Source organism: Anaeromyxobacter sp. SG66, from assembly GCF_022690805.1.
Taxonomy (GTDB): domain Bacteria; phylum Myxococcota; class Myxococcia; order Myxococcales; family Anaeromyxobacteraceae; genus Anaeromyxobacter; species Anaeromyxobacter soli.
The window spans coordinates 1-55,089 of record NZ_JALCZC010000018.1 but is presented as its reverse complement, the minus strand read 5'-3'; the positions used below and the strand labels follow the sequence as shown (position 1 = coordinate 55,089).

Below are 55,089 nucleotides of genomic sequence, written 5' to 3'. Positions count from 1 at the left end.
TCACCGCCGCGTGGCGGCCGGCCTGCTGGTCGCGGTGCTCGCGCGCCGCGCGCACGAACCCGGCGAAGAGCGGGTGGGGGGCGAACGGCTTCGACTTGAACTCGGGGTGGAACTGGCAGCCTACGAAGTGCGGGTGGTTGTTGAGCTCGATCATCTCGACGAGGTTGAGCTCGGGGTTCGTCCCGGAGAACACCATCCCCTGCGCCTCGTACTGCGCGCGGTAGGCGTTGTTGAACTCGTACCGGTGGCGGTGGCGCTCCTGGACGAGCTCGACGCCGTACAGCTCGCGCGCCTTCGTCCCCTCCTTGAGGGCGCAGGGGTAGCTGCCGAGCCGCATGGTGCCGCCCTTCTCGGCCACGGCCTTCTGCGCCTCCATGAGCGTGACGACCGGGTGCGGCGTCTGCTCGTCGAACTCGAGCGAGTTCGCGCGCTCGAGGCCGAGCACGGTGCGCCCGAACTCGATGACCGCCATCTGCAGGCCGAGGCAGATCCCGAAGAACGGGATCTTGTGCTCGCGCGCGTGGTGCACCGCGAGGATCTTCCCCTCCGTGCCGCGCACGCCGAAGCCGCCGGGGACGAGGATCGCGTCCACCTGGTCGAGCTCGGAGAGATCGCCCTCCTCGAGCTTCGTCGAGTCGATGAAGACCTGCGTCACCCGCACGTCGCCGGCGATGCCGCCGTGCACGAGCGCCTCGTTGAGGCTCTTGTAGCTCTCGTGCAGCTCGACGTACTTGCCGACCACGCCGATGCGCACCTCGCCGTGCTTGGGCGCCTTCACCTTCTGGACGATCTGCTCCCACTTGTCGAGGCGCGGCGCCCGGCTCCAGATGTTGAAGAGCTCGGCGAGCTTGTCGTCGAGCCCCTCCTTGTGGAGCTCGAGCGGCACCTCGTAGATCGACTTCACGTCGAGCGCGGTGAACACCGCCGACGGGTCCACGTTGCAGAAGAGCGCGATCTTGTCCTTCATCTCCCGCGAGATCTCGCGATCCGAGCGGCAGAGCAGGAGGTCCGGCTGGATGCCGATCTCGCGCAGCTCCTTCACGGAGTGCTGGGTGGGCTTCGTCTTGAGCTCGCCGGCGGCGGCGATGAACGGCACGAGCGTGAGGTGCGCGTAGACCGCGTTCTCCTCGCCCACGTCGTACTTCATCTGGCGGATCGCCTCGAGGAACGGCAGCGACTCGATGTCGCCCACGGTGCCGCCGACCTCCACGATGAGGATGTCGACGCCGCCCGCCGCCTCGCGGATGACCGCCTTGATTTCGTCTGTGATGTGGGGGATGACCTGCACGGTCTTCCCCAGGTACTCGCCGCGCCGCTCGCGCTGGATGACGTTCGAGTAGATGCGCCCGGTCGTGTAGTTGTTCTTCCGGGTCATCTTGGCGCTGGTGAAGCGCTCGTAGTGCCCGAGGTCGAGGTCCGTCTCCGCGCCGTCGTCGGTGACGTACACCTCGCCGTGCTGGAACGGGCTCATCGTCCCGGGATCGACGTTGATGTACGGGTCGAGCTTGAGGTGCGTGACCTCGAGCCCCCGGTTCTCGAGGAGCGCGCCGATGGACGCGGCCGCGAGGCCCTTCCCGAGCGAGCTCACGACGCCGCCGGTGACGAACAGGTACTTGGTCTTCTTGCCTCGCTTCACCATCCGTGTCCCCTTCCCCTCACTCATGCGCGACCGGCGGCGAGCAGCGCCCGCGCCCGGTCGAGGTCCTCTGGCGTGTCGATGCCGAAACCCCGGTAGGCGGTGTCGGCCACGCGGATCCTGTGCCCGTGCTCGAGCGCGCGCAGCTGCTCGAGCGACTCCTCCGCCTCGAGCCGCCCGGGCGGCAACGCGGCGAACTGCTGGAGGAACGCGGCGGTGAACGCGTAGATGCCCACGTGCGCGCGCGCGAGCGGGCTCTGTCCGCCCGCGCGGCGGTGCGGGATCGGCGCGCGAGAGAAGTAGAGCGCGTCGCCCCGCAGATCGGTCACCACCTTCACGACCTGCGTCCGCTCGAGCTCCTCCGGCTCGAGCGGGCGGGCGAGCGTCGCCATCTCGACGTCGCCGTCCATCGCCCGGACGAGCGTCTCGATCGCCGCCGGCTCGATGAGCGGCTCGTCGCCCTGCAGGTTCACCACGACGTCCGGCGCCGGCGCGAGCCGCCGCGCCGCCTCCGCCACCCGGTCCGTCCCGGTGCTCGCCGGACCCGTCAGGATCGCCTCCGCGCCCGCGGCGGCCGCGGCACGTGCGATGCGGTCATCGTCCGTCGCGACCGCGACGGCGTCGACGCCACGCGCAGCACGCGCCCGGTCGACCACATGGGCGATCAGGGGCAGGCCTGCCAGTTCGGCGAGGGGCTTTCCGGGGAAGCGCTGGGCTCCGAACCGGGCCGGGATGATGACGGCGATGCGTCTCAAACCGGGACCGCAAAGTACGGGAAGGGACCGATCGCGTCAACCCGCGACTGCCGCACGGCCTATGTGGATCCCACTCCGCGCGAGAGAGCGTGCGCGTGGCGGCTCGCGGGCCCAGGCCCTCGCGTCGGGGCACCCGGGTCGGCGAACGGCGCCCGTCTGCCGCGGGCGCCACGCGCCGGCGCGGTTCGCTCGCTCTGCGCCGGGCCCCCCTCGAGGCCCGGCGCGCGAGACGTCGGCGTACGCGGAGCCCTAGTACCAGTCGAAGCCGGCGTACAGCATCCAGAACTGGGAGCCTTCCGGCGCCGTGTCGCTCGAGCCGTAGAACTGCTTCGAGGCGTCCAGGTTCACGGTCAGGTTGAACTGCTTCCCGAGCCAGAACGCGTAGCCGAGGCCGCCGAGGATGTTCGTGCCGCCGTAGGTGTCCGTGACGTCGTCGAACCCGTCGTCGTACGCGAGGGACAGCGCGGACAGGCCGAGGCCGCCGCGCACGAAGAAGCCCCGCTCCATGGGGAAGAACGTCGCGACCGCGTCGTAGTTCGTGATCTGGGCGGAGGTCGTCAGGCCGCTGCCGCTCGCCTGGGCGCGCGCAGCGGTGATGTCGAGGCCGAGGAGGAGGCGCGGGGTGACGGTCCAGCCGACCTTGAAGTTGAGCGCGAGGCGGGTCGGGTCGCGATCGTAGTTCAGCTCCTTGAACGACAGGCTGTCGCCCTGGCCGGAGACGCTCCCGTCCCCCATGCCGACGCCGAAGCCGATGTACCAGTTGTCGCGCTGCTGGGCGGGCGCGTAGCGCGGCGCGCGCGACCCTGGCGTGTAGGGCGGCTGCGGCCCCGGATCCTGGGCGGCCGCGGCGAGGGGGAAGGCGATGAGCAGGGCGAGCAGCTTCCGCATGGTTGGCTCCTGGAGGGGTGGGCGAACGAACGGACGATGTTACCTGCTCGGGGATTCATCGGTCATCGTCCGCGCCGGCTCGCGCGGGAGGCGCGTGTGCGACACCGTCGCCGCGCCCTGCACCGCGGCGACAGGCCCGGCGGCGACCGCCGCGCGGTCGCGGTGGTATGGTCCGCCCGTGCCCGAGGTCGTCCGCGTCCGCTTCACCGTCGAGCCGAACTACGCGGGCTGGCGGCTCGATCGCTACCTGCAGGAGAAGATCCGGCGCCTCTCCCGCGAGCGCGTGCAGCGGCTCATCGAGCGCCGCCTCGAGACCGAGGACGGTCGCCGGCTGAAGCCCTCGACGCGGGTCACGCCGGGCCTCTCCTTCGCGCTCCTCAAGGACGCCGAGCCCGAGCCGGAGACGCCGCAGGTCTTCGACGTCGTCCACGACGACGGCGCGCTCCTCGTGGTTGACAAGCCCGCCGGGCTGCCCGTGCACCCCACCGCCCGCTACTCGGCGAACACCTTCACCACGCTCGCCCGGGCGCGCTTCCCGGACCGGAAGGTCGACCCCGCCCACCGCCTCGACCGCGAGACCTCGGGGCTGCTCGCCTGCGGCAGCGCGCCGGAGTGGACGTCGCGCATGAAGCGCGACTTCGCGGGCGGGCGCGTCGCGAAGACCTACCTCGCCATCACCGAGGGCGCGCCGCGCGAGGACGCCTTCACGGTGGACGCGCCGCTCGCGCTCACCGGCGCGTCGGCGGTGCGCGTCCGCATGCACGTGACCGCGGGCGGGCTCCCGTCGGCGACCGACTTCGAGGTGCTGTCGAGGCGCGTCCTCGCGGGCGGAACCCCGGTCACGCTGCTCGCCTGCCGGCCCCGCACGGGCCGCCAGCACCAGATCCGCGCCCACCTCGCGCACGCCGGCCTGCCCATGGTGGGCGACAAGATCTACGGGCCCGACGAGAACATCTTCGATCGCTTCACCCGCCACGCCCTCACCGACGAGGACCGCGCGCGCCTGCGGCTGCCGCGCCACGCGCTGCACGCGTGGCGGCTCGAGCTCCCGCACCCGCGCACGCGGGAGCCGGTCCGGCTCGAGGTGCCGCTCCCGGCCGACCTCGCGGCGTTCTGGGACGGCTGCACCGAGGAGGCCGCATGACCCTCTACGATTTCCCCGGGCTCGTCGGCGGCGTGGCCGGCCTGTGGCTCGTCCTCCTCGGGCTCCTGCTCGCCGCGGGCGCCGGGCTGCGCCTGGCGTTGGTCCGGGGCCGTCCCGGCAAGGGCCGCGTGGCGCGCGGGCTCCTCTCCGCGGGCGCGACCTTCGTCTTCTCCGGGATCGCGCTCTTCTGGGCGGCGGAGCGCAGCGTGCTGCGACGGGAGCTCGACCGCGGCGCGCCGTGGCTCGCCGCCTTCATCCTCGCCGTCGCGGTCCTCTCGGCGCTGCGGAGCGCGCGGCGCCGCGCGCGGGCGGAGGAGGCGGAAACGGCGGCAGCCCCCGGAGAGCCGGAGGCCTAGCGTCCCCACCGCCCGAACGCGCGCCCGAGCCGCGCCACGCCCTCCGCGATCCGCGCGGGCGCGCTGTGGGTGAAGTTGAGGCGGAGCGTGGCCTTGCCCTCGCCCTCCGGGTGAAACTCGCCGCCCGGCACGAACGCGAGCCCCTCCGCCAGGGCGTGGGTGAGGAGCTCCGCGGCGTCCCCGCCGCCGGTGAGGCGCGCCCACAGGAACATGCCGCCCCCGGGCCGGTTCCAGGTGAGCCGCTCCCCGAGCGTCGCCGCGAGGCCGCGGTCGAGCGCGTCGCGGCGCGCGCGGTACTCGCGCCGGAGCCCCTCGACGTGGCGCGCGAAGCCCTCCTGGCCGAGCAGGTCGAAGAGCAGGTGCTGGCCGAGCGAGTTGGTCTGGAGATCCGTCGCCTGCTTCGCGAGGACGCAGCGGCGGACGATGGCCGGGGGCCCGAGCAGGAAGCCGACGCGCAGGCCCGGGACCGCGGTCTTGGAGAAGCTGCCGAGGTACACGCTGCGCGCCGGGTCGTGTCCGAGCACCACCGGCGCGGGCGGCGCCTCGTCGAACCAGATGTCGCGGTACGGATCGTCCTCGGCCACGATCACCTCGGAGCTCCGCAGGACCTCGCGCACCTCTCGCCGGCGCGCCTCCGGGTAGCAGACGCCGCTCGGGTTCTGGAACGTGGGGGTGAGGTAGAGGAGCTTCGGGCGGCGCCGGAGCGCGTCCGCGAGCGCGTCGGGCCTGAGCCCCTCGGCGTCGCAGGGCAGGAACGTGACGCGCGCCCCGAAGAAGCGGAACACCTGGAGCGCGCCGAGGTAGGCAGGAGTCTCGACGAGGACCTCGTCGCCCGGGTCGAGGAACAGCTTGGCGAGGAGATCGAGCCCCTGCTGCGAGCCCTGCGTGACGAGGACCCCGTCGTCACCGAACGCGCCCACCGGGAACGGCACGCGCCCGAGGATGCGCGCGCGCAGGCCCTCGTGGCCCTCGGTCTCGGCGTACTGGAGCGCCGCCGGGCCGCGCGGCGACGAGAGCAGCTCCCGCGCGAGCGAGGCGAGGGCCTCGGTCGGGAAGAGCTCGGGCGCGGGCAGTCCCCCGGCGAAGGAGATGACGTCGGGGCGGGCGACGACGCGCAGGATCTCCCGGATGGCGGAGCTCTTCAGCGACGCGACGCGGGTGGAGAAGGGGTACTCGGGGGCGGCCGGCATTCCCCCAGTCTAGGGGAAAGCGCGGGCGGAGGCCGCTCGACTCGCGAACGGCCCGTTTCCGACGATTTTTCGCCAGCGGCGCCGCGCGCGGCGCGACATGAGACCCAGCGCCGAAGCGACGGCCCAGCCCTCCTTGGCGAACGCCTTCACTCCTCGCCCCCGCGCTCCCAGAAGTTGCCGCGGAAGATCATCCCGGCGTCGCCGATCACGAGCTCGCCCTCCACGTCCCCGTCCTCGAACGTCAGCGTCAGCATGTCGTCCTCGGCCCACCATGTCCCTTCGACCGCGATCGGCGCGGAGAGCCCGGTCGCACGGGCGACCGTATTCGCGGTCGTGAACGGCCGATCGCCGTTGGGCTCGTCGTACGTAGTGGAGGACGTGAAGACCTGGGTCGTCTCGACGAACGTGAAGTCCTCGCGGAAGCAGCGCTTCTTGAAGGAGCGCGCGCCGTTGTTCAGCGTTCCGACGCCCAGTTCCTGATCGAAGCACCCGATGAGCCGGCGGTCGGGCGCGCGCACGAGGTCGTCCGCCTCCGCGGCGGCGCGCACCAGCTCCGGCCGGATCTCGACGGAATGCGTGACCTGTTCGACGAGGCGCTCCGCCGCGCTGGCTGAGCGTGCGGCCGCGGTGACCAACACGACCGCCCGCCCGGAGCCGACGAGCGCCAAGGCCAGGGCCGCCGTGCCGTCCTCGCTCGCACGCACGATCTTGCAGCCGTGCAACCCGGTGCGCGAGGTGAACTCCTCGAGCCCGAGTGCTGCCGTTTCCTCGGATCCGCACTCGAACGAGCTCTGCGCGACCGAGGTGGAGACGGTCACGGCCGAACGGCCGTCTCGCGCCGTTGCCCCGTAGATGGGACGCCCATCGTTGCCGGCTTGGACGAGATACTCGAAACCGGCGGGTAGCGCGGCGCGGAACCCCTCGGGCGCAGAGACCCGCCCCTCGCGCGAGATCGGCGACACGGCAGAGGCGGCAGCGGTGACGAGCAGCAGCACGTGAGCGATGGTCATGCGCCACGAGCGATGCGGCGTTCATGCCAGGCGGCGCTCCGCCTCTTCCACCCCGGAGGTTCGGCACGGCTGAGCGCGGAGACCGCGACTCGCCCTTCACCGGCCGCGCGACGGACCACCGATACGGACACGGCGGGCTCCTACCCGCGCCAGCATTCGTACGCGCGGGCGAGGCGCGCGCGGCCACCGTTTCAGCGCCGGTGCGCCGCGCGCCGCGCCTCGGCGCGCTCGGCCTTGGCGATCTTCGCGCGCTGCTTCACGGCGAGCACGTAGAAGCGCTCGCGCAGCGCCGCCGCCTCGAGCTCGGAGAGGTCGCCGTGACGGCCGCGCTCGGCCTCGCGCCGCTCGACCGCCTTTGCGAGCGAGACCGCCGCCGCGACCGAGACGTTGAGCGACTGCACGAACCCGCGCATCGGGATGGCGTACGAGGCGTCGGCGAGGGCCAGCGCCTCGGCCGAGACGCCGCGGTGCTCGTTGCCGAAGACGAGCGCAACCTTGCCGGCGAAGGGCAGCGCGTCGAGCGAGCGCGACCCCTCGCCGAGGTGCGTGGCGTAGATCGCGAAGCCCTCCGCCTTGAGGTGCGCGAGGCACTCTCCCGTGGAGCTCCAGCGCCGCACGTCCAGCCACTTGTCCGCGTTCTGGCTGATCTTCTTGTTGCGGTCGAAGGGCTTCATCGGCCCCTCGATCGCGTGCAGCTCCTGGATCCCGAACGCCTCGCAGGTGCGGAGGACGGCGTTCACGTTCTGCGGATCGCAGAACGCCTCCATCACCACGGTGAGGGTCCGGGTGCGGTTCGCGACGACCGCGTCGATGCGCGCGCGGCGCTCCGGGACGAGGAAGTCCGGCCCGCCCGGCTCCGGCGCCTCCGCGGCGCGCTCGGCGCCGCCCTCGCCCCGCCGGCTCACTTCTCGGCCCTCGGCTTCCCGAGCCGGCGCCCTCGGCCGCCGCGCCGCGGCCGCGCCTCCTCGAAGAGGGCGCGCCCCACCGCGTCGAGCAGCTCCGGCATCCCCTCGCCGGTGACCGCCGACACGAGGTGGACGTCGACGGGCTGCTTGCGGCGCGCGAACGCCTTCTTGAGCTTCTCCCCGGCGGCGCGCGACTCGGGGACGTCGATCTTCGTCACCGCCAGGATCTGCGGCTTCTCCGCGAGGGCCGGCGAGTAGAGCGCGAGCTCGCGGTTGATGGCCTCGTAGTCCGCCTTCGGCGAGCGACCCTCCTCGGGGTTCGCGCCCTCGACGAGGTGCACGAGCACGCGGCAGCGCTCCACGTGACGGAGGAACTGGTGGCCGAGCCCAGCGCCCTCGTGCGCCCCCTCGATGAGGCCGGGGATGTCGGCCACGACGAAGCTCTTCTCGCCTCGCCAGGAGACGACGCCGAGGTTCGGCACGAGCGTCGTGAAGGGGTAGTCCGCGATCTTGGGCCGGGCCCGGGAGATGCGGCTGATGAGCGTCGACTTGCCGGCGTTCGGGTAGCCGACGATGCCCACGTCCGCGAGGAGCTTCAGCTCGAGGACGAGCTCCCGCTCCTCGCCGGGCGTGCCGTCCTCGGCGTAGCGCGGCGCCTGGTTCGTCGAGGTGGCGAAGTTCATGTTGCCGAGGCCGCCGCGACCACCCTTGGCGACGACGAGCCGCTCGCCCTCGCCGCCGAGGTCCGCGACGAGCTCGCCGGTGCCGGCGTCCTTCACGACCGTGCCCGGCGGCACGCGCAGGACGAGCGGGTCGCCGTCCCTGCCGTTCATGTCCGAGCCCTGGCCGTGCTCGCCGCTCCTCGCGCGGTGCTCCCGGACGTAGCGGTAGTCGAGCAGCGTCGAGAGCTGCGGGTCGACGACCAGCACCACGTCCCCGCCGTTCCCGCCGTCGCCGCCGGCCGGTCCGCCGCGCGGGATGAACTTCTCCCGCCGCCACGCCACGGCGCCGTTGCCGCCGTCGCCGGCCTTCACGTGGATGCGGACCTCGTCGACGAACTTCATTCGGAGCCTTTTACAAACGCGAACGCCGCGGACCTGGGTGGCCCGCGGCGCCGTGATGAGTGGAGGCCGCCTCGTCCGCCGGGGGCGGACCGGAGCGGCGGAGCGCTACGCCCCCGGAACGATGGAGACGAAGCGCCGATCGCCCCGGGCGCGGCTGTACTTCACGGTGCCGTCCACGAGCGCGAAGAGCGTGAAGTCCTTGCCCATCCCGACGTTCGCGCCGGGGTGGACGAGGGTGCCGACCTGGCGGACGAGGATGTTCCCCGCCACGACCTTCTCGGACCCGTAGACCTTGATGCCGCGGTGCTGGCCGGGAGAGTCACGGCCGTTGCGCGAGGAGCCCTGTCCCTTTTTGTGAGCCATTTTCTACTCCACCTGAACCCGGAACCGGGTCGTCGGGGGCGCGAGCGTTACGCGCGCACCGTCGTGATGAGGACCTCGGTGTACGGCTGCCGGTGGCCCCGCTTCTTCGTCCAGCCTTCCTTCTTCTTGCGGAAGTGGACGACCTTCTTGTGCTTGTCCTGGGCGACGATCTCGCCCTCGACCGCGGCGCCCGCGACGACCGGCGCGCCGATCTTGGCCTCGCCCTCTCCGCCGACGAGCAGCACCTCGAAGCTGATCTTGCCGCCGACGTCGCCAGCGAGCTTCTCGACCTTGAGCCGATCGCCCTGCGCGACGCGGTACTGCTTCCCGCCGGTCCGAATCACCGCGTACATCGCCTTCTCCTCGAAATCTGGGAGGATTTCACCAGCGCGCGGCCGCGAAACGGCGCGCCTCCGGGCCTCCGGAAGGGCGGTCATATACGATCAGGCCGCCGGGGCTGTCAAGGAATCCCGGGGCTTGGACCGGACCGCCCCGGGGTGGGCTCGCCTGCCTCCCCGCCTCACATTGCGCGGGGCGCCCGATCACCCGATCCTGCCGCCCTTATGCGAAAGCTCACGCTCGCGCTCGCCGGAGCGCTCCTTTTGCCGTCGATCGCCGAGGCCCAGCTCCGCGCCTCGGCTGGAATCAGCTTCGATCTGCCGGTCGTCCTGCCCCAGCTCGTCGTCGTCAGCCCGGGCGTGCAGGTCGTGCCCGAGTGCGATCACGAGGTGTTCTACACGAACGGCTACTACTGGGTCCGCGAGGACGACGTCTGGTACCGCTCCCGCTCGCACCGGGGCGGCTGGGTCATGGCGCCCGCCCGCGCGGTGCCGGTGGCCCTCGTGAAGGTCCCGCCCGGTCACTACAAGCACTGGAAGCCGGAGAAGGGCTGGAAGGGGGAGAAGCACGGCCCCGCCTACTACGGCGGCCGCCCGCAGCCCGCGCCCGCGTACTTCCGCGACGGCGGCAGGGACTACGATCGCCGCGAGTACCGCGATCACGACGACGACCACGGCCACGGCGGCCACGGTAACGGCAAGCACAAGGGCAAGCACTAGGGCGGAGCGCTCGCGCGAAGCCCGCTGAACCGAGGGCCACGCCCGCTTATCAGAGCGGCGTGGCCCTTCGCACGCGCGCCGTCCCGGAGAACGCGCCCGGCGATCTCTTCGTCGACGATCGCTGCATCTCCTGCGACACCTGCCGCCGCCTCGCGCCCGCGACGTTCGGCGGCGGCGAGGACGACCGCGCCTTCGTCGCCTCGCAGCCGTCTGACGGCGAGGCGCGGCGGCGGGCCCTCCTCGCGCTCGTCTCCTGCCCCGTCGCCGCGATCGGCTCCACCTCCGGCGCGGGAGTGCGCGAGGCCTCGCGCGCGCTCCCCGTCCCGCTCGCGGAGGACGCCCCCGACGTCCTCGACTGCGGTTACGCGGCGGAGTCCTCCTTCGGCGCGGCGTCGTGGCTCGTGCTGCGCCGCGGCGGGAACGTGCTCGTGGACTCGCCGCGCTTCACGGCCCCGCTCCTCGCACGCCTCCGCGCGCTGGGCGGGGCGCGCTTCCTGTTCCTCAGTCACCGCGACGACGTCGCCGATCACGCCCGCTGGGCGGAGGCGCTCGGCTGCGCCCGCGTGCTCCACGCGCGCGACGTGACCGCCGGGACCCGCGGCGTGGAGGTCCGGCTCGAGGGCGACGCGCCCACCGCCCTCACGAACGACCTCCTCGCCATCCCCGTCCCCGGCCACACCGCCGGCTCGACGGCGCTCCTCGTCGGCGAGCGGTACCTCTTCACCGGCGACCACCTGTGGGGCGATGCCGAGGGGAGGCTCGGCGCGTCGCGGTCGGTGTGCTGGTGGGACTGGGACTCGCAGACCCGCTCGATGGAGCGGCTCGCGGCGCACCGGTTCGAGTGGGTCATCCCCGGCCACGGGCGACCCTGGCGCGCGCAGAGCATCGACGCGGCGCAAGCCGCGGTCCGCGACCTCGCCGCGGAGATGCGGGAGCGGTAGGAGGCGCCGCCGCCCGGGATCGTTCGCCGTCTACAGCCCGAAGTGCGCCGGGGACAGGCCCTTCCAAGCGCAGTACTCGCGCAGCTCGCGCTTCACGAGCCCCCAGGTCAGCGCGACGAGCACCGCGTCGTCCGCGAGGCCCACCGGGAAGAGGAAGTCCGGCACGAGGTCGACGGGCGAGAGCACGTAGGCCACCGCGGCGGCGAGCGCGGCGACGGACTTCCACGGCACCTTCCGGTACGTCCCGTTCGCGTAATCGCGCAGCACCATCCAGAGGAGCCTGAGCTTCGCGCGGAACGCGCCCGGCGCGCGGCGCGCGTACCACGGCGGCCGGCGCAGGAAGCGCCGGGCGGCCGAGGCGCGCCCGGGGAGGCTCTCGGGCGTGATGTCCTTCGCCTCGCGCGCGAGCTCGCTCGCGGCGGCCTCGCGGCAGGAGAGGCAGTCCGCGTTGGAGCCGAGCGGGCGCGCGCAGGCGGGGCAGGTCCGGGTGGCCATCGTCTCCCCAATCTAGCGCGGGGCCGTCGCGGCCGCCTGCGCCCCAGGCGCGGTGGGCGCCAGCTCAGCGCGCGGCGCGCCGCGGGGTCCGCTCGCCGGGAGGCTCGATCGCCACCACCTCGTGGAAGCGGCGGTAGTCGACGGCCTGATCTCCGCCGGGGAGCACCTTCACGATGTCGCGGAAGCGCACGTCCCAGCGGAGCTCCTCGGGCAGGTACGTGCGGCGCGCGTGGATCACGCGGGTCAGCCCCTCGTCGTAGCCGGAGAGCGTCACGACGAGCTCCGCGTCCTCGCCGGCGAGCGACGCCTCCGTCTCGCCGAAGAGCGGGCTCTCGCGGGTGACCGGGTGGACCGCCGTCCAGGCGTGGGAGAAGAGCGCCGAGCCGTCGCGCGCGAGGGGGAGATCGTGGGCGCGGCGCACCACCTCGCCGTCCTCGCCGCGCTCGTTGCGCACGAGCATGACCGAGACCTTGGCGTCGAGGATGTGGCTCGTCCGCTCGTTCGCCATGCGGAACAGGAGCGCCCGGCCGCCGGCGTGCGGGCCGACGACCGCGACCCGGCTGAAGATGACGCGCGCGGGGATGCGCGAGTACTTGGCGAGGAGGATGCCGGCGCCGATGACGGCGAGCAGCCAGCGCACGAAGGTCTCGACCGCGGAGACCGCGCCGCCGGCGAGCCAGCGGCCGGAGAGGGGCGGCGCCGGCGCGGGCGGCGCGTCGGCGGCGGCGAGCAGCGCGGGGATCACCGACGCGCCCGGCGGCCACTCCGCCGCGAGGGCGAGGTGCGCGAGCCCGAACAGCGCCTGCGTGCCGAAGAAGACGAGCGCGTAGATCGTGACGAGGCGGGTCCAGCTCCCGGTCACGAGCCGGTGGTAGAGGTCCGCGAGCGGGCGCCGCCGGAGCCCGATGATCTTCACGCTGCGGCGAGCGTGCCCGAACACCCGGGTCGAGCCGATGTCGGCCATGCGGCGCGGATGTTAGACGGAGGGTGTCGGGCGCGGGAAGGCGCCGGTTTGCCTACCTCGCGGCGAGCGCCGCGAGGCCGGGCCCGAACGGACGGCGCACCACCCCGCGCTCCGTGATGAGGGCGGTGACGAGCGGCTCAGGCGTGACGTCGAAGGCGGGGTAGCGGGCCGGCACGCCGGCGGGCGCGATGCGCTGGCCGGCGAGCATCAGCACCTCGTCGGCGCCGCGCTCCTCGATGGGGATGGCCGCGCCGTCCGCGGTCTGCAGGTCGACCGTGCTCCACGGCGCCGCCACGTAGAACGGCAGGTGGTGGTACGCGGCGAGCACGGCGAGGGCGTAGGTGCCGATCTTGTTCGCCACGTCGCCGTTCGCGGCGATGCGGTCGGCGCCCACGACCACGCAGGCGATCTCTCCGCGCGCCATGAGCCAGCCGGCCATGCCGTCGGTGAGGAGCGTCACCGGGATCCCGTCGCGCTTCAGCTCCCACGCGGTGAGCCGGGCGCCCTGCAGGAACGGGCGCGTCTCGTCCGCGAACACCGTGACGGCGTTCCCCGCCTCCACGGCCGCGCGGACGACGCCGAGGGCGGTGCCGTAGCCGGCGGTGGCGAGCGCGCCGGCGTTGCAGTGGGTGAGGACGCTCGCGCGCGGCGGGAGGAGCGGCGCGCCGAGCGCGCCGATGCGCCGGCAGGCGGCCTCGTCCTCGTCCCGGATCGCGTGCGCCTCCTTGAGGAGCGCCACCGCCCCGAGGCCCATCCGGCGCGACATGCGCCGCACCGCCCAGGCGAGGTTCACGGCGGTGGGGCGCGCGTGGACCAGCCGCTCGGCGGCCTCGCGCAGGCGCGGCGGCTCGGCCCCGCGGCGCGACTCCAGGGCGAGCGCGTACGCCGCGGCGACGCCGATGGCGGGGGCGCCGCGCACCGTCAGGTCCTTGATGGCCTGCACGACCTCGTCCGCGGAGGCGAGCTCGAGCCAGACCTCGTCGGCCGGCAGGCGCCGCTGGTCGAGCACGCGGACCACGTCCCGCGCCTCGTCGTAGAGCACCGGCCTGAGCGGCTCCGCGTTCATCGCCTCTCCCTTCCGAGCCCCGCGAAGAGCCGCAGGGCGAAGTAAACGGCCGCGAGCGCGGCCACCGCGGCCGCCGGCAGGCGCCGCTCGCTCGCGAGCACCCCCGCGACGACGACGCAGCTCACGAGCGCGATCCCCAGGAACACCTTCGTCGGACCCGCCGCGCCCGCACCGGCCGGCCCGGCGCCCCATCCCGCCCACCTCGCCATGGCTCGCTCCGATCCGCCGCCGCGCCACGAGACCGCCCGCGCCGGCGCCGTCACGCGCGGACCCCGCGCGGGGACTCTACTCGCCCAGCTTCCTCTTGAGGAGGGCGTTCACGACGGCCGGGTTGCCCTTGCCCCGCATCTCCTTCATGACCTGCCCGACGAAGAAGCCGAGGAGCTTCGTGTTGCCGCCGCGGTAGCGCTCCACCTCCGCCGCGCTCGCGGCGATCACGCGATCCACCGCCGCCTCGATGGCGCCCTCGTCCGACACCTGCGCGAGCCCCTTCACGCGCACGACCTCGGCGGGCGCGGCGCCGGTGCGGAAGACCTCCTCCACCACCTGCTTCGCGCCCGGGCCGCCGATGGTCTGCGCGTCCTGGAGCCGCAGGATCTCGGCGAGCTGCGCCGGCGTGATCCGCCAGGCGGCGGGCTCCTGCCCGAGCTCGTTCGCGAGCCGCGCGAGATCGCCGTTCAGCCAGTTCGCGGCCCGCTTGGCCGCCTCCGGCGAGCTGCCGTACGCGGCGAGCGTCGCGTCGAAGAACTCGGCCACCGCCTTGTCGGCGACGAGCAGCTCCGCGTCGTAGGCGGAGAGCCCGAGCGCTCGCTGGTAGCGCGCCGAGCGCGCCCGCGGGAGCTCGGGCAGCGCGCGCCGCACCCGCTCGACGAGCGCCTCGTCGACCAGGACCGGCGGGAGATCCGGCTCGGGGAAGTAGCGGTAGTCGTGCGCCTCCTCCTTGGAGCGCATCGAGCGCGTCTCGCCGCGATCGGGATCGAACAGCCGCGTCTCCTGCTGGACCTTGCCGCCCGCCTCGATGAGCTCGACCTGGCGGCGCACCTCGAAGTCGATGGCCTGCCGGAGGAAGCGGAACGAGTTCATGTTCTTGAGCTCGCAGCGGGTGCCGAGCTCGGTCGCGCCCTTCCGCATGACCGACACGTTCGCGTCGCAGCGGAACGAGCCCTCCTGCAGGTTGCCGTCGTTCACCCCGAGCGTCATGAGGATCGCGCGCAGGGTCTTGAGGTACGCGATGGCCTCGTCGATCGAGCGCAGGTCCGGCTCCGAGACGATCTCGAGGAGCGGCACCCCGGCGCGGTTGAGGTCGACGCCGGAGCCGGCCGCCGTGACGTCGTGCACGTTCTTGCCGGCGTCCTCCTCCATGTGGATCCGCGTGAGCCGGATGGACCGCGTCGCCCCGTCGACCGCGATCTCCACCCCGCCCCCCACGCAGATGGGCAGCTCGTACTGCGAGATCTGGTAGCCCTTCGGCAGGTCCGGGTAGAAGTAGTTCTTCCGCGCGAACACGCTCTTCGCGCGGATCTCGCAGCCGAGCGCGAGCCCGGCGCGGACCGCCAGCTCCAGCACCTGGGCGTTCAGCGCGGGCAGCGCGCCGGGCAGCCCGAGGCACACCGGGCAGACCTGCGTGTTGGGCGCCGCGCCGAACGCGGTCGAGCAGGCGCAGAAGATCTTGCTGCGGGTGAGGAGCTGGGCGTGGACCTCGAGCCCGAGGACCACCTGGAAGTCCGAGACCGGCATCAGCGCGCCTCCCGGCGTGGCCCGAGCGCGGCGCCGCCGGGGCCGGCCGGCGCGAGCCGGTCCCACCGCCGATCGCTCGGATAGAGGAAGGCGAGCGCCGCCAGGTCGAGGAGGAGCACCACGACGAGGCGGGGATCGCGCGTGACGAGATAGGCGACGAGCGGACAGAGCGCCGCCGCCTCGCACAGCGCCCACGCGACGAGGAAGCGCGTGAGCGTGACCGCGTCGCGGCCGCCGCGGCGCGCCGCCTCGAGGCGCGGCGGGACGACGCGCGAGAGCGCCACGTTGAAGGCCGACGCGACGACGGCGAGCCAGAGGAGCAGCGCGGCGTGCCCGCCGGGCGAGGCGCCGCGCGCGCGGGTCACCGCCACGCCCAGGAAGGCGACGGGCAGGACGAGGAGCGCCGCCCACAGGAGCGTGGCGATCCGGCGGGTCATGGTCACACCTCCGGCGCCGGCAGCGGCCCCGCCTCGCGCTCCAGCGCGCGCGCCGCCCGGAGCAGCGTCGCCTCGTCGAACGGGCGCCCCACGAGCTGGAGCCCCACCGGCATCCCGCTCTCGCGCTCGACCCCGCACGGCACCGAGAGGCCGGGGAGCGCGGCCAGGTTCGCGGTGATGGTGAACACGTCGGCGAGGTACATCTGCAGCGGATCGGCGGTCTTCTCGCCCAGGCGGAAGGCGACCGTGGGCGCGACCGGGCCGGCGACCACGTCGCAGGCCCGGAACGCCTCGTCGAAGTCTCGCCGGACGAGGGTGCGGACCTTCTGCGCGCGCAGGTAGTAGGCGTCGTAGTAGCCCGCGCTGAGCGCGTAGGTGCCGAGCATGATGCGGCGCTTCGGCTCCGCGCCGAACCCGCGCTCGCGCGTCTCCGAGTACATCTCCTTGAGGCCGCGCGCCTCGCCCGCGCGGAGCCCGAAGCGCACGCCGTCGTAGCGGGCGAGGTTCGAGGAGGCCTCCGCGGGGGCGATGAGGTAGTAGGCCGCGATGCCGTAGCGCGAGTGCGGCAGGGAGACGTCGACGAGCGTCGCGCCGAGCCGCTCGTACCGTGCGAGCGCCTCGCGCACCGCGCGCTCGACCCCGGGCGCGAGCCCTCCCGCGAGCCACTCGCGAGGCACGCCGATGCGCAGCCCGCGCGCGCCGCTTTCGAGGCCGGCGAGGTAGTCGTCCACGGGCCGGGTCGAGGAGGTCAGGTCGCGCGGGTCGTGGCCGGCGATGGCCTGGAGCAGGAGCGCCGCGTCGCGCACGGTGCGGCCGAGCGGGCCGACCTGATCGAGCGAGGAGGCGAAGGCGATGACGCCGTAGCGCGAGACGCGGCCGTAGGTCGGCTTCACGCCCACCGCCCCGCAGAACGCGGCCGGGAGCCGGATCGAGCCGCCCGTGTCCGTGCCGAGCGTCCCGTACACCTGCCGTGCGGCGACGGCCGCGGCGCTGCCGCCCGAGCTGCCGCCGGGCGTGCGCGCGAGGTCGTACGGGTTGTGACACGGCTTGAACGCGCTGTTCTCGTTCGACGAGCCCATCGCGAACTCGTCCATGTTGAGCTTGCCGACGACCACGGCGCCGGCCTGCTCGAGCCGCTCGACGACGGTGGCGTCGTAGGGCGGGACGAAGCCCTCGAGGATCCGCGACGCGCAGGTCGTCTCGACGCCCTTCGTGAGGAAGATGTCCTTGAGGGCGATGGGGACGCCGTCGAGGGGCGAGCGGCGCGCCCCCTTCGCCGCGCGCGCGTCGGCGGCCTCCGCGGCCGCGCGGGCGCGCTCGGGCGTCGTGCGGAGGAACGCCCCGATCCGGCCGTCGGTCGCGGCGATGCGGTCGAGCGCGGCGGCGACGAGCTCCCGCGACGAGGCGCCCCTCCCCGCGAGGAGCGCGCTCGCGTCGGCGAGCGAGAGGGACGTCAGCTCCGTGGACGGCGCGCTCACTCGATGATCCTCGGCACGACGAAGAACGTGTCCTCGCGGGCGGGCGCGTTCGCGAGCGCCTCGTCGGGAAGGAGGCCGGGGCGGACCTCGTCGGCGCGGAGGGGCACGCCCTCGGCGAGGGCGTGCGTCATCGGCTCCACCCCCGACACGTCGAGCTCGGAGAGCTGCGCGACGTGATCGAGGATGGCCGAGAGCTGACCAGCGAAGGTCTGCTCCTCTTCCGGCGAAAGCCGGAGCCGCGCCAGCGCCGCGATGCGCCGGACCTCGTCGAGCGTGAGGGCCATGTCGCGCCTAGACCGGCTTCTTCGTCTCGGGCTTGAACCAGTTCAGGATCGAGGCCATGACGCCCTTCGACTCGGGCTTCTCGAGGTGGCTCAGCTCTCCCTCGTCGAGGAAGACGCCGTTGCAGGAGAAGCACACGTCGACGTCCACCCCGCGCAGCCGCACCTCGTGCATCTGCATCCCGCACTTGGGGCAGCGCATCCAGTGCAGCTCCTTGAGCCGCTGCAGCTCGGCCGCCTCGGTCTGCTTCTTCACCTGGAGGGCGAGCCTGCGCTTCTTCTCCGCGTCCTCGCGGACGAAGTACTCGTCTTCGGTGGTGGACGGCTTCCCAGGGGTTCCGCGATCCGGCATGTCGGTCATCTCCTCAGCTCGGCGATGGCGTTGCGCGCGACGGCGGCCTCTTCGCCGTCGGGGTGCTCCGCCAGGTATCTCTCGTAGCAGCGGATGGCGTCCGCGTCCCGTCCCTGCGCCCGGTACGCCTCGGCGAGGCCGAGGAGCGCGTCCGCGTGCGACGGGACGAGCTTCAGCGCGCTCTCGAAGCTGGCCGCGGCCGGGGCGTAACGAGACAGATCGAGATAGCACAGCCCCCGGCCCGTCAGGGCCGCGACGTTCTCGGGATCGTCCGAGACGAGCCGGCCGTAGAGCTCGAGCGCACCGGTGGCATCGCCTCGCGCGCGGAGCCGCCCCGCCTCGGCGAGGAGCGCCTTGGGGCCGCGGGGGCGCGCCGGCTTCGCCGCCGGGGCGGCCTCTGCCGAGGCAGGGACCACGGCGGCGGGCGCCGCCCCGGGCGCGAGGACGGCAGGCGTGGCGGAGGGCGAGAGCTCAGGGCCCGGGGCAGCCGGTGAGCCAGCAGGGCGTCCGTCCGCGTGGGCGGCTTCAGCGGGAGGCGCGGGCTCGGGGGCGCGCCCGGCTGGCGCTGCGGAGGGGTCGGCCGCTGGTGTCGCCGCCGCGCTCGCCGTCGGGGTAGCGGGCGCGTCCGAGGGCGCGGTCGGAGTCGCAGACGGGGTCGCGCTCGCGGTCGCGGTCGGGGTTGAGGTCGCGGTCGCGGTCGCGGTCGGGATCGTGGTTTCGGTCGGGCCGCGCCCCAGGACCCCGCGCACCATCCGTCCCATCCTGCCCGGGACGAGCGCGTAGGCCCCGGCGCCCGCGGCGACCGCCAGGAGCGCGACGAGGAGAGCGGCGCGCAGGCCCCGGCGGCGAGGCCGCGCCGACGGCTCGGCCGCGCGTGCCTCGCTCGCTCGCGCCGGCCACGTGAGCTCTCCGGGCGGGGGGAGCGGCAGCGCAGGCGGCGGAAAGCCGGAGGGCGGCGGTGGCGGCACGCGCGTGGGCGGGCGCGGCGTCTCGACGGGCGTCGCTCGAGCGCGCTCCGCCTCCGCCACCACCGAGAAGAAGCTCGAGAGCTCCTCGATCTCGCCGAGCCGCCTCCAGGAGTCGCCGCCGGCCGAGATCTCGTCCTCGCGCGCGACCTTCCCCTCCACGATCCACTTCTGGACGGTCGTGAGCTCGCGGCAGGTGAGCACGGCACCGCCGGGGCGCCTCACGCGCCACTCTCGCGCGCTGCTCCGCGCTGCGGCCGAGGCGGTCGCGCCGGGCGCGGCCGCGCTCGCCGGCATGGGCGCGAAGTCGAGCTCGCCGGGCTTCACCGGCACGGTCACCACGAGCTCCTTCTTCTTCACCCTGAAGAGGTGCCCGCAGTTGGTGCACTGGACCGCCAGCCCCGACGGCGTGATCTGCTCGTCGTCGAAGACGTACTGGGCCTTGCAGCGCTCGCAGCGGACGTCCATGGCGCTCCGAAAAAGTCGCGAGTTCCGCGGATTTTACGCGAGGTTTCGCCGTCCGCCGAAAAATTGACCCCCGGGGTCACCCCGATATCCTCGGCTGGACGGGACCTCGTCCGTTCGAGGCGGGCCCGGGTGCGCCCGCGTGGCAGCACCGCGGCGCGGGCGTTTCACGGAGCGAGGGGCAGGTGGTCGCGCGCATGGGCAAGGCCAGGTCCAACCGTCGTCTTCCCGAGAAGGAGCGCCCGAAGAAGGGCGATCGGAAGGCGGAGCCGCGCGGCGGGGCGCAGAAGGCGCCGCGCACCGGGATGGCCCGCGACGTCGGGGCGGTGGTGCTCCTCGCCCTCGCGGCGACGAGCGGCCTCGCCCTCGCGACCTACTCGTCCCTCGACGGCGCGCTCATCGCGCGCGGCATGGCCCCCTCGAACCTCGTCGGCCCGGTCGGGCACAGCCTCGCCGCGGCCGTCTACGGCGTGCTGGGGTTCTCCGCGCTCGTCCTGCCCGTCGCGCTCGGGGCCGCCGCCTGGCGGCTCTTCCGCGGCGCGTCGCCGCGGCTCTCCATCGTCTCCGCGGTCGCCTACGCCGTCCTCACGCTCTGCGTGGCGACGCTCGGCCACCTCGCGCTCGGCGCCCACGTCGTCGCGTCGTTCCCGGCGGGCGGCGCGGTGGGGCGCGCGCTCAGCGCGAACGCCGAGGGGCTCCTCTCGACCTGGGGCAGCGCCATCGTCGTGACCGCCACCGGCGTCGTCGCCCTCATCGTGGCGGCCGACGTGAAGCCGCAGACGATCGGCGGCTTCCTCACCGACCTCGCGCGCGGGCTGTTCGGGTTCGCGTCGGACCGGGTGGCGGCCGCGGTCGAGGAGCACCGCATCGCCGTCGCCGAGCTGCGCGCGGACGAGGAGGCCGACCGGAAGCGCCGCGCCGGCGAGGAGGCGCTCGCGGACGCCGCCTCGGTCGAGGCGGATGACGACGACTCGCGCGAGGAGGCGCGCGCCGTCGCGACCGCGCTCGCCATCGAGCACGCGCGCCGCACCGGGTTCGAGGATCCGGCCTGGGTGAGCGGCCTCGCCGCCCCGGCCCCCGCCGAGGAGCCGGAGCCCGCCGAGCCCCCGGCCCGGAAGCGCCGCAAGGCGCGCGAGGAGCAGGAGCCCGCCGCGGCGAAGGCCGCTGCGGTGGTGGAGCTGCCGGCCGCCGAGGCCGCCGCGCCCGAGCCGCTGCCCGAGCCGCCGACGCCGCCCGCCCGCCCGGAGATCATCGTCTCGCAGGCGATGCTCGAGCGCGGGAAGAAGAAGGACAAGAAGAAGGAGGTCCCCGCGTTCGCCTTCACCAAGGCGGGCGACGTCTTCAAGCTCCCCTCGGCGGAGATCCTCGACGCGCACGAGGAGAAGGCCAAGGCCGTCGACGAGCAGGCCCTCACGCGCGTCGCCGACGTCATCGTCGCGACGCTCGAGCAGCACGGCGTCGACGGCGTCATCAAGCACATCCGGCCCGGCCCGGTCGTGACGCTCTACGAGTTCTCTCCGGTGGCGGGCGTGAAGCTCGCCCGCATCGAGAACCTCGACAAGGAGCTCACGATGGCGCTCAGCGCCACGCGGATCCGCATCATCGCGCCGATCCCGGGCAAGGGCGTGGTGGGCATCGAGGTCCCGAACCGCGACCGCGCCACGGTCTACCTGCGCGACATCCTCGAGTCCGAGGCGTTCGCCTCCGCGGGCGGGTTCATGCCGCTCGGCCTGGGCAAGAACATCGAGGGCATCCCGTATTGCGTGGATCTGCAGCGGATGCCGCACCTCCTCATCGCCGGCACCACCGGCTCGGGCAAGTCGGTCGGCCTCAACACCATGATCTGCTCGCTCCTCTACCGGCAGACGCCGGCGGAGGTGCGGATGATCATGGTCGACCCGAAGATGACGGAGCTGTCGCTCTACGAGGACATCCCGCACCTGCTCCTCCCGGTCGTGACCGATCCGCAGAAGGCCGCCCGGGCGCTGCAGTGGGCGGTGGACGAGATGGAGCGCCGGACGCAGGTCCTCGCCGACACGGGCTCCAAGGACCTCAAGAGCTACAACGGCAAGGTCGAGAAGCTCCGCGCCGAGAGCCGCACGTTCGAGGAGAAGGACGCGCCGCCGCCCCGGAAGCTCGTGGTGGTCGACGAGGTCGCCGGCGAGACCGAGGAGGAGGCCGCCGCGCGCGCGGCGGCCGCCGAGGCCGCGCCGGAGCCCGTGCTCGCGAGCCCCGAGTTCGAGGATCCCACTGCGCCCCCGCCGGCGGACCCGGTGGCGGCCCGCGACGAGAAGAAGCTGCCGCAGAAGCTGCCCTACATCGTGGTGGTCATCGACGAGCTCGCCGACCTCATGATGACCGCGCCGCGCGAGGTCGAGATCTCGCTCGCGCGCCTGGCCCAGAAGGCGCGCGCGACCGGCATCCACCTCATCGTCGCGACGCAGCGCCCGTCGACGGACGTCATCACCGGGATGATCAAGAACAACTTCCCGGCCCGCATCAGCTTCCGGCTCGCCTCGCGCCACGACTCGCAGACCATCATCAACGGCCCGGGGGCGGAGGCCCTGCTCGGCGACGGCGACATGCTCGTCTTGACCGCCACGCAGCCGGTCACGCGCGTTCAGGGCGCCTTCGTCTCCGAGGAGGAGCTGCAGCGCGTCGTCGAGTTCCTCAAGGAGCAGGGCAAGCCGGTCTACGACGACTCGATCCTCAAGACGCGCGAGGGCGGCGGGGATGGCCGCTACGACTCCGACGACGACGACCCGGTCTACGACCAGGCGCTCGACCTCGTCTCGCGCATGGAGGAGGTCTCGGTCTCGAAGCTCCAGCGCGAGATGCGCCTCGGCTACAACAAGGCCGCGAAGATCATCGAGCGCATGGAGCGCGAGGGCGTGGTCGGCCCGGCGAACGGCGTGAAGCCTCGCCAGGTGCTCATCCGGCCGGTGGGCGAGGTCTCGCCGATCCCGAACGTGTAGCGCGGCGCGCGCGGGAAGGCCGCGGCGCTCAAACGCGCATCCGCTTCTCCTCGCCGCGCACGAGCCGCCCGATGTTCTCGCGGTGGCGCAGCACGATGAGCGCCGCGAGGGCGACCCCCGCCCAGCTCACCGGGCTCGCGGGGCCGTGGAGCGCGAAGGTCACGATCGCGCAGACGGCGGTGCCCGCGAGCGAGCCCACCGAGGAGATGCGCGTCGTCCCGTAGGCGACGAGGTACGCGACGACCCCGCCGAGCGCGGCCCACGGCGCGAGCACGACGAAGATGCCCAGCCCGGTCGCGACGCCCTTGCCGCCCTTGAACCCGAGCCACACCGGGAAGAGGTGGCCGACGAAGGCGGCGAGCGCCACGAGCACGGTGAAGAGCTCCGCCCGCGGCGTGCCGGCGAGGAGCGCCCGCGCGACGAGGATGGGCACGATGGCCTTCGCCGCGTCGAGGAGCAGGACCAGGACGCCCATCTTCTTGCCGCCGGCGCGCGCGACGTTCGTCGCGCCGATGTTCCCGGAGCCCACGGTGCGCACGTCGACGCCGAGCACCAGCCGGCCGAGGAGGACGCCGAACGGGATCGAGCCCGCCAGGTAGCCGGCGACGACGAGCAGGACGCCGAGCGCGCTGTGGCTCACGAGCCGATCTCCCGGAGGACGAGGTACGCCCAGTTGACGAACAGCGCGAGCACCCCGAGCGCGACGGCCCCGCGGGCGAGCCGCTCGGAGGGCACCGGCAGCGGCGCGCCCAGCGCCGCGCGCGACAGGTCGAGCGCGGCGAAGAGCCAGGCGGCGGCGGCGAGCGCGGCGCCGAGCGGGCTCGCGGCGATCGCGCGGCCGAGCTCGCCGTGAGCCAGGTGGACGAAGGCGTGCGTCATGCCGCAGGTGGCGCACGGGATGCCGGCGAGCCCGCGCAGCGGGCACACGAAGGGCAGGGAGAGGAGGGGCAGGAAGCGCGCCGCGAAGAACGAGAGCGCGCCGATCACCGCGAACACCTCGGCGTGCCCGAACCGCGCCGTCCGCTGCCAGCGCACCGCCTCCGTCACAGGCTCACCGAGTGGCCGTGCCCGCCCTGCAGCATGCCGCCGAAGCCGAGGCCGATCGCGGCGCAGCACGAGCAGACGAGCACGAGCAGCACGGGCGAGAGCACCGCGAGCGTGGACTTCCCGGGCCCGCAGCGCTGGGTCTCGCCGAGGCCGATGATCATCGCGACGACGCCCCACACGAGCGCGAGGAACCCGCCGCAGCCGGGCACGATGAGCAGCACGTTGAGGCCGAGCGCGTAGCCGACGGCGGTGAGCGTCGCGCCGAAGCCGCGCGGCGCGCCGCGGACGAGCAGCAGGATCCCGTGGACGATCGCCGCCCACAGGTAGACGCCGACGAGCGCGGCGAGGGGCGCGAGCACGATCTGCGCGATCGTGGACGCGCCGGACATGCTCTCGACGTACATGCGCACGTAGCGCGCCTGCTCCTCGGGCATGTTCTCCGCCACCGACTCGAGCATCTCCGCGACGCGGCTGCCGGTCGCGAGGCTGTAGAGCCCCTGGAACAGCGTGCCGACCGTGTAGGCGATCACCGCGAAGAGCACCGCGCTCCCCGGCTGGTCGACGCGCACGCGCCGGAAGAAGGCGCCCGGCTGCGTGGCGACGAGCTTCAGGGTCTCGACGAAGGACGAGAAGATGCCGCGCTGCCGCCGCTCGGCGAACGGCGCGGACGCCTCCGGTCCCTGCGGTCCAGGCGGAACCCCCGGCGGCGGCCCCCAGCCACCCGGCGGCGGCGGGCCCCATCCCCCGGGCGGCGGCCCGTAGCCGCCCGGCGGCGGGCCGGGCGGAGGCGGTAGCTCCGGACCTCTGCCCGCCGCCTGCTCGGGCGGCAGGGGCGGTGCGCCCCACACCGGCTGCTTGGACGTGCGCGCCCAGGCCGGCTCGGGCGCAGGGGCCTCGGGGGAGGGCGGCGGCGGCTCCCGCGGCACCTCGGGGGCGGCACCGGCACCTGCCGGCGCCTCGCTCGCAGGAGCGGGGGCCTCGGGCTGCGCCGGCGCCGCGGGCGGCGGCTCGACGGCCGAGGGCGGCGGCGCGTTCGGATCGGCGAGGAGCAGCTCCGCGCCGCAGTGCGGGCAGATCTGGCGGCCGAAGCGGTCGGTCTGGAACGTGCCCTGGCACCGGGCGCAGCGAGCGATCATGCCGCGAGCTTACCGCGGCGCGCGCCGGGGCGGTGAAAGTCGGCCGAGACGCCGTCAGGGACCGACGCTCACTCGCGCAGCGCGCGGACCTCGTCCACGTTCACGCTGCCGCGGGTGCGGTAGATGGCGATGACCACCGCGAGCCCGACCGCCGCCTCCGCCGCCGCGACCGCGATGACGAAGAAGGCGATGGCGTGCCCGCCGATGTTCCCCGACTGCCGCGCGAACGCGAGGAACGTGAGGTTCGCCGCGTTGAGCATCAGCTCGACGCTCATCATCACGATGAGCGCGTTGCGCTTCAGGAGGACGCCGGAGAGGCCGATGGTGAAGAGGACCGCGGCGAGCCAGAGGTACCAGGTGACGGGGACCATGGCTCAGATCCTCTCCTTCGCGACGACGACCGCACCGACGATGGCGACGAGGAGCAACAGGCTCGTCACCTCGAAGGGCAGCAGGAACTCGGTGTAGAGCACCTGCCCGACCGCCTTCACCGTGCCGAAGCGGTCCGGCTGGGCGAGCGTCGACATGGCCGCGTCGGGCACGCGGGCGATGGCGGAGGCGAGCACGGCGAGGAGCGAGACCGCGCCGAGCACGCCCACGTACTGCATCGCCCTGCGGCGCTCGCGCTGCGGGTGCTCCTCGTCGAGCGACAGGAGCATGATGACGAACAGGAAGAGCACCATCACCGCGCCCGCGTACACCAGGATCTGCATGAACGCGATGAGGTGCGCGGCGAGGAGGACGTAGAGCCCGGCCATGAAGAAGAAGGCCGCGACGAGGTTCATCGCCGCGTACACCGGGCTCCGCGCGACCACCACGCCGAGCGCGGTGACGACGAGGGGGATGGCGAAGATCCAGAAGCAGACGAGCTCGGCCGTGATTTGCATCGCCTAGTACCTCACCCCGCCCACCACCGCCGGGCGAGAGGACTGATCGAGACCCCAGCCGTGGTCGCCGTACGGGCAGCGCCGCTCCTCGACGTGGCGCAGGAACTCGTCGCGGAACTTCTTCACGAACGACTGCACCGGCATCGAGGCGGCGTCACCGAGCGCGCAGATGGTCTGCCCGCCGATGTTGCCCGCCACCTGCTCGAGCTTGGCGACGTCCTCGGCGGTGGCGTGGCCGTGCTCGATCTTCTCGACGATGCCCTCCATCCACGAGGTGCCCTCGCGGCAGGGGGTGCACTGCCCGCAGCTCTCCTCCGCGTAGAACTTGGAGATGCGGGCGAGCGCGCGGACCATGCAGGTCGAGTCGTCGAACACGATGACGCCGCCGGAGCCGGACATCGAGCCGGCCGCCTTCACCGCGTCGAACTCGAGCGAGATGTCGATCTCGTCGCCGCGCAGCACCGGGGAGGAGGAGCCGCCGGGGATGACGGCCTTGATCTTCCGGCCGCCGACGACCCCGCCGCAGTCCTCCATGATGAGCTTCTTCAGGTTGTAGGCGACCGGCTTCTCGAAGACGCCCGGCCGGTTCACGTGGCCGGAGACGCCGAAGAGCCGGGTGCCGCCCGACTTGCCCACGCCGAGCGCGGCGAACGCGTCGCCGCCGTTCGCGACGATCCAGGGGACGTTCGCGATGGTCTCGACGTTGTTGATGATGGTGGGCTTGCCCCACAGGCCGACGATCGCCGGGAACGGGGGCTTGAGGCGGGGGTAGCCCTTCTTGCCCTCGAGCGACTCGAGCAGGGCCGACTCCTCGCCGCAGATGTACGCGCCCGCGCCGCGGTGCACGACGATCTCGAGGTCGAAGTCCTTCTTGCCGAGGAGCCGCGAGCCGAGGATGCCGGCCGCGCGCGCCTCCTCGACCGCCGCCTCGAGGATGCGCGCCTGCTTCGCGAACTCGCCGCGGATGTAGACGTAGGCGGCGTGGATGTCGAGCGCGTAGCAGGTGATGGCGATCCCCTCGATCAGCATGTGGGGATCGTGCTCGATGATGTAGCGGTCCTTGAACGTGCCCGGCTCGGACTCGTCCGCGTTCACCGTGAGGTAACGGGGACGGACGTCCTTCGGGAGGAACGTCCACTTGAGCCCGGTCGCGAAGCCGGCGCCGCCGCGGCCGCGGAGGTTCGACTTCTTCACCTCGTCGACGACGGCGGCGGGCTCCATGCCGAGCGCCTTGTCGAGCGCGGCGTAGCCGCCGTCCGCGCGGTAGGTGCGCAGCGCGGCGGAGTCGGGCTTCCCCCAGCGCTTCGTCAGGATGAGCGTCTCGCTCACTCGAGCCTCCCCAGGATCTCCTCGACCTTCTTCGGGTCGAGCCGCTCGTGCATCTCCTCGTCCACGAGCATCGCCGGGGCGGTGCCGCAGGCGCCGAGGCACTCGACCTCGCGCAGCGTGAAGCGCCCGTCCGACGAGGTGCCGCCGTTCGCGACCCCGAGCTTGTGCTTGAGGTACTCGAACAGCCGGTCGCCGCCGGTGAGGCAGCACGAGACGTTCGTGCACACCTCCACGAGGTGGCGGCCGATCGGCGCGGTGTGGAACATCACGTAGAACGTGGCCACCTCCTCCGCGCGCGCCGGCGAGGTGCCGAGCCGGTCGGCGGCGAGCCGCTGAACCGCGGGGGAGAGGTAGCCGAAGACTTCCTGGCCGAGGCGGAGGGCCGGCAGCATCGCCGCGGCCTTTCGATCGGGCGGGTAGCGACGAAGGACCTCCGCGAGCTCACGGTCGAAGTGCTCGACCTTTTCCCGCGGCAGTTCTTCGGCCGTCCCGACGAGTGGTGGATTCGTCATAGAGGTCCGATGAAGGCAGGGCGTAAAGCGCGGGCGAGGCTAGTGAGCACATGTAAGATTGTCAAGGAGATCCGCCGCTGTATACTCGACCGCTCCGGATGGAAATCGGTCGAGAAAAGCGTCGCGATCCCCGCGTCCCGCTCGTGCTCCGTGTGGATTATCCAGGCATGCAGCAGGCCGTCCGGGACGTCACGGAGAACGTGTCGGCCGGCGGGCTCTTCATACGCACGGATCGGTCCCTGCGCGAGGGCGATCGCGTCCCGCTGCAGGTGAGCTTCCCCGGGCTGCTCGAGCCCGTGGAGGTCGAGGTGGAGGTCGTGCGCACGCGCGCCGCCGCCAAGGACCAGCCGCGGGGGGTCGCGGTCAAGATCCCCATCGACCGGGTGGACGACCGGCACAAGCTCGCGCGCATCGCCGAGACCGCCCGCACCGGCAGCGGCAAGGCGAAGCGCACCTACCGCGTGCTGGTGGTCGAGGACAACGCGCGGGTGGTCGAGATGTACCAGTACGCCCTCCGGAAGCTCCGCTCGGAGGGGGACGGCGTGGACGTCGCCGTCGAGTACGCGCCGAACGGCCACGAGGCGCTGGCCCGGCTCGTCGAGCCGCCCCGCGTCGACCTCGTCATGGCGGACCTGTACATGCCGGTCATGGACGGCTTCACGCTCGTCGAGCGGATGCGGGCCGATCCGGCGCTGGCCGGGACGCCCATCGTCATCATCAGCGCCGGCGGGCCCGACGCGCGCGACCGCGCCGCCGAGCTCGGCATCGACGTGTACCTCCAGAAGCCGGTCCAGTTCGCCGACATCATCGCGACGGTCCGCACGCTGCTGCGGATCCGCTGAAGGTCACGACCCTCGCCTGATCCGGCCTCGCGGCACGGCGCTCACGGCACGAGCCGCTTGCGCATCACCACGTGCGGGATGCCGGCCTCCTCGAAGCGCTCGCCGGCGCGCGCGTAACCCGCCCGCGCGTAGAACGCCTCGACGTAGCACTGGGCGTGCAGCTCGATCTCGGCGAGCCCCTCGGCGCGCGCCCGCTCCTCGAGCGCGGCGAGGAGCTGCTCGCCCACGCCCAGGCGGCGGTGCCCGCGCTCCACCGCCATGCGCCCGACGCGCCCGACGCCGCCCGCCTGCCGCACGAGGCGGCCGGTGCCCACGCAGCGCGCGCCCTCGAGCGCGACGACGTGGAAGGCCGCGTCGTCGTGCTCGTCGCGCTCCAGCTCGACGGGCACCCGCTGCTCGCCGACGAACACGTCGTGGCGCAGCGCATACGCCTGCTCGCGCAGGGCCGGGGTGTCGGCGGGGACGACGACGACGCTCATCGCTGCTCTCCCTCGGGGCGGCGCCCTGGGTTCACGACAGGTGATGACCGGAAAAAGCGACGCCCGCCGAGCCGCAGGGCCAGGCGGGCGCCGAGGACCTCGATCGAGGAAGGGCTACTTCTTGCCCTTCTTGTTGAAGATGTCCTTCAGGCCCTTGGCGGGCGTGATCTTGATGGCGGTGCGAGCCGGGATCTTGATCTGCTCGCCCGTCGCCGGGTTGCGGCCGATGCGCGCCTTGCGATCGACGAGCTTCACCGCGCCCAGGCCGCCGAGCGGGATCTTCCCCTCGCCCTTCAGCCGCTTCGTCACGACCTCCTCGACCGCCGTGAACACCTGACGGACCTGGGCCTTCGACAGCTGCGCGCCCTCGGCCACCGCCTGGAAGAACTGAGCCTGCGTCATGTTGGAAAGCCCTCCTGTCGACCGCCCGCCCAGGGCGGCGAATGGCTCGGAGATATCGCTTCCCGATCCCCCCGTCAACTTCACGCCGTCACGATCGGCCTGAAAAACGGGCCGATCGTGACGATCGATCCCGCTCCAGGGAGGGAGCCGTGCCACACCCTCAGCGGAAGGCGGCGACGATCTCGAAGACGATGAGGAGGATGATGGCGAGCTCGAGGAGCTCGCTCCGGCTCGTGTCGGCGGCGTCGCCGATGAGGTCGTTCACCTCGGCGAGGAGCCGCTGCTTGCGCAGGACCGTCTCCTGCCAGGCCGGGAGCCGGAAGCGGCGGACCGCGCTCTGGTAGAGCCGCGCGAGGTAGAAGTCGCCCACGATTTTCACTGCATTTTCGAGCCTTTCCACCATCTCGGAGAGCTCGAGCAGGAGGGCGGCGGTGCGGCGCTGCAGGCCGCGGTACCGGCGGGTGAAGATGTTCGCGACCGGGCTCCCGCCCCGCTCGATCTCGTCGTAGATGAGGTGCAGCTCGCGGTCGAGGAGCGCGTCGTAATAGCGCAGCTCGAGCAGGTGGGCGGTCGCGAACTCCAGCAGGTCGGGGATGTCCTCCACCCCCGAAGGCTCCACCACGAGCGCGCTGTTCCAGTGCACCACCGCGAGGTCGTCCTCCAGGTAGGTGTAGTGGTGGGAGAGCACCTCCTGGCGCTCGGCGGTCGAGAGGCGGACCGGGCTCGTCTCGCCGAGGAGCAGCTCCGCCACGGGGGCGCTGGCGAGCAGCTCCTGGGCGCGGAGGGGTCCGTCCGCGAAGCGGCGCACGAAGAAGATCTGGTAGCTCTCGAGGCCGTCCCAGCGGTGCGGCCGCTCGAGCGCGCCGCCCAGGGCGCGGCAGAGCTCCTCCGCCTCGCGCCGCGCCCCCTGGTCGATCTCCGGCGGCGGCGAGACGAACAGCTCCTCCGCGAGCCCGACGAGCTCCTCGAGCGCGGTGCCGGGCGCGATGGGCAGCTTGTAGAGGATCGAGACGACGCCGTAGTCGAAGACGTGCGCGCTCGCCTCGGCGGTGCGCGCGCCGCGGGAGCGGAGCGGGGCCTCGCGCGCGCCGAGCGCGACGCGCAGCGGTGGGCGCGGCAGCTCGAGCGCGGTGGCGGACTGCGCGCCGGTGAGGCGCGCGCGCGACTTGGGCGCCGCCATCGCCACCTCGACGGCGCGCTCCGCGGCGGCGAGGTCGATCGCGTCCGCGACGTCGAAGAGGCGGTACACGTGGACGCTGCCGTCCGCGATGACGAAGCGCTCGGGGTTCGCCGCCATGCGCGCCCGAGCTTATGCACGCTCGGGCCGCGCGGTGCGCCCGACGCGCGGCGCCGCCCCGATTGAGCGCGCTCACCTCGGGCTTCGGGAGCTCCGGCGGCTCAGGCGCCGACGACGCGCAGGGGCGGCGCGGGGGTGCGCTTCGGGAAGGCGACGAGGTACTCGCCCGAGAAGCACGCGTCGCAGTACGTGGCGCGGTCCTCGCCGATGGCGGCGTAGAGGCCGGGCAGCGAGAGGTAGCCGAGCGAGTCCGCGGTGACGTAGGTCGCGATGTCCTCGATCGAGTGCGTGCTCGCGATGAGCTCCTGCCGCGTGGGCGTGTCGATGCCGTAGTAGCAGGGCCAGGCGGTGGGCGGCGAGCTGATGCGGAGGTGGACCTCCGTCGCGCCGGCCGCCCGGATCATCTTCACGATCTTGCGGCTCGTCGTGCCGCGCACGACCGAGTCGTCCACCACCACCACGCGCTTGCCCGCGAGCACCCCGCGGAGCGCGTTCAGCTTGAGCTTCACGCCGAAGTGCCGGATCGACTGCTGCGGCTCGATGAACGTGCGGCCGACGTAGTGCGAGCGGACGAGCCCCATCGCGAAGGGGATCCCCGCCTTCTCGGCGTAGCCGATGGCGGCGGGCACGCCCGAGTCCGGCACCGGGATGACGAGGTCCGCCGGCACGGGGTGCTCCTCGGCGAGCCGCTTGCCGAAGGCGTGGCGCACCTCGTAGACCGACTTGCCGAACAGCACCGAGTCCGGCCGCGCGAAGTAGATGTGCTCGAAGACGCAGCGGCCGAGCCGGGAGGGCGGCTGGGCGGGGAAGAGCCGCTCGCTGCGGAGCCCGGAGCCGTCGACGATGATGAGCTCGCCCGGCTCCACCTCGCGGACGTACTCCGCCTCGATGAGGTCGAGGGCGGTCGTCTCGCTCGCGAGCACCCAGCTGCCCTTGAGCCTGCCGAGCACGAGCGGGCGGAAGCCCATCGAATCGCGCGCGGCGACGAGCGCCTTGGGCGAGAGGAAGAGCATCGAGTAGGCGCCCGTCACACGCCAGAGCGCCTCGCGCACCGCGCCGACGAGCTGCTCGACCGAGCCGGGCGCGCCCGGCGCACGCGCGCGGGCGAGGAGGTGGACGATCACCTCGGTGTCGGTGGAGGCCTGGAAGATCGAGCCGTCGCGCTCGAGATCGGCGCGCAGCGCCTCGGCGTTCACGAGGTTGCCGTTGTGCGCGACCGCGACCGCGCCGCCCTGGTACTGCACGGCGAGCGGCTGCGCGTTCTTCACGTGCGAGCCGCCGGCGGTCGAGTAGCGGACGTGCCCGATGGCGGCGCCGCCCTTGAGGCGCGCGATGGTCTCGGCGGTGAACACGTCCGCCACGAGCCCCATGTCGCGGTGGACGTGCAGGGTCTCGCCGTCGGTCGCGACGATCCCGGCCGACTCCTGCCCGCGGTGCTGCAGCGCGTGCAGCCCCAGGTAGGCGTAGTTCGACGCCTCCTCGGACTGGCCGAGCGCCCAGATCCCGAAGACCCCGCACTCGTCCTTCATCTTGTCGTAGACGGCGTCGTACCCCATGAGGCGCCGGAGTATAACGATGCACGCTTGAAAAAGCTGCCCGCCACCCGCGCGCTGCGCGGCGCCGCGATGGCCCTCGCCATCCCCGTGATCGTGCTGGCGATCGCGTCGCTCCCGTGGCGGCCGGAGCGGCCCGAGGAGCCGGCGCGCATCGCCGTCGCCCCCTGCGGAGCGGGCGCCCTCTCGGCAGGCGTGGGAGAGGCCGCCTTCACCCTTCCGGCCGAGGCGCCCATCGCCGGCTTCGCACGCCTGCGCTGGACGAGCGAGGGAGTCCGCGACCCGGTGGGCGCCCGCGCGCTCGTCCTGGGCGCGCCGGGCTGCAGGATCGCGCTCGCGTCCGCGGAGCTGCTCGTCGTCCCCGAGGAGCTCGAGGCCGCCGTCCGCGCGCGCGTCGAGGACCTCGGCCTCGACGGCCTCGTCCTCGCCGCGACGCACACGCACGCCGGACCGGGCGGCTACTGGGACAACCTGCTCGGCGAGCGCATCGGCGCGGCACCCTACGAGCCGCGCATGCGCGAGGCGGTCGTCGCGGGGATCGCGGAGGCGATCCGGCGCGCCGCGGGCGCCCTCACCCCCGTCGAGGTCCAGCTCGCGCGCGGGCGGGCGGAGGCGCTCGTGCGGGGCCGCGGGGGCGGGCCGAAGGACGCGCGGCTCCTCGCCGTGCGGCTCGCGCGGCGGGGCGGCGCGCCGCTCGCCGAGCTGACGGTGCTCGCCGCGCATCCCACCACGCTCGGAAAGCGGAACCGGCTCATCTCCGGCGACTGGCCGGGCCGCTTCCTGCACGAGGACGCGGCGGGCGCGGGCGTGCGGCTCTTCTTTCAGGGAGCGCTCGGGGATCAGTCGGTGGCGCTGCCCGAAGGCGGCCCGGTGACGCCGGAGCGCTACGCGGACGCCCTCTCACGCACGGTGGAGGCGCTCCGCTTCGAGCGCGTCGCCTCCCCGGCGCTCGGCTTCGCGACGGGCGAGGTGGTCCTCCCGGCGCCCGCGCCCGGAGCGCTGCCGGCGATCCTCCGCTCCGCGGCGGGCAACCTCGCCTATCGCGCGGTCCCGGCGCGCGCCCCGCTGTCCGCGCTGCGCCTCGGCCCGGTGGTGCTCGCGTTCGTGCCCGGCGAGCCGGTGGCCGAGGTGGGGGAGGCATGGCGCGCCGAGGCGGGTCCCGGCACGGAGATCGTCTCGCTCGCCGGTGGCTACGTGGGCTACGTGGACACGCCCGAGCAGATCGCGGCGCGCCGCGGCGAGGCGGTGCGCACGTACTACGGTCCGGAGCTCGCCGCGCGGCTCGGCCACGGGATCGAGGCGGCGGTGGCCGCGGTGCGCGCCGATCCTGCCGTGCGGGGCGAGGCGCCGCTGCGGCGCGACGCGGGAGCCGAGGCGGCCGCCCGGGCCGCCGGCGAGCGCTGACTACCTCCGCGAGGAGCCGAGCGCGGGCAGGACCTCGAAGGCCGGGTCCCTGGGCACGCGCCGCATCGCCTCGGCGAGCGCCGCGGGCGCGGGGACGAGCTTGCGGGTGTTGAGATCCATCCACCCGCCCGCGACGATGATGCTCGCGGCCTGCTTGCCGTTCGGCTTCCAGAGGTCGTGGCGGAGCTTCCACTTCGCGCCCTCGGGCGAGAGGCCGAGCTGGACGAAGTCCACCGCGACCGTCTCGCCGGCGCGGATCTCGCGCAGGTACTCGATCTCCTCGCTGAGCAGCACCGGGCCGAGGTGCAGCTCCCCGAAGTGCTCGTAGCTGAAGCCGTTCGCGGTCAGGTACGCCATGCGCGTCTCGATGGCGTACTCGCTGTACATCGTGTTCCGCACGTGGCCGTTCATGTCGCAGTCGCCCCAGCGGACGGTGAAGGTCTGGGTGTAGCGGTCCATGGTGAGCTCCTCCGGGCGCGGCGGAGCCGCGGCGGCGGGCGTTGTAACTCGAGCGCGCTCGGGCCGCGCGCGCCAGGCGGGACGCGGGTCAGAAGCTGAACGCGACGACGGCGGGCTCCGGGGTCCGATCCCAGGACATCCAGCCGAGCGCGCCGGCGGCGGCGGCCAGCGCGACGCCGAACCCCGCCGAGACGTAGGCGTTCCGCTGCGCCGCGTCGGCGTCGCGCCTGAGGGCGTAGTAGCGCGCCGGGTCCGCGCCGGACTTGAACGTCGGCGGATCGCCGACGACCATCGCGTCCGCGTCGCTCGACTTGCCCGAGGCCGAGAGGCCCTGCTGGACGGCGACCGCGGCGAGCACCACGGCCGCCGCGCCCGAGGCGATCGCGGTGGGGCGCATCCAGGCGGCGCGCCGCGGCCGGAGGGTGAGGGCCGCGGCCGGCGGATCACTCGAGATCGCCGGGGGAGTGAAGGCGAGCGAGGCGCTCGCGGGCGTCGGCCGCGCGGCCCTCGGGTCGGGCGTCGCGGAACCCAGCGCGGCCACGGGGCGAGCGGGCGATGGGGACGGAGGTGGCGGCGTGCCGCCCTCGAGCGCGGCCGGCTTGCCCGCAGCCGTCGCTGCCGCGGCGGCAGCCCGTTTCGGCTGCTGGGCCGCCGTGACCGGCGCCGGCTGCGGAGCGGGCTGCGCCGCTGCGGATGGCGACGGGGCCGGCACCGGCGCCGGAGACGCGACGATGAGCGGCGCGGGCGGCTGGCGAGGCAGGTCGGGCGTGCGATCCTTCACGTCGCGCGACGACTGGCCGGTGAGCAGGAAGGACGCGAGCGCGCCGAGGTTCACCGCGGGCACGCTGCCGGCCACCATCCGGACGCTCCCCTCGCGCAGGAGCGCCCCGCGACGGACGTCGTAGATGGAGCCGAGCAGGAACTGGGCGCCGCCCTCCACCACGCGGCTCGCGACCACGAGCTTGTCCACGCCGAGCCAGGCGCCCCCGCGGATGATGCCGTACGCCCGCTGTTCGGGCGCGAGCGCGAGGCCCGGCCCGGCGTTCACGCGGATCGCGTCGGCGAGGGCGAAGTCGAGCACCACGGTGCGATCCTCGGCCTCGAGGTCGACGGTGAAGCTCGGGACCCGCAACGCGTCCGCCGCGCCGCCGATCCGGTACGCGCCGGCGGGCAGCGAGACCGCGACGGGAGCCGGCCCCATGTTGCGACCGTTCACGTAGACGACGCCGGACCTGCCCTCGGCGAGGACGGTCAGCCGGCGCTTCGGAAGCGCCCGGACCTTCGCCTTCACCTCCTCGAACCTGCGCCGGTACCCCGGGGAGTACTGGTCGGGATCCGGCTGGAGCGTGGGCTCCATCCGCGCGAGCTTCAGGAGCGCGGCCTGGGCGTCGCGCTCCATCCCGATCGTCGCGGCGGCGTGGGCGAGGCGGAGCAGCGCCCGCGTCCACTGCGCGTAGGCGTCGTCGCTCTCGGGGAGGCTCTCCAGGTCCTCGACGATGGCGCGGAGCGTCCGCACCGCGCTCTCGAACTCGCCGTTCTGGTACACGGCGAGCGCGCCGCCGTAGGCTCGGTCGAGCTCGGAGAGGGTGGCGTTCGACGCCTGGCCGAGGAGGCGCGCGCGCATGGTCGGCACGTCCACCACGCCGCCGATGCGGTCGCGGCAGGCCGCGCGGAGCTGGTGCGCGAGCTCGGCCAGGTCGGCGTCCGGACCGCCCGGCGGATCGGCGACGGAGATGACGCCGAGCCGCTCGGAGGCGCCCGCGCCGAGCGCGAACAGGGCGCCGGCGAGGGCGAGGACCCTGCGCGCGTTCACGGCTGCGTCCCCGCGTTGTTGGTGTTTCGCGGATCGTGGAATGCCTTCGGCCAGGGCGCGGAGGTGTCGAGCTCGCCGTCCACGATCACGGCGTACAGCTTCCCGTCTGCCCCCGCCACGTAGGCGGTGCTCATCACCGCGCCCGCGGGCTGACCGGGGGGCGTGTAGATGTTGGGGGAGCGCAGCTCCGTGCCGGCGGCGAGCACGCCACGCCAATCCTCCAAACCATCACCCCGTACCGCATGGACGGTCCCGCCTCTTGTGGACACGAGGACGGCGCACGGGCCCCCGCGGAGCAGCATCGGAGCGAGTACGGCCGCACCCAGATTCGGAGCGTCCGCCCAGCGTGACACTCCAGCGGGCGAAAGACGCCGGAGATATCCGGCTTCATCGCCGACGAAGACGTCTCCGTCTCCAGCGACGATCGGCGAATCGCCGATCGAGGCCGTGAGCGACGCGACCGTCGTCGTCTCCAGAACCCCAGCGGCGAACACACTTCGATTCAGCTTGCCATCCTGCGAGCCGCTCCAGATGCCGCCCTGGGCATCGACAGCAAGTGGAGCAGCCACATTGGCACCTATAGTCACCGCACCCGACTGTGCGAGCGCGCCATCGAAATCAAAGCACCGTAGGTTCGACGCAACACCTGAAGTTGCTGCACACACCCGCCCATCCACAGTGAAGATCGGCCCACTCCAATACGCGAACGTTGCGGTCGTCTTATCCACTTCACCAGGCGTTGTGCTTGTTGCTCCAACCCGCCCCGACATCGCGGCCGCGAACGCCCATTCCTTCCCCAGCGTCGTCGCGATGGCCGTTCCTCCGCGTACGGCGCCCTCGAGGTTCACCCCAGCTCCGGTTAGCGCTCCACCGCTGTCGAGGGCAGCACCGCGAAGCCAGAAGTCGTTGCTCCCGATCCAGAGTGCCTCGGTTCCCACGGTGGGAGGAGCGGTGATGAAACCCGTGCCCACCGTCGCCGCCCACGCCCTCGTTCCGTCCGGATGAATCGCGACGAGTTGCTCCGCCGTCCTCGACAGCCCGACGACGACCGTCCCGTCATCCATGACCGCCGCAGAACTCATCGGCACGCCGGCGTCGTAGACCCACCTCAACCGCGTCACCTCCACCGGCGCCGCGGCTGCGCTGCCCTCGTTCCGGGCGCCGTCGCGCGCGACGACGCTCGCGACCACCGGCCGCGCGTAGGCCTCGAAGGGCCAGTCGCGGAGAGGGAGCTCCGCGACCCAGCGGCCTCCGGCCGCGGTCATCGCGACCTTGCGCGCCCCGGAGTCGAGGTCGAGCGCCGCCTCGACGGACGCGAGCTCCCTGTCCTCGGTGACCGTGGCCTCGACCCGCAGGACGCCATCGCGCACGCACGGCGTCGTCGCGCACGAGGCGGTGACCAGGGAGACCGCGGGCCGGACCGCGTCCGCCCAGCAGACGCTCCCGTCGGAGGTCCGCGCGCAGTACTGGCCCGACGGGCAGCTCGCGCTGGTGGCGCACGCGGCGCGGTCCTCGACCGAGCTACACGCGAGGGCGAGCGCCGCGGCGGAGATGACGATGAGCCTCATGGGATGTCCCCTCAGAAGACGAAGCGCCAGGTGAGCCCGGCGGCGATCGCGGCGCCCCCTGCTGCGAAAGAGATGCCGCTCCAGCGGCGCCGGTCTTCCCAGGTCTGGCGCGAGCGCGTGTAGGAGGCCGGGTCGCCGGCGGCGTTCGCCTCGTCCGCCGCGGAGCGGGCGGAGAAGGCGAGGAGGGTCCCGGCGGCCACCGCGGCGACACCCGCGCCCACGGTCGTCCACGCGGCGACGCGCGCCGCGCTCGGGCCGGGCGGGGGCGGCAGCGTCCGGACGAGCTCTCGAAGGGCGTTCCGCAGCGGCTTCACTGCGTCCGCGCCCGGAGCCACGTCGAGCGTGCGACGCGCCCGCTCGGTCTCGCTCGCCGCGTCCGCGAGCACGAGGACGTAGCGGCTCCCTTCCGCCCGCCCCTCGGCCCCGGCGGCGATCGCGTAGGGGAGCCCGGCGCGGCGGGCGGCGCGGGCGCCCTCGGCGACGTCCTCGCACGCGACCCCGTAGTCGAGGAACTTCCCGGCCTTGCGAGCGGCCTCGGCGATCGCGTCCCCGCGCGCCCGCACCGGGTCCCCGCCCACGCGCGGGCGGCACAGGAGGAGGCGGTCCCCGCTCGCGCCGGCGAGCAGCGCGAGGGTCAGCGTGAGCGCTCCGGACAGAGCCATGTCGGGCGGTGCCTCCGGGGTGGATGAGACGGATCGTGGATTTTCGAGCAGCCGCGCCGCGACTGCAAGTGATGTGCGCCGGGAGTGACGAGCGACCCATCGGCGCGTCGGCGCACCTGTGTCCCCGTGTCGGACCGGACCGGCCGCGCCGCGGACCCTCGCCCCTGGACGAAGCGCGCCGGACGCGGTGCAGGCGCTGGAACGATCGTCGCATTGGCGCGCCTCGATTGAACCCACCCTCGGCGAACCTTTACTCTTCGTCGTTCCCGCCGACGCTCTCCGGAGAACAGAGATGCCGACCCACCGCACAGCGGTCCCCGCGCTCAACGTCGCGCTTCCCCTCGCGCTCGCGACCGCGCTCGCCTGCTCGCAGGGCGGGCCCGCCCCCCTCACCTGCGACACGACCGAGTCGTGCCCGCCCGCCTCGCGGTGCCTCGCGCGCGCGTGCGTCGCCGACGCGGCGCCGCTCGCGCGCATCAGCCCGCTGAGCGCGGTCCAGGCGAACGACGTGGTCACCCTCGACGGCTCTCGCAGCTCGGACCCGGACGCGCCGGAGGACGCGGTCGTCGCGTACGCGTGGACGGTCCGCGCCGTGGACGCACCGTGCGAGCCTCCCGTCGTCGCGGGCACCACCGCCACCACCCCGGTGCGGTTCGCCTGCCCCGGGCGCTACGAGGTCTCGCTCGTCGTGGCGGACGAGCTCTCCGTCCAGAGCGCGCCCGCGAGCGCGCTCGTGGAGGTCGCCCCGCGCTCCGGCGCGCCCCTCGTGACCGCTGGCGCCGACGTCGCCGTGGGCCACCGGTGCGAGGGCGAGCCGATCACGTGCCGGCCGGTCACCGAGCTCGGCGGCGCGGTCGCGCTCTCCGCGACCTCGGCCGTCGCCGGCGCGAGCTTCCACTGGACGGTCGAGCCGCCAGCGGGGCACGCGCTCGACGCCCAGCGGCGCGCGATCTTCGAGCCGGGGCCCGACGCGGCCAGCCCCACCGTGCGCATCGAGACGGACGGCACCGCCATCTCGGGTGACTGGGTGCTGCGCGTGGAGGCCCGGGACGAGGCCGGCGTGATCGGCGTCGCGGCCACGCGCCTCAGCATCGGAAACGCGCCGCCGGTGGTGACGGAGGCGATCCCCGTCTTCAACCACGCCTTCGACGCGGCCTCGTCGCGGTTCTCCGCGCATGGCGCGATCGGCGTCCTCGCGGAGGATCCCGACGGCGACCCGCTCGAGGGGCGGACCGTCGCGGGGCGTCACGTCGGCGACGGCGCGGCGACGTTCCAGGTCGAGGACCTCGGCGACCGCGCCGCCTTCAGCATCGAGCTGCCGTACACCGCCCCCGCGGACGCGCTCCTCCTCATCGGCGGGGAGGGTCTCGAGCGGGCCATCACGTTCTCGGTTCGCGACGTGAACGGCGCCGAGACGAGCGAGACGTGGCCCGTCGTCATCGGCAACCGGCCGCCAGAGGTCGCCTGGGCCGCGACGGTCGTGTCCCCGCAGCACGTGTACGACGCGGCGGCCGGGGAGTACCGCGCCTCAGCCAAGCTGAGCCAGTGGCGGGATCCGGACGGCGATCCCATGGCGCAGGGAGATCCGACGGGGGACGCGGTCTGCCCGAGCTACGTCCTCGACGCCTCCGGCATGGTGGTGATCCAGTGCACCCTCGCCTCGGCGGTCGCCGCCGTCGCCGGCAACTTCGTGGGCGCGCACGACATCCAGCAGCGGGTCCGGGACCCCTGGGAGTCCGCTCCCGTCGCGAGCGTCGCGCAGATCCAGATCCAGAACCGTGCCCCCGTCTTCACGAAGAACGCCTTCGGCCTCGGCGCCCAGTGCGTCGAGACCGCGACCTGCTGTCGCTGGGAGTACGGCCAGTGCCTCGTCAACGAGCTCGCCGTCTCGAGCGCCAGCGGGACGGTGACCGACTTCGTGACCGATCCGGACGGGGATCCGGTGGAGTGGACCGTGAGCCAGACGGGCCAGACCCAGGTCTGCCTCGCCTCCCAGTGCGCCCTGGAGGTCTCGTTCGCCGCGGATCGGACGTGCTCGGAGAGCACCAGCCGCACCTACACGATGAGCGCGACCGACGGGGCCGCGAGCACGCCGGCCACCTTCGTGGTCACCCGCTCGTGCGCGTGGTGAGCCGCTTCCGCTCGAGCACCGCGTCCGCCGCCTCCGCCACCCGCTCCGCCCCGAGCGCCTTCTCGAGCACCTCGTCCGCGCCCGCGGCGCGGAGCCGGGGGGCGAGCTCGGGGTCGGAGCGGCCGGTCACCGCGACCACCGCGAGCTCGGTCTCGCCGCCGGCCTCGCGGATGGTGCGGACGAACGCCTCGCCGTCCATCCCCGGCATACAGGCGTCGGTGAGCAGCAGGTCGAGGGTGAGGAGCTCGTCGGCGAGCGCCCGCAGGCCCTCCGCGCCGTCGGCGGCGGTCACCACCTCGTAGCCGCGGGCCCCGAGCGCGTCGCCCAGCATCCGGCGGTGGAGCGCGTCGTCGTCCACCACGAGCGCGCGGCGCGGCCTCGCGGTGAGCTGGACGATGGCCGCGTAGAGGCGCGCCTCCTCCGCGGGCTCGAGCTGGAAGCGCACGCCCATGCCCTCGTCGCTCACGTAGGCCACGGTGGCGCGGGTGTGGAGGTCGCCGCCGTCCGGTAGCCGGATCGCGAGCGCGACGGGCGCGCCCACCGCCGCCGGGCTCGCGGTGCGCACGAACGCTCCGCCCTGGGAGAGGTTCTCCACGAAGTCCTGCTCGAGCTCGGCGCCGGTCTCGTAGGCGAGCGTGGCGCAGGCGATGGCGGAGGCCGCCTCGGCCGGGCGGAGCGCGATCCGGCCGAGCACCTTCACCGGCGCGTGGAGCTCGAGCCGCGGGGCGGAGCGCGAGATCTCCCACTGCGACGGCGCGGGCGGCGCGACGTGCGCGGCCAGCGCGGCGGCGAGGGCGGGCGGCGAGGGCTCGACCGCGAGCGTGTAGCCGGCGGGCGCCCCGGAGGTGGCCGCCGCCGGGAAGCGCACGGCCGCGACCCGGGCGCGGCCCTCCACCTGGCGCGCGAGGCCCGGCACGCGCACGGCGAGGACGAGCTCGTCGCCCTGGGGCGGCGCCATCGGCGAGGGGACGAAGAGCGCGGCTGCGGCGGGGTCGTAGCTCGCGCCCGCGGCGGCCGCGCCGGCGAGGTCGAGCACGAGCGCGGGCCGCTCGCCGGGGCTCCGCCGCCGGAGCGCGGGCGCGCCGGCGTCGGTGAAGAACGCGGCGGTCGCGAGGTAGAGCTCGGCGCCGGCGACGTCGGCGAGCCTGGGCTCGCAGGCGGCGAGGAGCGTCTTCAGCTCGTCGAGGTCGCCGGGCGGGATCTGGCCGATGTCGCTCGCGCGCCCCCCGGCGCGCGCGGCCCAGAACGCGAGCCGCTCGCTCGCGCCGGGAGGCGCGGAGGCCGGCGAGAAGCGCAGGAGCACGATCAGCCGGCGCGAGGACGGGTCGAGCCCGAGGTCGCAGGCGTCCAGGGCGGCGCCGAGGAGCTGCGGCAGCGCCAGCACGAAGCGCTCGGCGGCGAGGAGCCGCTCGCCGGTGGCGCGCTCGAAGATGCAGAGGTGGTCGGCGGTGCTCATCCGTGCGGGGTCGAGGCGTGGCGCTCCTGCAACCCGGGCGCCGGGTCGAGACGCCCGTGATCCGGGCGTCCTGCCGCGGGTCGCCGCCGCGCGGGGTCGCAGCATACCCGACCCCGCGACCCGGGGTGCAAGCGCGGACTGAGCTCCGTCTCTAGCTCAAGGGCTCCTGCGGCTCGCGCGCGACGAGTGAGGCGGCGGCGTGGCCGACGTCGCGCCGGAGCACGGCCGGGATGCCGTCGCGCCAGGCTTTGGCGAGCTCGGCGACCGGCACCGAGAGCGCCCCCTGGATCTCGAGCGTGTCGCCGCCCACCGCGCCGAGCCGGATGACCGGCGCGCCGCACTCCTGGGCGAGCGCCACGAAGCGGGCCGCGCTCTCCTTCGGCATGGACACGAGGATGCGGCTCGCGTCCTCGCCGAACAGGACGAAGTCCTTCCGCGCGGGGAACGGCACGCGCACCGCCGCGCCGATCCAGGGCGTCGTCTCGGCGCCGGCGGGCACCCCCTGCATCATGCAGCACTCGGCGAGCGCGACGGCCAGGCCGCCGTCGGAGCAGTCGTGCGCCGACGAGAGCAGCCCCTCGCGGATGGCGCGGCGCACCGTCTCCTGCACCGCCTTCTCCTTCGCGAGGTCGAGCGCGGGCGGGCGGCCCGCCTCCCTGCCGTGCTCGGCGGCGAGGTACTCGGAGCCGCCCACCTCGCCCTGCAGCGTGCCGACGAGCGCGATGACGTCGCCGGCGTTCTTGAACGCGCTCGTGCAGGTCCTCTCGACGTCGGGGACGAGGCCGACCATGCCGATGGTGGGCGTGGGCAGGATCCCCTGGCCCTCGGTCTCGTTGTAGAGCGAGACGTTGCCGGACACGACGGGCGTCCCGAGCGCGCGGCAGGCGTCGCCGATGCCCCGCACGCACTCCGCGAACTGCCACATGATCTCCGGCTTCTCAGGGTTGCCGAAGTTGAGGCAGTCGGTGATGGCGATGGGCTCGCCGCCGACGCAGGCGATGTTGCGGGCGCACTCGGCGACGGCGTGCGCTGCGCCGAGGTGCGGGTCGAGGAAGCAGTAGCGGCCGTTCGCGCCGACCGAGATGGCGACGGCCTTCTTCGCGTGGCGCGCGTCGCCGGTGGCGATCCGCACCACCGCCGCGTCGCCTCCCGGCCGCACCGCGCCGACGAGCCGGACCATGTGGTCGTACTGCTGGTAGACCCACTCCTTGGACGCGATGGTGGGGCGGGCGAGGAGGCGGAGCAGCGTGGCGCCGAGGTCGGCGGGCTCGGGGAGCGTCGAGAGGTCGAAGGCGTGCAGATCCGGGAGCGCCGGGTGCGGCTTCATCGGGCGCTGGTACTTCGGCGCGCCCTCGGTGAGCGGGTCTACCGGCAGATCGGCGACGAGCTTCCCCTGCCAGTGCGCGCGCCAGCGGCCGGTGTCGGTCACCCGCCCGACCACGGCGACGTCGAGGTCCCACTTGGTGCAGATGCGGCGGACCACGTCCTCCTTGCCCTCGGCCGCGACGAGGAGCATGCGCTCCTGGGACTCGGAGAGGAGGATCTCGTACGGCGTCATGCCCTCCTCGCGGAGCGGCACCTGGTCGAGGAAGAGGTCGAGGCCGTTGCCGGCGCGGCCGGCCATCTCCACGGACGAGGAGGTGAAGCCGGCGGCGCCCATGTCCTGGATGCCGACCACCGCGTCCGTCTGGAAGAGCTCGAGGCACGCCTCGAGCAGCAGCTTCTCCATGAACGGGTCGCCCACCTGCACCGTCGGGCGCTTCTCCTCGGTGGAGGCGTCGAACTCGGCGGAGGCCATGGTCGCGCCGTGGATGCCGTCGCGGCCGGTCTTCGCGCCGATGTACATGACGGGGTTGCCGACCCCCGCCGCGGTGCCGAGGAAGATCTTGTCGGCCGGGAGGATGCCCAGCGTGAACGCGTTCACGAGGCAGTTCCCGTTGTAGCTCGGGTGGAACATCACCTCGCCCGCCACCGTCGGCACGCCCATGCAGTTGCCGTAGCCGCCGATGCCGGCGACGACGCCCTCGAGGAGGTAGGCGGTCTTCGGGTGGCTGGGATCGCCGAAGCGCAGCGAGTTCGCCGAGGCGATGGGGCGCGCGCCCATGGTGAAGACGTCGCGGAGGATGCCGCCCACGCCGGTCGCCGCGCCCTGGTACGGCTCGATGTAGCTCGGGTGGTTGTGGCTCTCCATCTTGAACGCGGCGGCGAGCCCGTCGCCGAGGTCCACCACGCCCGCGTTCTCGCCGGGGCCCTGGAGCACGCGCGGCCCGGAGGTGGGGAACGTCTTGAGGTGCACCCGCGAGGACTTGTACGAGCAGTGCTCGCTCCACATCACCGAGAACACGCCGAGCTCGGTCAGGTTCGGCTCGCGGCCGAGGTGGCGCTTCACCTCGTCGTACTCGGCCTGCGTGAGCCCGTGCTGGGCGACCACTTCCGGCGTGATCTTCTCGGTCATGAGGCGGCGGATTCTAGACGGCGGTCCCTGTTTCCGAAACCGTCAAGGAGCGAGGCGTGCCCGCTTCGTGACGGGAGGCGCCCGGGGCGCGCCCCGCGGGCGCCCGCCCGGACGGCAGCCGGACGAGGCGTCGCCGGGATCGGGAGGCGGGCTTCAGGGGGCGGCGGGGGGGCAGCTCACGGTCGCGCCGTCCGTGGCCGTGACCTCGCAGACGCCGCCGCCGACGTTCTCGAGCGCGGCCCCGCCATTCAGCGTGCCCGTCACCCGCTCGTCCACGTGCAGCTCCGCGCGGGCGCCGCCGCCGAGCTCGACCGAGGCGTCGGTGACGCGGTACTCGCGCGCGTCGAGGTGGGCGCCGCCGCCCTGGCCGCCGGCGAGCCGGACCGAGAGCGCGGCGCCGCCCGCTCCGCTCAGGCGCATGTCCGCGCCGTCGTCGGCGTCCACCGCGAAGGCGTCGGTCGCGGCGGCGCTCACCGTGGCGTAGCAGGAGTCGGTCGCGGCGAGGAAGCGAAACACCGGCACCGAGACCACCACGCGCATCGGGTGGGTGGAGTCGAAGGACGACAGCGTGGAGCGGACCTCGAGCACCTGGCCGTGCACCGGGTCCGTCTTCACCGAGGTCGAGATGTGCTGCAGCAGGTTCTCGTCGCCGCTCACCGCCACGCGCTGGGGAGTGACGCCGGCCGTCACCTCCGCCTGGATCCCGTCCTCGACGCGGAGACCCTCGAACCCGCCGACCTGGCGCGTCTCCTCGCGGAGGACGCCGTTGCCTTTCACGTAGGGGTCGCAGCCGAGGACGAGCGAGACGAGCGCCGGCAGGAGGGCGGCAGCACGGCGGGCATGCGGGCGGCGAGCGGGTGTCGCGCCCCGGCGACGGCGCGCCCCCACGGCACGCCCCGGGGCGGCGCTCGAGGCGCGCGCGGAGGAAGTGGACCGCGGGATCCCGAGGAGATGCGCGCCAGCGTTCACGATCGACGCTCCCCGGCGGCTCCCGTCGCGCGGGAGCGTGCCGTCTCTCAGGATAGCTGCAACATGCTCGCCGGAGAATTCCTCCTCTGCCCGTCCCCGCGAGAAGCCTCCGGGACGGGCGCACGGCGCGGCGCGAGGTGGGAGCGCGTGGGGAAGCCGATGACGCCGAAAGGAGGCGCGCGGCGGTGGGGCAGGAGCGTCGAGCCGAAGGATCCGCGCGCGGTGCAAGGGATGCGCCCCGAGGCGACGGCGAGCGCGGCTCAGCGGGGCGTCGCGGGCTCGCGCACGGCGAGCGGGCGCGCGACCTCCAGCGACTCGCCCACCGCGAGCACGCGCACCCGCTCCGGCGGGAGGCCTCTCCGGACGCGCTCCGCCTCGACGCGCCGCGGCGGCTCGTCGAGCGGCTCGTCGGCGAGCTTGAAGGTGCCCCAGTGCATCGCGACGAAGGCGCGGGCGCCGAGGTCCTCGAAGGCCTGGAGCGCCTGCTCGGGGTCCATGTGCTGCCGGAGCATGAACCAGCCCGGGTCGTAGGCGCCGATCGGGAGGAGGGCCGCGTCGATGCCCGGGAAGCGCTCGCCGATCTCCCGGAACCCCGCGAAGTACGCGCTGTCGCCCGAGTGGTACACGGTCGCGGTGCTGCCCTCGACGACGAAGCCGTCCCACAGCGTCGCGTTGGTGTCGAGCGGCCCGCGCCGGCTCCAGTGGTGGGCGGGGACGAAGGTGACCCGCACGGCACCGACCCGCGTCGAGCGCCACCAGCCGAGCTCGGTCGCGGGGAGACCGCGCGCCTCGAGCCAGCGCGCGAGCCCGAGGCCGGCGACGACGGGCGCCCCGACCGAGCGCAGCGTGGGGAGATCGAGGTGGTCGTAGTGGTTGTGCGTGACGAGCTGCGCGTCGATGGGGGGGAGGTCCTCGAGCGGGACGCCGGGCGGGGCGTTCCGGACGATGCCCCCGAAGATCGCGGGCCGGAGCGCCGGATCGACGAGGAGCGACACGCCGTCGAGCTGGATGAGGAAGCTCGCGTGGCCGAGCCAGGTGAGCCGTGCGGGCTCGCCCTCCGCGGGCGGGCGGGCGAGACGCGCGCGATCGGCCGCGACGGTGAGGACGGAGCCCCGCTCCGGGGCGCGCCTCCGCTTGCCGGTGAGCCGGTCCCAGACTGCCCAGCGCAGGACGGTCGCGAGCCCGACGGGGCGCGAGCCGTCGAGGTTCACGAACCGTCCTGCTCGATCGTGCGGCTGCTCGAAGGCGAAGACGGGCATGGCGAGTACATAGCAGCGGACGCGAGCCGGCGGCGGCGCTCGAGCCACCACCCGGGGTCCTCGCGGCGGCGCCCCGGGCCCTCGCCTGCCGGCGGTCGGCGGCTCGGGCGAGCGGCGCCGCTACAGGGCGAGCAGGAGCTTCGTCATGTCGTAGCGGTGATCGCCGCGCTCGCAGACCGGCACCGGCGAGGCGGGGAGGCGCAGCCGCTCGATCATCCGGTTGTAGCCCAGGTCCATGAGCGTCCGGAGGTTCACCGCGTCGTGCAGGTTGTACTCGACGAAGGTGCGGAGCGCGGCCGCGTCGCCGCGGAGGTGCAGGCGCCACAGCCGGATGGCGTCGCGGCCGTCGAGGCCGTCGAGGCTCGCGGCGCGCCCGACGCCCGTCTCCTTCTCGAGGAGCTTCAGGCCGCCCCTGTGGCCGAGCCGCGCCCAGAGATGGCGGAGGTCCACGTGCGCGCGCGGCGGGCGCCAGCCCGGAAAGGCGCTCCGCAGGATGGGAACGTCGAAGGAGAGGCCGTTGAACGTGACGAGGAGCTTCCACTCCGCCGTCGCGTCGGGGAAGTCGTCGAGATCGCGGCCCGCCAGGAACACGCGCGGGCCGTGGCGATCGAGGATGCCGACGGCGGTGACGGCCTCGCCGTCCGTCTCGATGTCGAGGAACGCCGCGTCGGCGGCGAACGCGGCGTAGAGCCGCCAGCGCTCTGCGCGCGGGAGCATCGCCGCGAGGGTCTCCGCGTCGCCGCGCGCGAGCGCGGCGCGCGCGAGGGCGAGCGCGTCGCGCAGCCGCGCGTCGGTGCGGGCGGAGAGCGCGACGGCAGGCGGCGCGGGGAACTCGTCCCAGGTGCGCACGCCCTTCGTCCAGAGCTTCGATTCGAGCCAGGGGCCGATGCCGGGGGCGAGCCGGAAGGTGCTGCGGATCAAGCGGTTCGGTCCGTGCGAGGGGTTCGGGTGAGGGCCCTCCGCGCCGCAGCGGGCGGGACGCGGAGGCGGGCGAGCTTACGCGCGGAGGCGAGGTCAGTGCAAAGCGGCCGCGGCCGGGAGGACCACGCGGAAGGTGCTGCCCTGGCCGAGCTGGCTCGACACGTCGACGCGGCCGCCGTGGGCCTGCACGAGGAGGCGGGTGATGTAGAGCCCGAGCCCGAGCCCCTCCGGCTGGCGAGCCCCGCGCGCCCGGAAGAAGCGCTCGAACACGTGAGGTACGTCCTCCGGAGCGATCCCGACGCCCCGGTCCGTCACCACGATCGCGACGCCCTCCGGATCCGCCGCGACCTCCAGGGTGACCTCCCCCTGCGGCGGCGAGTACTTGAGGGCGTTCGTGAGGAGGTTCAGGACGATGCGCTCGAGCCGCTGCGGATCGGCCTGCGCGCGCGGGACGTCCGAGTGGACGACGAGCTTCACGCGGTCCGTGTCGAGGGCGCCGCGGAAGCGTTCGAGGAGCTCCGGCACGAGCTCCGCGAGGTCCACGGGCTCGAGGGAGAGGTGCAGCTGCCGGTCCTCGAGCAGGGTCGCCTCGACGAGGTCCTGGATCATGCTGCTCATCCGCTCGCAGCTCTTCAGGATCGCGTTCGTCCGCGCCTCGACCCTCGGGGCGTCCTCGGGGTGCCGGCGGAGCAGGTGGGCCTGATTGAAGATCGCGTTCAGCGGCGTCCGCAGGTCGTGCGAGATCATCCGCACGAGGTCGTCGCGCGCCTGCTCCATCTCGTGCAGCGCGGTCTCGTCGGAGAAGGTGAGCACCGCGCCGACGATCGAGAGGTCGGGGCCGCGCACGGGGGCGGCGCTCGCGAGGACCCAGACCGACTCACCGCGGTACTCGACGCGCAGGTGCAGGCTGCGGACGGTCTCTCCCCGCAGCGCGCGGGCGACGGGCGTCTCCTCGAGGCGCATGAGCCGGCCGTCGGGGGTGTAGACGCGGAGCGCGCCGAACCGCTCCGCGAGATCCGGGGAGGCCTCGTCGGGCGCGTAGCCGAGCCTCCTCGTCGCCGTCTCGTTCATGCGGACGATCTCGCCGCTGCGGTCGTAGAGGATGAGGCCGTCCGCGATCGCGTTCACGGCCGCGTCGAGCTCCCCGGCGCGACGGAGCGCGGCCTCCGCCGCCTGCTCCGCGGCGAGCCGCGCCTCCCACGCCTCGGAGGTCTCCCAGGCCGAGAGGAGGAGCGCGAGGCCCCGGCGCCACGGGACGCGCTTCACCTGCACCGAGAAGCGCCGCGAGACCCCCGCGAACGGCACCACGTAGTCGTCCACGCACAGGGCGGCGCCGGTCGCGAGCACGTTGTGGAGCGCCGGCACGACGACGGGATCGCCCGTAGGCCAGACGTCCGCGAAGCGCTGCCCGACGGGATCGACGTCGGGCCGCGTGAGCGCGCGGCACGCCACGTTCACGTGATCGACGACGAGCTCCGGGCCGACGAGCAGCATGAGCGCGACGGGCGACGCGTCGAACACCGCCTCGAGCATCGAGACGCTGATCCCGTTCCGGAGGATGTCCCCCAGCGCGGGGACGAGCCGACGCCCCGAGTCCTCGCCCGTCGTCCCCATCGTTCCGTGGCCCCCGCCGAAACCGAACCTATGGCGGCGGGTCGAGCTTGACGCGGCCCCCTGCGGAGTGCGGCGGAGCGCGCAGTTACGGCAATTCCTGCGCGCGCTCCCAGGCGCTGCGCCACGCGCCGCTCGCCTCGGCGTGCGACAGGAACCGCGCGTAGAACGGGTGGCGCGCAACCGTCGCGCCGTCGCCGACCACGACGAGCTTCACGCGCGCTCGAGTGAGCGCCACGTTCATGCGACGCACGTCCGCGAGAAAGCCGACCTCACCGGTCTCGTTCGCCCGCACGAGGGAGACCACGACCGCGTCCTTCTCTCGCCCCTGGAAGCCGTCCACCGTGTCGACCTCGAGCCCGCGATCCAGGTGCGCGGCGAGGAGCTGACGGAGGCGCTGCACCTGGGCGTCGTACGGCGAGATCACCGCCACCTCCGCGGGGTCGAGCCCCCGCGCGAGCAGCGCCTCCACCTCGGCGGCGACGAGCGCCGCCTCGCCCGCGTTCTGCTTCGAGTCGGAGCCCTCCGGCGTCTCCTCCTCGAAGCCGCGACCCGACGTGTCCACGACCTCGAGCGGCGCCCCGTCGATCGCGCGCTCGGCGACGGCGGGGTGCGCGCGCAGGGCCCCACCGTAGAGCGCCTCCGAGGGGAACGCCATGATGCGCGCGTTCATCCGGTGCTGCTCGGCCAGCGTGACCTTGACGGCGTCGCCGTGCACCGCGACCAGCCGCTCGAACAGCGACACGCCGAGCCCGCCCGCCTGCGCCGCCGCGGAGAGCACCGTGGGCGGGAGCTGGAGGTGATCGCCCGCGAGCACCGCCCGCTCGGCGCGGAGGAGGGCGAGGTACAGGGCGGGTTCCACCGCCTGTGTGGCCTCGTCCGCGACCGCGAGGGTGAACCTCCGGCGGGCCAGCGCGGGGGCGTCGAGGCCGGTGAGCGTCGCGAGCACCACGTCGGCGCGATCGAGCACCTCGGCCTCGGCGCGGGCTTCGAGGGCGCGCGCCTCGGCGAAGAGGGCGCGCGCGTCGCGCTCCTTCTCGCGCGAGGCGCTGTAGCGGCCGGGGCCGCGCTGCTGGCGCCGCTTCGCCGCCGAGCGCCTGAGCGCGATGGCTTCCTCCACGAGGCCCTTCGCGATGCGCGCGGCCTCGTGGGCCTCCGCCTGCGCCTCCAGCGTGTGGGCGAGCACGGCGGGGAGCACGCGCGCCGGGTGCCCGACCCGCACGCACGCGAGCCCGGCAGCCGCGAGCCGCTCGACGAGATTGTCGACCGCGAGGTTGGAGGGTGCGGTGGCGAGCACCTTCTCACCCCGCGCCACGGCGCGCCGGATGACCTCTACGAGCACGGTCGTCTTGCCCGTCCCGGGCGGACCGTGCACGAGTGCCAGGTCGACCGCCCGGTCCGCGAGGTCGAGCGCCGCCGCCTGCTCCGCGTTGAGCGGGCCCGGCAGGTCGGGCCCCCGCGCCGCTCGCTCGAATCGCGGGGGCGTTCCCGAGAGCACGCCGTGCCAGCGCCGCCCGGCGGGATCGTCCCGGAGGCGCGCGAGGCCGCCGGCGAGCCGCTCCCACGTCACCGGAGAGGGCTCGAGCTCGAGCACCACGCGCCCATCCGTCGCCCAGTCGGGCGGGGGCTCGTCGAACGCCACCGAAAGGGACGTGCGGGTCCGGCGCGCCACCACCCCGCGCGGCGCGTCGGGCCGCTCCTCGCGCCGCAGCGTGACGGACACGAGGCTGCCGACTCCGACGCGCGCGCCGCCGAGCGGACGCCCCCCCGGGCGGGCGTAGGTGACGAGCGCTCGCCCGGCGAGCGCCGCCTCCTCGATCGCCTCGACGTCCGCGAGGGCGAGCCCGCGCGCCTCCCGCTCCGCGAGGCCGAGGCGGCGGCGGGCATCGTCGAGGCGGGCGCGCTCCTCCTCGCGCTCGGCAGCGAGGAGGGAGGACAGGTGGTCGAGGTGGTGCGCGAGATCCAAGGCTCTCCTATTATCCGCCGCGATGCCCGCCGACTGCGTCCTCTGGTTCGACGCGCGCTGCTCCACGAGCCGGCGCGCCCTGGAGCTCCTGCGGGAACGGGGCGTCGAGCCCGAGCTCCGCCGCTTCCTCGAGGAGCCGCCCACGGTCGAGGAGATAGGCGCGCTGCTCCGGCTGCTAGGGGCACCCCCTCACGCGCTCGCCCGTACGGACGCCGACGAGTACCAGGCGCTCCGCCTCTCGGAGCGCACGCCGGCCGAAGAGCTCATCCGCGCCCTCGCCCAGCACCCGCGGATCCTCGACCGCCCCATCGTCGTGTCCGGTGAACGCGCCGTGGTGGCGAGGCCGCCGGAGCGGGTCGGGGAGCTCTTTCCCCTCGCCCCCCACGGGGGGTGAATTCGCAACGGGGCTCAACGCACCCGGGTCCGCCTACACCTGCGTGGAATGTCGGATGCGTCGCGGCGAAGCTAGCGGGAGTATTTGAGCATTTCGGCAGGCGTACACCGTCTCCGGCCCGCACCGTTCATGCATCCCAGCCGGGTCGGTGACCGACCCGCTACCCTCCAACGTCCGGCGTCTTCCGATCGCACGCGCACCGGACCTGCTCCGCAACCCGGGGGCGCTGTTCGACGCGCTCTCCGCGGCCTCACCGGACGGTTTCCTCATCTCGTCCGCCGACGGGCGGCTGCTCGCGGCGAACGAGCGGCTCTTCGAGCTGTGGGGGATTCCCGCGGGGGAGCGCGCCGAGATCCGCGACCTCGGTGACACGGTGCTGGCCCGCCAGGCGCTGCGACACGCGTTCGCGCGCCGCGCGGCGTCCGAGCTCGATTGCCTGAGCGTTCGCGATCCCACCGCGGCGTACACGGACGAGATCGTGCTCCGCGACGGGCGCGTCCTCGAGCGGCACGTCGCGCCGGCGCTCGGCCCGCACGGCGCGATGGAGGCCCGGGTCGTGGTCTTCCACGACATCACCCGGTGCAGGCGAGACGAGACCGAGCTGCGCGACCGCGTCGCTCAGGAGGCGGCGCTCGCGTCCCTGGGCGAGCTCGCCGTGAACGCCGAGAGCGTCACGGCGCTCCTGCACGTGGTCTGTGCCACGGCCGCGGAGCTCCTCGCACTCGACGCGGCCGCGGTGGTCGAGGCGGGGCCGACCGGCACGACGGTCCTCGCCGCCGCAGGGCTCGAGGGCGACGTCCGCCACGTGGCGCTCCCGGCGGCCGACCCGCGGGGCCGGCCGGGCGGCCACCTCGCTCCGCTGGGCTTCGTGGCGGCGCTCGAGGTGCCGTTGCCGGGACGGGACGGACCTGCGCGCGTGCTCGGCGCGTACGCGCGGACCCCGCGGGCGTTCTCGCTCGAGCACGAGCGGTTCCTCGCCACCGCGGCGAGCGTCCTCGCGTCGGCGCTCGCCCGCTCCGACGCGGAGCAGGAGCTCCTCGCGCAGGAGCGCCAGCTCCGCGCCGTGTTCGACGGCGCGCGGGACCCGATGCTCATCGTGGACGACGGCGGGGCGATCGTGGGCGCGAACGCCGCGAGCTGCGCCCTGCTCGGCGGGACCCGCGCGTCGCTCGTCGGGCGGCCGCTCGACGAGGTCGCGACGCCCACGGCGTCCCGGGCCGGTGGGTCGGGCTGGCGCGCGCTCCTCGCGGGCGGCGGCGACCGCGGCGAGGCGGAGCTCGAGGCCGGCGGGCGCCGCCGGCAGGTCGAGGTCACCGTCACGCCGGGGATCCTCCCCGGACGCGCGCTCGTGGCCCTGCGCGACGTCACCGAGACCCGCCTGCTCCACACCCGGCTCGCGCTCGCGGATCGCCTCGCGTCGGTGGGGACGCTCGCGGCGGGCGTCGCGCACGAGCTCAACAACCCGCTCGCCTACGTGAGCGCGAACCTGGCCTTCCTCTCGGACCGGCTGGAGCGCGTCGGTCGTCTCCTCACCGGTGCGCCGCCCTCGCCGTCCGACGCGGAGCTCGCGCGCCAGCTCCAGGACGCGGTGAGCGAGGCGCGCGACGGCGCGCAGCGCATGCGCGTCATCGTCCGCGATCTGCGCACCTTCTCGCGCGGCGAGAACGACCGCTCCGGCCCGGTGGATCTCGCGCCGGTGATCGAGTCGTGCATCAACATGGCGCGAGCGGAGATCCGGCGGCGCGCGCGGCTCACCCGCGACCTCGCGCCCGTGCCGCCCGTCCACGGCAACGCCGCCCGGCTCGGGCAGGTGTTCCTGAACCTTCTCGTCAACGCGGCGCAGGCCATCGCGGAGGGCGCGCCGGAGCGGAACGAGATCCGCGTCGTCACCCGGACACGCCCCGATGGCCGGGTGGCCGTGGAGGTGCGCGACACGGGCTGCGGGATCGCCGCGGAGCACCTCCCGCGCGTGTTCGACCCGTTCTTCACGACGAAGCCGCCGGGCGTGGGTACCGGGCTCGGCCTCTCCATCTGTCACGGGATCGTGACCGGGCTCGGCGGCGCGCTCGAGGTGGAGAGCACGCCCGGCGCCGGCGCGATCTTCCGCGTCGTCCTCCCGAGCTCGCCCGCGCCTGCTGCTGCTGCGGCGGCGTCCGGGACGCCGGGGACGGCGCCGGGGGTCCGCCCGCGCGCGCGGATCCTGGTCGTGGACGACGAGCCGCTCGTCGCGACGGTGCTCCAGCGCACGCTGCAGCCCGATCACGAGGTGGTCGTGGCAGGGGCCGCGCGGCAGGCCCTCGCGCAGCTCGAGCGCGGCGAGCGCTTCGACGCGATCCTCTGCGACCTCCTCATGCCCGAGATGAGCGGGATGGACCTGCACCGCGCCCTCGTCGCGGCGGGCGATCCGCACGCCCGGCGCATGCTCTTCCTCACCGGCGGCGCGTTCACCGCCTCCGCGCGCGTCTTCCTCGACGCGTCGGGCGCCGACTGCCTCGAGAAGCCGTTCGAGCTCGAGGCGCTCCGCGCCGCGATCGCGAGGCTCCTCGCCGGCGCAGCGGCTGCCTGCTGACGGGACGCGATCAGAACGCCACGCGCACGCCGAGCGGGAGCGGCACGAGGGTGACGCGCTCGGGCGTGCCGACCTCCGCGTCGCGCTCGCGCGGGTGCAGGAGGCGCGGGGCGGCGATGCCGATGGCGGTGCCGACGGCGGCGCCCGTGACGACGTCGGACAGGTAGTGCTTGTCCGCGGCGACCCGGAAGTAGGCGACGCCGCTCGCGAGGGCCATCCCCACGCCCCACACCCACGGCGCGCTCCGGTAGCCGCGCAGGCTCGACACCGTCCCCGCCGCGGCGGCGAAGGAGAACGCGAGCGAGCTGTGGCCGGAGTAGAACGACAGCTGGTCGTCGGGATCGGGCTTCCGCACGGGCTCGGGGTAGTTCCCGTAGCGCACGAAGGGCCGCTCGCGCCCCACCGACAGCTTCACGATCTGGTTCACGTCCGCCGCGAGCGCCACCGCCTCCACCACGAACAGCGCGTCGAGGAGCGCGTCGCGCCGGGAGTCCGCCACGAGCGCGAACTGCGCGAGCGCCGCCGCGGGCACCACCCCGAACGCGAGCACGTCCGAGGCGGTGCGGGCCTGGTTGCCGTAGCCCCAGACGAGCAGCTGCCGCGCCTCGCGGTCGAAGGCGGGCGGATCGCACCAGCGGCAGGTGGTGGGCGCGAGGTGCGACTTCGCGAGCTCCGTCCCGAACCAGACGACGCTCGCTCCGGCCGTGAGCGGAACGTCGAGGGCGAGATCGTAGTGGAGCGCGTGAGGTGCGGCGCGAGCGGGGAGCGGCGCCGCGACGGCGGCGGCGAGCGCGAGGGCGGCGGCGCGGGCGGCGAGCATGCGCAGAGGCTATCATCGCCGGGATCCCCATGCCGCCCACGCCCGACGGCGGCGGACCGCCCGGCGATCCGCCCTTCGACGATCCGGTCCCGATCCCCCTCGAGGGGACGCTCGATCTGCACACGTTCCGGCCTTCCGAGGTCGGCGCGCTCGTCCCCGAATGGCTCGAGGCGTGCCGCGCGGCCGGGCTGCTCGAGCTCCGCATCGTTCACGGAAAGGGAACCGGCGCCCTCCGCCGCTCGGTCGACGCCATCCTGGCGCGGCACCCGGCGGTCGCGGCCTTTCGCGCGGCCGACGAGGGCGCGGGGGGCTGGGGCGCGACGCTCGTGTCGCTCTCGCCGTTGCCTCCTCGCGCAGACCGCGGCGAGGAGTGATCAGCCCGAGCGGGCGGCGCCGAGCGCAGCCTCGGCCTCGGCGAGCGCCGCCTCGAGCCGAGACCCATCCGGCCCGCTCCCCTGCGCGAGGTCCGGGGCGCCCCCGCCCTTGCCGGAGAGCGCGGCCGCCGCGGCCCGGACGAGCTCCCCGAGGTGCGGGCCCTCGCCTCGGGGGCGCGCGAAGGCGAGGTGCGCGCGCCCTTCCTCGACGGCGCCGACGAGCGCCACGCGCCCGCGCGCGGCGAGCGC

Annotated in this window: 54 protein-coding genes (1 of these 54 only partly in view); 11 read left to right on the top strand and 43 right to left on the bottom strand. The window is 74.0% G+C overall.

What is annotated here, in order from left to right; translation table 11 throughout:
- The 3 genes from MNZ39_RS08005 to MNZ39_RS07995 form a co-directional block, all read right to left on the bottom strand.
- A protein-coding gene (locus MNZ39_RS08005) for a CTP synthase (RefSeq protein WP_242337161.1) crosses the window boundary here: on the bottom strand, window positions 1–1,639 show its 5' portion. Its footprint begins 35 nt before the window's first position; the window shows 1,639 of its 1,674 coding nt (coding positions 1–1,639); it begins with the start codon at window positions 1,637–1,639; its stop codon lies off the left edge, out of view.
- 20 nt (window positions 1,640–1,659) lie between these two features.
- Window positions 1,660–2,391 (bottom strand): 3-deoxy-manno-octulosonate cytidylyltransferase, encoded by a 732-nt coding sequence (gene kdsB, locus MNZ39_RS08000; RefSeq protein WP_242337159.1) that lies wholly within the window; start codon window positions 2,389–2,391, stop codon window positions 1,660–1,662.
- Window positions 2,392–2,640: 249 nt separating this feature from the next.
- Window positions 2,641–3,279, bottom strand: a complete 639-nt coding sequence (locus MNZ39_RS07995; RefSeq protein WP_242337157.1) for a hypothetical protein — start codon at window positions 3,277–3,279, stop codon at window positions 2,641–2,643.
- A 178-nt stretch (window positions 3,280–3,457) separates the two neighbouring features.
- On the opposite strand from MNZ39_RS07995, the gene MNZ39_RS07990 reads away from it, so the two are divergent.
- Together MNZ39_RS07990 and MNZ39_RS07985 are read left to right on the top strand one after the other, a co-directional pair.
- Window positions 3,458–4,423, top strand: coding sequence for an RluA family pseudouridine synthase (locus MNZ39_RS07990; RefSeq protein ID WP_242337155.1), 966 nt, complete (start codon window positions 3,458–3,460; stop codon window positions 4,421–4,423).
- Entirely contained in the window at window positions 4,420–4,779 is a 360-nt protein-coding gene (locus MNZ39_RS07985) for a hypothetical protein (RefSeq protein ID WP_242337153.1), read from the top strand. The genes MNZ39_RS07990 and MNZ39_RS07985 overlap by 4 nt, the downstream gene beginning before the upstream one ends.
- Here the strand turns inward: MNZ39_RS07985 and MNZ39_RS07980 are convergent.
- The 6 genes from MNZ39_RS07980 to rplU all read right to left on the bottom strand — a co-directional run bounded on the left by MNZ39_RS07980 (window position 4,776) and on the right by rplU (window position 9,664).
- Window positions 4,776–5,969: a PLP-dependent aminotransferase family protein gene (locus MNZ39_RS07980; RefSeq protein WP_242337150.1), complete on the bottom strand. Its 1,194-nt coding sequence runs from the start codon at window positions 5,967–5,969 to the stop codon at window positions 4,776–4,778. The two genes, MNZ39_RS07985 and MNZ39_RS07980, sit on opposite strands and share 4 nt — an antisense overlap.
- 146 nt (window positions 5,970–6,115) lie before the next feature.
- Entirely contained in the window at window positions 6,116–6,964 is an 849-nt protein-coding gene (locus MNZ39_RS07975; protein WP_242337147.1) for a hypothetical protein, read from the bottom strand.
- Between the two features lie 206 nt (window positions 6,965–7,170).
- Window positions 7,171–7,884: an RNA methyltransferase gene (locus tag MNZ39_RS07970; RefSeq protein WP_242337144.1), complete on the bottom strand. Its 714-nt coding sequence runs from the start codon at window positions 7,882–7,884 to the stop codon at window positions 7,171–7,173.
- A complete protein-coding gene (gene obgE, locus MNZ39_RS07965; protein ID WP_242337141.1) occupies window positions 7,881–8,948 on the bottom strand; it encodes a GTPase ObgE in 1,068 nt (355 codons plus the stop codon). Before obgE ends, MNZ39_RS07970 begins: the two co-directional genes overlap by 4 nt.
- A 105-nt stretch (window positions 8,949–9,053) precedes the next feature.
- On the bottom strand, window positions 9,054–9,311 hold the full coding sequence (rpmA, locus tag MNZ39_RS07960) for a 50S ribosomal protein L27 (RefSeq protein WP_242337138.1): 258 nt from the start codon (window positions 9,309–9,311) through the stop codon (window positions 9,054–9,056).
- Window positions 9,312–9,358: 47 nt separating this feature from the next.
- A complete protein-coding gene (gene rplU / locus MNZ39_RS07955) occupies window positions 9,359–9,664 on the bottom strand; it encodes a 50S ribosomal protein L21 (RefSeq protein ID WP_242337135.1) in 306 nt (101 codons plus the stop codon).
- Between the two features lie 210 nt (window positions 9,665–9,874).
- Here rplU and MNZ39_RS07950 point away from each other — a divergent pair, with 210 nt between their 5' ends.
- Entirely contained in the window at window positions 9,875–10,369 is a 495-nt protein-coding gene (locus tag MNZ39_RS07950) for a hypothetical protein (RefSeq protein ID WP_242337132.1), read from the top strand.
- A gap of 59 nt (window positions 10,370–10,428) precedes the next feature.
- Window positions 10,429–11,310 carry an MBL fold metallo-hydrolase gene (locus MNZ39_RS07945; RefSeq protein WP_242337129.1) on the top strand — a complete coding sequence of 294 codons (882 nt, stop codon included), beginning with the start codon at window positions 10,429–10,431 and terminating at the stop codon, window positions 11,308–11,310.
- Window positions 11,311–11,340: 30 nt separating this feature from the next.
- Here the strand turns inward: MNZ39_RS07945 and MNZ39_RS07940 are convergent, their stop codons facing one another.
- From MNZ39_RS07940 to MNZ39_RS07895, 10 genes are all read right to left on the bottom strand, one after another.
- On the bottom strand, window positions 11,341–11,805 hold the full coding sequence (locus tag MNZ39_RS07940; protein ID WP_242337126.1) for a YkvA family protein: 465 nt from the start codon (window positions 11,803–11,805) through the stop codon (window positions 11,341–11,343).
- 64 nt (window positions 11,806–11,869) lie between these two features.
- Window positions 11,870–12,769: a potassium transporter gene (locus MNZ39_RS07935; protein WP_242337123.1), complete on the bottom strand. Its 900-nt coding sequence runs from the start codon at window positions 12,767–12,769 to the stop codon at window positions 11,870–11,872.
- Window positions 12,770–12,821: 52 nt separating this feature from the next.
- Window positions 12,822–13,835: an S-methyl-5-thioribose-1-phosphate isomerase gene (mtnA, locus tag MNZ39_RS07930; protein ID WP_242337120.1), complete on the bottom strand. Its 1,014-nt coding sequence runs from the start codon at window positions 13,833–13,835 to the stop codon at window positions 12,822–12,824.
- Window positions 13,832–14,044, bottom strand: a complete 213-nt coding sequence (locus MNZ39_RS07925) for a hypothetical protein (RefSeq protein WP_242337117.1) — start codon at window positions 14,042–14,044, stop codon at window positions 13,832–13,834. Before MNZ39_RS07925 ends, mtnA begins: the two co-directional genes overlap by 4 nt.
- Before the next feature lie 76 nt (window positions 14,045–14,120).
- Window positions 14,121–15,572 carry an Asp-tRNA(Asn)/Glu-tRNA(Gln) amidotransferase subunit GatB gene (gene gatB / locus MNZ39_RS07920; protein WP_242337114.1) on the bottom strand — a complete coding sequence of 484 codons (1,452 nt, stop codon included), beginning with the start codon at window positions 15,570–15,572 and terminating at the stop codon, window positions 14,121–14,123.
- Complete coding sequence (locus MNZ39_RS07915; protein WP_242337111.1) at window positions 15,572–16,009, bottom strand: hypothetical protein; 438 nt, start codon at window positions 16,007–16,009, stop codon at window positions 15,572–15,574. Before MNZ39_RS07915 ends, gatB begins: the two co-directional genes overlap by 1 nt.
- 2 nt (window positions 16,010–16,011) lie before the next feature.
- Window positions 16,012–17,487 carry an Asp-tRNA(Asn)/Glu-tRNA(Gln) amidotransferase subunit GatA gene (gatA, locus tag MNZ39_RS07910; protein WP_242337108.1) on the bottom strand — a complete coding sequence of 492 codons (1,476 nt, stop codon included), beginning with the start codon at window positions 17,485–17,487 and terminating at the stop codon, window positions 16,012–16,014.
- The gene (gene gatC / locus MNZ39_RS07905) at window positions 17,484–17,771 is read right to left on the bottom strand and encodes an Asp-tRNA(Asn)/Glu-tRNA(Gln) amidotransferase subunit GatC (protein WP_242337105.1); all 288 of its coding nucleotides are present in this window, start codon (window positions 17,769–17,771) and stop codon (window positions 17,484–17,486) included. Before gatC ends, gatA begins: the two co-directional genes overlap by 4 nt.
- Window positions 17,772–17,778: 7 nt before the next feature.
- On the bottom strand, window positions 17,779–18,120 hold the full coding sequence (locus MNZ39_RS07900; RefSeq protein ID WP_242337102.1) for a zf-TFIIB domain-containing protein: 342 nt from the start codon (window positions 18,118–18,120) through the stop codon (window positions 17,779–17,781).
- A gap of 5 nt (window positions 18,121–18,125) precedes the next feature.
- Window positions 18,126–19,553, bottom strand: coding sequence for a zinc-ribbon domain-containing protein (locus tag MNZ39_RS07895; protein WP_242337099.1), 1,428 nt, complete (start codon window positions 19,551–19,553; stop codon window positions 18,126–18,128).
- Window positions 19,554–19,747: 194 nt separating this feature from the next.
- On the opposite strand from MNZ39_RS07895, the gene MNZ39_RS07890 reads away from it, so the two are divergent.
- Window positions 19,748–22,525, top strand: a complete 2,778-nt coding sequence (locus MNZ39_RS07890; RefSeq protein WP_242337096.1) for a DNA translocase FtsK — start codon at window positions 19,748–19,750, stop codon at window positions 22,523–22,525.
- Between the two features lie 28 nt (window positions 22,526–22,553).
- Here the strand turns inward: MNZ39_RS07890 and plsY are convergent, their stop codons facing one another.
- The 7 genes from plsY to MNZ39_RS07855 all read right to left on the bottom strand — a co-directional run bounded on the left by plsY (window position 22,554) and on the right by MNZ39_RS07855 (window position 27,436).
- Complete coding sequence (gene plsY / locus MNZ39_RS07885) at window positions 22,554–23,165, bottom strand: glycerol-3-phosphate 1-O-acyltransferase PlsY (protein WP_242337093.1); 612 nt, start codon at window positions 23,163–23,165, stop codon at window positions 22,554–22,556.
- A complete protein-coding gene (locus tag MNZ39_RS07880) occupies window positions 23,162–23,572 on the bottom strand; it encodes a DUF2752 domain-containing protein (RefSeq protein ID WP_242337089.1) in 411 nt (136 codons plus the stop codon). The genes plsY and MNZ39_RS07880 overlap by 4 nt, the downstream gene beginning before the upstream one ends.
- Window positions 23,569–24,708 (bottom strand): YIP1 family protein, encoded by a 1,140-nt coding sequence (locus tag MNZ39_RS07875; protein WP_242337086.1) that lies wholly within the window; start codon window positions 24,706–24,708, stop codon window positions 23,569–23,571. Before MNZ39_RS07875 ends, MNZ39_RS07880 begins: the two co-directional genes overlap by 4 nt.
- Window positions 24,709–24,776: 68 nt before the next feature.
- Window positions 24,777–25,079 (bottom strand): NADH-quinone oxidoreductase subunit NuoK, encoded by a 303-nt coding sequence (gene nuoK / locus MNZ39_RS07870; protein ID WP_242337083.1) that lies wholly within the window; start codon window positions 25,077–25,079, stop codon window positions 24,777–24,779.
- A gap of 3 nt (window positions 25,080–25,082) precedes the next feature.
- The gene (locus MNZ39_RS07865) at window positions 25,083–25,595 is read right to left on the bottom strand and encodes an NADH-quinone oxidoreductase subunit J (RefSeq protein WP_242337080.1); all 513 of its coding nucleotides are present in this window, start codon (window positions 25,593–25,595) and stop codon (window positions 25,083–25,085) included.
- Window positions 25,596–25,598: 3 nt separating this feature from the next.
- Entirely contained in the window at window positions 25,599–26,924 is a 1,326-nt protein-coding gene (nuoF, locus tag MNZ39_RS07860; RefSeq protein WP_242337078.1) for an NADH-quinone oxidoreductase subunit NuoF, read from the bottom strand.
- Complete coding sequence (locus tag MNZ39_RS07855; protein ID WP_242337075.1) at window positions 26,921–27,436, bottom strand: NAD(P)H-dependent oxidoreductase subunit E; 516 nt, start codon at window positions 27,434–27,436, stop codon at window positions 26,921–26,923. Before MNZ39_RS07855 ends, nuoF begins: the two co-directional genes overlap by 4 nt.
- Before the next feature lie 98 nt (window positions 27,437–27,534).
- Here MNZ39_RS07855 and MNZ39_RS07850 point away from each other — a divergent pair, with 98 nt between their 5' ends.
- Window positions 27,535–28,278 (top strand): TIGR02266 family protein, encoded by a 744-nt coding sequence (locus MNZ39_RS07850; protein ID WP_374109397.1) that lies wholly within the window; start codon window positions 27,535–27,537, stop codon window positions 28,276–28,278.
- Window positions 28,279–28,319: 41 nt separating this feature from the next.
- Here the strand turns inward: MNZ39_RS07850 and MNZ39_RS07845 are convergent, their stop codons facing one another.
- The 4 genes from MNZ39_RS07845 to purF form a co-directional block, all read right to left on the bottom strand.
- On the bottom strand, window positions 28,320–28,757 hold the full coding sequence (locus tag MNZ39_RS07845) for a GNAT family N-acetyltransferase (protein ID WP_242337068.1): 438 nt from the start codon (window positions 28,755–28,757) through the stop codon (window positions 28,320–28,322).
- A 114-nt stretch (window positions 28,758–28,871) separates the two neighbouring features.
- Window positions 28,872–29,159 (bottom strand): HU family DNA-binding protein, encoded by a 288-nt coding sequence (locus MNZ39_RS07840; protein WP_242337065.1) that lies wholly within the window; start codon window positions 29,157–29,159, stop codon window positions 28,872–28,874.
- Between the two features lie 160 nt (window positions 29,160–29,319).
- Window positions 29,320–30,456 carry a hypothetical protein gene (locus MNZ39_RS07835; RefSeq protein ID WP_242337062.1) on the bottom strand — a complete coding sequence of 379 codons (1,137 nt, stop codon included), beginning with the start codon at window positions 30,454–30,456 and terminating at the stop codon, window positions 29,320–29,322.
- Window positions 30,457–30,557: 101 nt separating this feature from the next.
- Window positions 30,558–32,012, bottom strand: coding sequence for an amidophosphoribosyltransferase (purF, locus tag MNZ39_RS07830; RefSeq protein WP_242337059.1), 1,455 nt, complete (start codon window positions 32,010–32,012; stop codon window positions 30,558–30,560).
- A 27-nt stretch (window positions 32,013–32,039) separates the two neighbouring features.
- Here purF and MNZ39_RS07825 point away from each other — a divergent pair, with 27 nt between their 5' ends.
- On the top strand, window positions 32,040–33,413 hold the full coding sequence (locus MNZ39_RS07825) for a neutral/alkaline non-lysosomal ceramidase N-terminal domain-containing protein (protein WP_242337056.1): 1,374 nt from the start codon (window positions 32,040–32,042) through the stop codon (window positions 33,411–33,413).
- Here the strand turns inward: MNZ39_RS07825 and MNZ39_RS07820 are convergent, their stop codons facing one another.
- The 4 genes from MNZ39_RS07820 to MNZ39_RS07805 form a co-directional block, all read right to left on the bottom strand.
- On the bottom strand, window positions 33,414–33,872 hold the full coding sequence (locus MNZ39_RS07820) for a thioesterase family protein (RefSeq protein ID WP_242337053.1): 459 nt from the start codon (window positions 33,870–33,872) through the stop codon (window positions 33,414–33,416).
- Window positions 33,873–33,960: 88 nt separating this feature from the next.
- Window positions 33,961–35,685 carry a hypothetical protein gene (locus tag MNZ39_RS07815; protein WP_242337050.1) on the bottom strand — a complete coding sequence of 575 codons (1,725 nt, stop codon included), beginning with the start codon at window positions 35,683–35,685 and terminating at the stop codon, window positions 33,961–33,963.
- Window positions 35,682–37,253 (bottom strand): pyrrolo-quinoline quinone, encoded by a 1,572-nt coding sequence (locus MNZ39_RS07810; RefSeq protein WP_242337047.1) that lies wholly within the window; start codon window positions 37,251–37,253, stop codon window positions 35,682–35,684. Before MNZ39_RS07810 ends, MNZ39_RS07815 begins: the two co-directional genes overlap by 4 nt.
- Before the next feature lie 11 nt (window positions 37,254–37,264).
- Complete coding sequence (locus MNZ39_RS07805; RefSeq protein ID WP_242337044.1) at window positions 37,265–37,915, bottom strand: hypothetical protein; 651 nt, start codon at window positions 37,913–37,915, stop codon at window positions 37,265–37,267.
- 292 nt (window positions 37,916–38,207) lie between these two features.
- Between MNZ39_RS07805 and MNZ39_RS07800 the strand changes: the two genes are divergently transcribed.
- Window positions 38,208–40,046: a PKD domain-containing protein gene (locus tag MNZ39_RS07800; RefSeq protein WP_242337041.1), complete on the top strand. Its 1,839-nt coding sequence runs from the start codon at window positions 38,208–38,210 to the stop codon at window positions 40,044–40,046.
- Here the strand turns inward: MNZ39_RS07800 and MNZ39_RS07795 are convergent.
- The 7 genes from MNZ39_RS07795 to MNZ39_RS07765 all read right to left on the bottom strand — a co-directional run bounded on the left by MNZ39_RS07795 (window position 40,024) and on the right by MNZ39_RS07765 (window position 50,683).
- Window positions 40,024–41,502, bottom strand: a complete 1,479-nt coding sequence (locus MNZ39_RS07795) for a response regulator (protein WP_242337038.1) — start codon at window positions 41,500–41,502, stop codon at window positions 40,024–40,026. The genes MNZ39_RS07800 and MNZ39_RS07795 overlap by 23 nt on opposite strands.
- 151 nt (window positions 41,503–41,653) lie before the next feature.
- Entirely contained in the window at window positions 41,654–43,957 is a 2,304-nt protein-coding gene (purL, locus tag MNZ39_RS07790; protein WP_242337035.1) for a phosphoribosylformylglycinamidine synthase subunit PurL, read from the bottom strand.
- 153 nt (window positions 43,958–44,110) lie between these two features.
- Window positions 44,111–44,734 carry a GIN domain-containing protein gene (locus MNZ39_RS24865; RefSeq protein ID WP_242337032.1) on the bottom strand — a complete coding sequence of 208 codons (624 nt, stop codon included), beginning with the start codon at window positions 44,732–44,734 and terminating at the stop codon, window positions 44,111–44,113.
- Between the two features lie 452 nt (window positions 44,735–45,186).
- Window positions 45,187–46,185, bottom strand: coding sequence for an MBL fold metallo-hydrolase (locus tag MNZ39_RS07780; RefSeq protein WP_242337029.1), 999 nt, complete (start codon window positions 46,183–46,185; stop codon window positions 45,187–45,189).
- 120 nt (window positions 46,186–46,305) lie between these two features.
- Window positions 46,306–47,106 (bottom strand): ribonuclease H-like domain-containing protein, encoded by an 801-nt coding sequence (locus tag MNZ39_RS07775; protein WP_242337026.1) that lies wholly within the window; start codon window positions 47,104–47,106, stop codon window positions 46,306–46,308.
- A 93-nt stretch (window positions 47,107–47,199) separates the two neighbouring features.
- Window positions 47,200–48,720 (bottom strand): PAS domain-containing sensor histidine kinase, encoded by a 1,521-nt coding sequence (locus MNZ39_RS07770; protein WP_242337023.1) that lies wholly within the window; start codon window positions 48,718–48,720, stop codon window positions 47,200–47,202.
- Between the two features lie 85 nt (window positions 48,721–48,805).
- Window positions 48,806–50,683: an AAA domain-containing protein gene (locus MNZ39_RS07765; protein ID WP_242337020.1), complete on the bottom strand. Its 1,878-nt coding sequence runs from the start codon at window positions 50,681–50,683 to the stop codon at window positions 48,806–48,808.
- Window positions 50,684–50,705: 22 nt separating this feature from the next.
- Between MNZ39_RS07765 and MNZ39_RS07760 the strand changes: the two genes are divergently transcribed.
- Window positions 50,706–51,077 carry an ArsC/Spx/MgsR family protein gene (locus MNZ39_RS07760; protein WP_242337017.1) on the top strand — a complete coding sequence of 124 codons (372 nt, stop codon included), beginning with the start codon at window positions 50,706–50,708 and terminating at the stop codon, window positions 51,075–51,077.
- A gap of 148 nt (window positions 51,078–51,225) precedes the next feature.
- The gene (locus tag MNZ39_RS07755) at window positions 51,226–53,646 is read left to right on the top strand and encodes an ATP-binding protein (RefSeq protein WP_242337013.1); all 2,421 of its coding nucleotides are present in this window, start codon (window positions 51,226–51,228) and stop codon (window positions 53,644–53,646) included.
- A 10-nt stretch (window positions 53,647–53,656) separates the two neighbouring features.
- Here the strand turns inward: MNZ39_RS07755 and MNZ39_RS07750 are convergent, their stop codons facing one another.
- A complete protein-coding gene (locus tag MNZ39_RS07750; RefSeq protein WP_242337010.1) occupies window positions 53,657–54,466 on the bottom strand; it encodes a phosphatase PAP2 family protein in 810 nt (269 codons plus the stop codon).
- A 29-nt stretch (window positions 54,467–54,495) separates the two neighbouring features.
- Between MNZ39_RS07750 and MNZ39_RS07745 the strand changes: the two genes are divergently transcribed.
- Complete coding sequence (locus MNZ39_RS07745) at window positions 54,496–54,840, top strand: Smr/MutS family protein (protein WP_242337008.1); 345 nt, start codon at window positions 54,496–54,498, stop codon at window positions 54,838–54,840.
- Here MNZ39_RS07745 and MNZ39_RS07740 read toward each other — a convergent pair.
- Window positions 54,841–55,089 (bottom strand): DHHA1 domain-containing protein (locus tag MNZ39_RS07740; RefSeq protein WP_242337005.1); only part of this gene is annotated, 249 nt, incomplete at its 5' end.

Bases quoted from the DNA above. Each gene is read 5' to 3' on its own strand.
- MNZ39_RS07995 (WP_242337157.1), bottom strand. From the start codon at position 3,279: ATGCGGAAGCTGCTCGCCCTGCTCATCGCCTTCCCCCTCGCCGCGGCC.
- MNZ39_RS07985 (WP_242337153.1), top strand. From the start codon at position 4,420: ATGACCCTCTACGATTTCCCCGGGCTCGTCGGCGGCGTGGCCGGCCTG.
- MNZ39_RS07980 (WP_242337150.1), bottom strand. From the start codon at position 5,969: ATGCCGGCCGCCCCCGAGTACCCCTTCTCCACCCGCGTCGCGTCGCTG.
- obgE (WP_242337141.1), bottom strand. From the start codon at position 8,948: ATGAAGTTCGTCGACGAGGTCCGCATCCACGTGAAGGCCGGCGACGGC.
- rpmA (WP_242337138.1), bottom strand. From the start codon at position 9,311: ATGGCTCACAAAAAGGGACAGGGCTCCTCGCGCAACGGCCGTGACTCT.
- rplU (WP_242337135.1), bottom strand. From the start codon at position 9,664: ATGTACGCGGTGATTCGGACCGGCGGGAAGCAGTACCGCGTCGCGCAG.
- MNZ39_RS07950 (WP_242337132.1), top strand. From the start codon at position 9,875: ATGCGAAAGCTCACGCTCGCGCTCGCCGGAGCGCTCCTTTTGCCGTCG.
- MNZ39_RS07940 (WP_242337126.1), bottom strand. From the start codon at position 11,805: ATGGCCACCCGGACCTGCCCCGCCTGCGCGCGCCCGCTCGGCTCCAAC.
- MNZ39_RS07935 (WP_242337123.1), bottom strand. From the start codon at position 12,769: ATGGCCGACATCGGCTCGACCCGGGTGTTCGGGCACGCTCGCCGCAGC.
- mtnA (WP_242337120.1), bottom strand. From the start codon at position 13,835: ATGAACGCGGAGCCGCTCAGGCCGGTGCTCTACGACGAGGCGCGGGAC.
- MNZ39_RS07925 (WP_242337117.1), bottom strand. From the start codon at position 14,044: ATGGCGAGGTGGGCGGGATGGGGCGCCGGGCCGGCCGGTGCGGGCGCG.
- gatB (WP_242337114.1), bottom strand. From the start codon at position 15,572: ATGCCGGTCTCGGACTTCCAGGTGGTCCTCGGGCTCGAGGTCCACGCC.
- MNZ39_RS07915 (WP_242337111.1), bottom strand. From the start codon at position 16,009: ATGACCCGCCGGATCGCCACGCTCCTGTGGGCGGCGCTCCTCGTCCTG.
- gatC (WP_242337105.1), bottom strand. From the start codon at position 17,771: ATGGCCCTCACGCTCGACGAGGTCCGGCGCATCGCGGCGCTGGCGCGG.
- MNZ39_RS07900 (WP_242337102.1), bottom strand. From the start codon at position 18,120: ATGCCGGATCGCGGAACCCCTGGGAAGCCGTCCACCACCGAAGACGAG.
- MNZ39_RS07895 (WP_242337099.1), bottom strand. From the start codon at position 19,553: ATGGACGTCCGCTGCGAGCGCTGCAAGGCCCAGTACGTCTTCGACGAC.
- MNZ39_RS07890 (WP_242337096.1), top strand. From the start codon at position 19,748: ATGGGCAAGGCCAGGTCCAACCGTCGTCTTCCCGAGAAGGAGCGCCCG.
- MNZ39_RS07875 (WP_242337086.1), bottom strand. From the start codon at position 24,708: ATGATCGCTCGCTGCGCCCGGTGCCAGGGCACGTTCCAGACCGACCGC.
- nuoK (WP_242337083.1), bottom strand. From the start codon at position 25,079: ATGGTCCCCGTCACCTGGTACCTCTGGCTCGCCGCGGTCCTCTTCACC.
- MNZ39_RS07865 (WP_242337080.1), bottom strand. From the start codon at position 25,595: ATGCAAATCACGGCCGAGCTCGTCTGCTTCTGGATCTTCGCCATCCCC.
- MNZ39_RS07855 (WP_242337075.1), bottom strand. From the start codon at position 27,436: ATGACGAATCCACCACTCGTCGGGACGGCCGAAGAACTGCCGCGGGAA.
- MNZ39_RS07850 (WP_374109397.1), top strand. From the start codon at position 27,535: ATGGAAATCGGTCGAGAAAAGCGTCGCGATCCCCGCGTCCCGCTCGTG.
- MNZ39_RS07845 (WP_242337068.1), bottom strand. From the start codon at position 28,757: ATGAGCGTCGTCGTCGTCCCCGCCGACACCCCGGCCCTGCGCGAGCAG.
- MNZ39_RS07840 (WP_242337065.1), bottom strand. From the start codon at position 29,159: ATGACGCAGGCTCAGTTCTTCCAGGCGGTGGCCGAGGGCGCGCAGCTG.
- MNZ39_RS07835 (WP_242337062.1), bottom strand. From the start codon at position 30,456: ATGGCGGCGAACCCCGAGCGCTTCGTCATCGCGGACGGCAGCGTCCAC.
- purF (WP_242337059.1), bottom strand. From the start codon at position 32,012: ATGGGGTACGACGCCGTCTACGACAAGATGAAGGACGAGTGCGGGGTC.
- MNZ39_RS07820 (WP_242337053.1), bottom strand. From the start codon at position 33,872: ATGGACCGCTACACCCAGACCTTCACCGTCCGCTGGGGCGACTGCGAC.
- MNZ39_RS07810 (WP_242337047.1), bottom strand. From the start codon at position 37,253: ATGAGGCTCATCGTCATCTCCGCCGCGGCGCTCGCCCTCGCGTGTAGC.
- MNZ39_RS07805 (WP_242337044.1), bottom strand. From the start codon at position 37,915: ATGGCTCTGTCCGGAGCGCTCACGCTGACCCTCGCGCTGCTCGCCGGC.
- MNZ39_RS07800 (WP_242337041.1), top strand. From the start codon at position 38,208: ATGCCGACCCACCGCACAGCGGTCCCCGCGCTCAACGTCGCGCTTCCC.
- MNZ39_RS07795 (WP_242337038.1), bottom strand. From the start codon at position 41,502: ATGAGCACCGCCGACCACCTCTGCATCTTCGAGCGCGCCACCGGCGAG.
- purL (WP_242337035.1), bottom strand. From the start codon at position 43,957: ATGACCGAGAAGATCACGCCGGAAGTGGTCGCCCAGCACGGGCTCACG.
- MNZ39_RS07780 (WP_242337029.1), bottom strand. From the start codon at position 46,185: ATGCCCGTCTTCGCCTTCGAGCAGCCGCACGATCGAGCAGGACGGTTC.
- MNZ39_RS07770 (WP_242337023.1), bottom strand. From the start codon at position 48,720: ATGGGGACGACGGGCGAGGACTCGGGGCGTCGGCTCGTCCCCGCGCTG.
- MNZ39_RS07760 (WP_242337017.1), top strand. From the start codon at position 50,706: ATGCCCGCCGACTGCGTCCTCTGGTTCGACGCGCGCTGCTCCACGAGC.
- MNZ39_RS07750 (WP_242337010.1), bottom strand. From the start codon at position 54,466: ATGCTCGCCGCCCGCGCCGCCGCCCTCGCGCTCGCCGCCGCCGTCGCG.
- MNZ39_RS07745 (WP_242337008.1), top strand. From the start codon at position 54,496: ATGCCGCCCACGCCCGACGGCGGCGGACCGCCCGGCGATCCGCCCTTC.